The organism is Stenotrophomonas sp. VV52 (assembly GCF_002893095.1).
Classification (GTDB): domain Bacteria; phylum Pseudomonadota; class Gammaproteobacteria; order Xanthomonadales; family Xanthomonadaceae; genus Stenotrophomonas; species Stenotrophomonas aracearum.
Genome location: NZ_PKQQ01000017.1, coordinates 1 through 54,752 on the forward strand (window position 1 = coordinate 1; position 54,752 = coordinate 54,752).

Annotated in this window: 35 protein-coding genes and 1 pseudogene; 18 read left to right on the forward strand and 18 right to left on the reverse strand. The window is 68.4% G+C overall.

Annotated elements, in window-relative coordinates:
• From C2U58_RS18850 to glnA, 5 genes are all read right to left on the reverse strand, one after another.
• The coding region (locus tag C2U58_RS18850; protein WP_172448193.1) for a hemagglutinin repeat-containing protein at positions 1–11,593 on the reverse strand (11,593 nt) is incomplete at its 3' end.
• A gap of 68 nt (positions 11,594–11,661) precedes the next feature.
• A complete protein-coding gene (locus C2U58_RS18855) occupies positions 11,662–13,398 on the reverse strand; it encodes a ShlB/FhaC/HecB family hemolysin secretion/activation protein (protein WP_102947216.1) in 1,737 nt (578 codons plus the stop codon).
• A 236-nt stretch (positions 13,399–13,634) separates the two neighbouring features.
• Positions 13,635–15,065 (reverse strand): ammonium transporter, encoded by a 1,431-nt coding sequence (gene amt, locus C2U58_RS18860; RefSeq protein WP_102947217.1) that lies wholly within the window; start codon positions 15,063–15,065, stop codon positions 13,635–13,637.
• 18 nt (positions 15,066–15,083) lie between these two features.
• Positions 15,084–15,422: a P-II family nitrogen regulator gene (locus tag C2U58_RS18865; protein WP_070207933.1), complete on the reverse strand. Its 339-nt coding sequence runs from the start codon at positions 15,420–15,422 to the stop codon at positions 15,084–15,086.
• A gap of 250 nt (positions 15,423–15,672) precedes the next feature.
• Positions 15,673–17,082 carry a type I glutamate--ammonia ligase gene (glnA, locus tag C2U58_RS18870; protein WP_102947218.1) on the reverse strand — a complete coding sequence of 470 codons (1,410 nt, stop codon included), beginning with the start codon at positions 17,080–17,082 and terminating at the stop codon, positions 15,673–15,675.
• A 234-nt stretch (positions 17,083–17,316) separates the two neighbouring features.
• Here glnA and C2U58_RS18875 point away from each other — a divergent pair, with 234 nt between their 5' ends.
• On the forward strand, positions 17,317–18,111 hold the full coding sequence (locus C2U58_RS18875) for an undecaprenyl-diphosphate phosphatase (protein ID WP_102947219.1): 795 nt from the start codon (positions 17,317–17,319) through the stop codon (positions 18,109–18,111).
• 20 nt (positions 18,112–18,131) lie between these two features.
• A complete protein-coding gene (locus C2U58_RS18880) occupies positions 18,132–18,968 on the forward strand; it encodes an META and DUF4377 domain-containing protein (RefSeq protein ID WP_102947242.1) in 837 nt (278 codons plus the stop codon).
• A 78-nt stretch (positions 18,969–19,046) separates the two neighbouring features.
• Here the strand turns inward: C2U58_RS18880 and C2U58_RS18885 are convergent, their stop codons facing one another.
• The 9 genes from C2U58_RS18885 to C2U58_RS18925 all read right to left on the reverse strand — a co-directional run bounded on the left by C2U58_RS18885 (position 19,047) and on the right by C2U58_RS18925 (position 27,916).
• Positions 19,047–19,658, reverse strand: a complete 612-nt coding sequence (locus C2U58_RS18885) for a YbhB/YbcL family Raf kinase inhibitor-like protein (protein ID WP_102947220.1) — start codon at positions 19,656–19,658, stop codon at positions 19,047–19,049.
• 10 nt (positions 19,659–19,668) lie between these two features.
• Positions 19,669–21,738, reverse strand: a complete 2,070-nt coding sequence (locus C2U58_RS18890) for a tetratricopeptide repeat protein (RefSeq protein ID WP_102947221.1) — start codon at positions 21,736–21,738, stop codon at positions 19,669–19,671.
• A 64-nt stretch (positions 21,739–21,802) separates the two neighbouring features.
• A complete protein-coding gene (locus C2U58_RS18895; RefSeq protein ID WP_102947222.1) occupies positions 21,803–22,795 on the reverse strand; it encodes an alpha/beta fold hydrolase in 993 nt (330 codons plus the stop codon).
• 4 nt (positions 22,796–22,799) lie between these two features.
• Positions 22,800–23,591, reverse strand: a complete 792-nt coding sequence (locus C2U58_RS18900; protein WP_102947223.1) for a lysophospholipid acyltransferase family protein — start codon at positions 23,589–23,591, stop codon at positions 22,800–22,802.
• Between the two features lie 64 nt (positions 23,592–23,655).
• Positions 23,656–24,090, reverse strand: coding sequence for a hotdog fold thioesterase (locus tag C2U58_RS18905; RefSeq protein WP_102947224.1), 435 nt, complete (start codon positions 24,088–24,090; stop codon positions 23,656–23,658).
• A 27-nt stretch (positions 24,091–24,117) separates the two neighbouring features.
• Positions 24,118–26,160: a phospholipase D family protein gene (locus C2U58_RS18910; RefSeq protein WP_102947225.1), complete on the reverse strand. Its 2,043-nt coding sequence runs from the start codon at positions 26,158–26,160 to the stop codon at positions 24,118–24,120.
• Positions 26,157–26,687, reverse strand: a complete 531-nt coding sequence (locus C2U58_RS18915; RefSeq protein WP_253256789.1) for a YceI family protein — start codon at positions 26,685–26,687, stop codon at positions 26,157–26,159. Before C2U58_RS18915 ends, C2U58_RS18910 begins: the two co-directional genes overlap by 4 nt.
• A 105-nt stretch (positions 26,688–26,792) precedes the next feature.
• Positions 26,793–27,269 (reverse strand): histidine phosphatase family protein, encoded by a 477-nt coding sequence (locus C2U58_RS18920; protein WP_070207920.1) that lies wholly within the window; start codon positions 27,267–27,269, stop codon positions 26,793–26,795.
• 17 nt (positions 27,270–27,286) lie between these two features.
• Positions 27,287–27,916, reverse strand: a complete 630-nt coding sequence (locus C2U58_RS18925; protein WP_070207919.1) for a ParA family protein — start codon at positions 27,914–27,916, stop codon at positions 27,287–27,289.
• A 131-nt stretch (positions 27,917–28,047) separates the two neighbouring features.
• Here C2U58_RS18925 and C2U58_RS18930 point away from each other — a divergent pair, with 131 nt between their 5' ends.
• Positions 28,048–29,532 carry an AAA family ATPase gene (locus tag C2U58_RS18930; protein WP_102947244.1) on the forward strand — a complete coding sequence of 495 codons (1,485 nt, stop codon included), beginning with the start codon at positions 28,048–28,050 and terminating at the stop codon, positions 29,530–29,532.
• 54 nt (positions 29,533–29,586) lie between these two features.
• Here C2U58_RS18930 and C2U58_RS18935 read toward each other — a convergent pair whose 3' ends face one another.
• Positions 29,587–30,225 (reverse strand): hypothetical protein, encoded by a 639-nt coding sequence (locus tag C2U58_RS18935; RefSeq protein ID WP_102947226.1) that lies wholly within the window; start codon positions 30,223–30,225, stop codon positions 29,587–29,589.
• A gap of 160 nt (positions 30,226–30,385) precedes the next feature.
• On the opposite strand from C2U58_RS18935, the gene C2U58_RS18940 reads away from it, so the two are divergent.
• The 3 genes from C2U58_RS18940 to C2U58_RS18950 all read left to right on the forward strand — a co-directional run bounded on the left by C2U58_RS18940 (position 30,386) and on the right by C2U58_RS18950 (position 35,973).
• Positions 30,386–34,081: an indolepyruvate ferredoxin oxidoreductase family protein gene (locus C2U58_RS18940; protein ID WP_102947227.1), complete on the forward strand. Its 3,696-nt coding sequence runs from the start codon at positions 30,386–30,388 to the stop codon at positions 34,079–34,081.
• 177 nt (positions 34,082–34,258) lie between these two features.
• Positions 34,259–34,696: a type II toxin-antitoxin system Y4mF family antitoxin gene (locus tag C2U58_RS18945; RefSeq protein ID WP_102947228.1), complete on the forward strand. Its 438-nt coding sequence runs from the start codon at positions 34,259–34,261 to the stop codon at positions 34,694–34,696.
• Positions 34,693–35,973 carry a type II toxin-antitoxin system HipA family toxin gene (locus tag C2U58_RS18950; protein ID WP_102947229.1) on the forward strand — a complete coding sequence of 427 codons (1,281 nt, stop codon included), beginning with the start codon at positions 34,693–34,695 and terminating at the stop codon, positions 35,971–35,973. Before C2U58_RS18945 ends, C2U58_RS18950 begins: the two co-directional genes overlap by 4 nt.
• 34 nt (positions 35,974–36,007) lie before the next feature.
• On the opposite strand, the gene C2U58_RS18955 is transcribed toward C2U58_RS18950, so the two are convergent.
• On the reverse strand, positions 36,008–36,625 hold the full coding sequence (locus tag C2U58_RS18955; protein ID WP_102947230.1) for a DUF938 domain-containing protein: 618 nt from the start codon (positions 36,623–36,625) through the stop codon (positions 36,008–36,010).
• Positions 36,626–36,738: 113 nt separating this feature from the next.
• On the opposite strand from C2U58_RS18955, the gene C2U58_RS18960 reads away from it, so the two are divergent.
• From C2U58_RS18960 to C2U58_RS19000, 9 genes are all read left to right on the forward strand, one after another.
• Complete coding sequence (locus C2U58_RS18960) at positions 36,739–38,367, forward strand: TldD/PmbA family protein (RefSeq protein ID WP_172448194.1); 1,629 nt, start codon at positions 36,739–36,741, stop codon at positions 38,365–38,367.
• 105 nt (positions 38,368–38,472) lie between these two features.
• On the forward strand, positions 38,473–40,107 hold the full coding sequence (locus C2U58_RS18965; RefSeq protein ID WP_102947231.1) for a TldD/PmbA family protein: 1,635 nt from the start codon (positions 38,473–38,475) through the stop codon (positions 40,105–40,107).
• A 21-nt stretch (positions 40,108–40,128) separates the two neighbouring features.
• Positions 40,129–41,463, forward strand: a complete 1,335-nt coding sequence (locus C2U58_RS18970) for a TldD/PmbA family protein (protein ID WP_102947232.1) — start codon at positions 40,129–40,131, stop codon at positions 41,461–41,463.
• A 16-nt stretch (positions 41,464–41,479) separates the two neighbouring features.
• Complete coding sequence (locus C2U58_RS18975; RefSeq protein ID WP_102947233.1) at positions 41,480–42,181, forward strand: DUF4159 domain-containing protein; 702 nt, start codon at positions 41,480–41,482, stop codon at positions 42,179–42,181.
• A 61-nt stretch (positions 42,182–42,242) separates the two neighbouring features.
• Positions 42,243–43,229, forward strand: coding sequence for a MoxR family ATPase (locus tag C2U58_RS18980; protein ID WP_102947234.1), 987 nt, complete (start codon positions 42,243–42,245; stop codon positions 43,227–43,229).
• Between the two features lie 13 nt (positions 43,230–43,242).
• Positions 43,243–44,127, forward strand: a complete 885-nt coding sequence (locus C2U58_RS18985) for a DUF58 domain-containing protein (RefSeq protein ID WP_102947235.1) — start codon at positions 43,243–43,245, stop codon at positions 44,125–44,127.
• Positions 44,124–45,254 carry a BatA domain-containing protein gene (locus C2U58_RS18990; protein ID WP_102947236.1) on the forward strand — a complete coding sequence of 377 codons (1,131 nt, stop codon included), beginning with the start codon at positions 44,124–44,126 and terminating at the stop codon, positions 45,252–45,254. Before C2U58_RS18985 ends, C2U58_RS18990 begins: the two co-directional genes overlap by 4 nt.
• Positions 45,251–47,407, forward strand: a complete 2,157-nt coding sequence (locus C2U58_RS18995; protein ID WP_102947237.1) for a hypothetical protein — start codon at positions 45,251–45,253, stop codon at positions 47,405–47,407. Before C2U58_RS18990 ends, C2U58_RS18995 begins: the two co-directional genes overlap by 4 nt.
• Positions 47,404–49,242, forward strand: coding sequence for a hypothetical protein (locus C2U58_RS19000; protein ID WP_102947238.1), 1,839 nt, complete (start codon positions 47,404–47,406; stop codon positions 49,240–49,242). The genes C2U58_RS18995 and C2U58_RS19000 overlap by 4 nt, the downstream gene beginning before the upstream one ends.
• A gap of 79 nt (positions 49,243–49,321) precedes the next feature.
• On the opposite strand, the gene C2U58_RS19005 is transcribed toward C2U58_RS19000, so the two are convergent.
• Positions 49,322–49,780, reverse strand: coding sequence for a hypothetical protein (locus C2U58_RS19005; RefSeq protein WP_253256788.1), 459 nt, complete (start codon positions 49,778–49,780; stop codon positions 49,322–49,324).
• A 158-nt stretch (positions 49,781–49,938) separates the two neighbouring features.
• Between C2U58_RS19005 and C2U58_RS19010 the strand changes: the two genes are divergently transcribed.
• The 3 genes from C2U58_RS19010 (at position 49,939) to C2U58_RS19020 (ending at position 53,912) form a co-directional block, all read left to right on the forward strand.
• Positions 49,939–52,419: a DEAD/DEAH box helicase gene (locus tag C2U58_RS19010; RefSeq protein ID WP_102947239.1), complete on the forward strand. Its 2,481-nt coding sequence runs from the start codon at positions 49,939–49,941 to the stop codon at positions 52,417–52,419.
• Positions 52,416–53,498: a ribonuclease H-like domain-containing protein gene (locus C2U58_RS19015; protein WP_102947240.1), complete on the forward strand. Its 1,083-nt coding sequence runs from the start codon at positions 52,416–52,418 to the stop codon at positions 53,496–53,498. The genes C2U58_RS19010 and C2U58_RS19015 overlap by 4 nt, the downstream gene beginning before the upstream one ends.
• Positions 53,499–53,576: 78 nt before the next feature.
• Positions 53,577–53,912 (forward strand): I78 family peptidase inhibitor, encoded by a 336-nt coding sequence (locus tag C2U58_RS19020; RefSeq protein WP_070207697.1) that lies wholly within the window; start codon positions 53,577–53,579, stop codon positions 53,910–53,912.
• 43 nt (positions 53,913–53,955) lie between these two features.
• On the opposite strand, the pseudogene C2U58_RS20110 reads toward C2U58_RS19020, so the two are convergent.
• Positions 53,956–54,752 (reverse strand): annotated as a pseudogene (locus C2U58_RS20110) (hypothetical protein); the annotation flags it as partial.

A 54,752-nucleotide genomic window follows, 5' to 3' on the forward strand; every position in this document is an offset into this window, starting at 1 on the left:
TGTTGGCGAAGCCCCAGCCCTTGCCGCTGCTCTGGCTGGTGCTGGACTCGGTGTTGTGGGCCACGTCGAACACGATGTCCTTGGTGGCCAGCAGCAGGGCGTCACCTTCGGCCGAGAGCTGGGCGCCCTGGCTGGTGATGGAGCCGCCGTTGGCGATCAGGGTCATGTCGCCGCCCGCGCTCAGCTGGGCCACGCGGGCGTCGCTGGTGGAGTGGGTCTGGTTGCCACTGGAGCGCTGGCTGCCGACGGTGACCACCACCGCGGTGGTGGCCGCGCGCACGCCGGAGGCGGTGCCCTCGGCGTTGCGGGTGATGTCACCCATGATCGAGCCACTGTCGGCCATGCCGTCGGTGGTGGAGTCGCGGGCGCTGCGGTAGGCCTTGGTCGGGTCGTAAGTGACGCCCATCGAGAACCCGCTGGACTTGCTGGACTGGCTGTTCTGCGTGTCCACCGTGTCCTGGCGCGCGATCAGGTTGATGTCCTTGCCGATCAGGGTCAGGTCGTTGCCGGCGGCGACGTCGGAGGCGGCGATGGTGAGCTGGTTGCCGGCGTTGAGCTGGACGTTGCCGTTCATGGAGCCGACCGCGGAGCCCACCTGGGTGGTGGACTGGCTGGCGCTCTGATTGTTGGACTTCGAACTGTTGTACCCCACCGAGGCCACGCCATTGGCGAAACCGCCGGTGATGCCTGACTTCTTCTGGTTGAAGCTGCTGGCTTCGCTCAGGGTGTCCTGCGCGGACTCGATGGTGATGTTGTTCACCGCGGCAATGCGCAGGTCGTTGTCGGCCAGCACGGTGGAGCCGGTGATCGAGACGTCGTTGCCGGCAATGATGTCCACGGTCTTGCCGCCCACGCTGGAGCCGACCGCGTAGCTGGCCGCGCTCTGCTCGTGGGTGGTGGTGGTGGTGCTGGAGAGCGTCTTCTTCTTGCGGGTGGTTTCGTCCACCACCAGCTCATGGGTCTCCTGGGTGGTGGTCAGGGCCACGTTGCGGCCGGCCGAGAGCACCACGCCGCCGTCGCTGCTGTCTACGGTGGTGGACTGCAGGGTGAGGTCGCGCCCGGCCTGCAGGGCGACGCCTTCGCCACCACTCAGCTGGTTGCCCAGCACCCAGCCACTGGCGGCGGTCACTTCGCGCGAATGGTTTTTGCTCTTCGCCCCGCTCTCGAAGCTCTGGGTGTCGACCACGGCGACGCTGTTGATGTCACGGCCGGCCTGGGCGACCAGGGCGTTGGCGGCCGAGACGTTGGCGGCGGCAAGGTTCAGGTCGCGGCCTGCGTTCAGGACCACATCGCCGGCACCGGTGATGGTGGTGCCGATATGGGTCGCCTGGCTCTGGCTGGTGAAGTTGCGCGCGTCGTGGGTCAGCGAGACGCTGCGCTGCTCGGTGACCGAAGTCAGGTTGATGTCGCCACCGGCGACGACGGCGGTCAGGCCGTCGGTACCGGCATTGGCCAGCTGCGCGGCGCGCAGCTCGACATTGCCCCCGGCGTTGACGCTGAGCACGCCGGCGCCGTCCTTGTTGGTCACATACAGGCCGGCCACGCGGTCCAGCGTGGTGGTCTGCTGGTGCAGAATGTCGCCCTTGTCGCTCCACTGGCGGGTGGTGGAGGCAACGGTGATGTCGCCGCCGGCCTTCAGTGCGAGCACGTCGGTTGCGGTGACGGTGCTGCCGATGATGTCGATGTTGCCGCTGGCCTTCAGGCCGACCTGCTGGCCGCTGATCTGGCCGCCGCCGATGTTGCGGATGTTGCCGGCGTCGATGCTGACCAGCTGACGGCCGGCGATGTCGCCGTTGTTGACCAGATCGCCACGCAGCTTGATATCGATGTCGGCACCGGCCAGCAGCGCACCGTTGCTGTCGAGGTCGCCCGGCATCACGCGCAGGTACACCTGCGGCACCAGCGCGCGGGTGACCGAGCCGTCGGCCAGGGTTACGTCCTGTTCGACCAACCAGACGATGTCGCTGGTAAGGCGCGCCATCTGTTCGGCGGTGAGCGCCACGCCGGGGCGCAGGCCCCAGGCACCGGCCACGGTGGCGCCGGCCTCAAGCAGCGCGCGGTACTGGTCTTCGTCGCTGGCGTAGCCGTCCAGGAAGCGGCGGCCGGTGAGTTCGCCGATCTGCTCGCGGACCAGCTTCTGTTCGTAGAAGCCGTCGCCGAGGCGCTTCTGGGTCTGGGTGGGCTCGAACCCGGCACGCTGCAGCAGGTAGTCGGAGCTGAGCCAGCTGCGGTAGTTGGCGAACTTCGGATCGGTCTCGACCAGATAGTTGCCACGGTTGGCGTCCACGTTGAACAGGCTGGCGCCTGGCGCGCTGGCGTTCGGAGTGGCGGTCACCACCACGTGCGGGTCATCGCCGGCGGCGGCGACCACCTGTTTGCGGTCCAGTGCGGCGTTGCCGCCACTGCCGTTGCTGCTGCCCGCCTGCACCGCGGCCGGGCCATTGGCCGTGGCTTGGCCGGCCTGCGCGGCGCTGATGTCCTGTGCACCGCCGCTGCCGGGGCCGGCCGAGCCGACCTGGCCCGGGCCCTGCGCGGTGGCGGTGTCGGCCAGCTGCGCGCCGGCGCTGCCGGGGCCCTGCACGACGGTGCCGTTCTCACCCTGGGCGGCAGACGCCGCGCCCGGTCCCTGCGCGCTCACCGGACCCGCACCCTGGCCAGTGCTCTGGCCGGGGCCCTGTACGGCACCGGCGCCCGGACCCACCGAGCCTGCACCGGGGCCGCTGGTGTTGAGGTTGGAGGTGCCGTTGCCGTTGCCCACGCTGGGACCACTGCTGCCGACGTTCTCGTTGCGCAGGTTGCCCACGTCGATGATGAGCTTGCCGCCGGCCGTGATTTCGGTGCCGAGCACACCCAGGGTCTGGGTGATCGGCGCGGCACTCCAGCGGCTGGACGAGCCACCGTAGGTGTAGGACACGTTGTTGAAGCTGTCGGTGCGCTGCAGCGTGCGCGATCGGTTGATCACCGACGACGTTGCAACGTTCAGCCCCCGGATGCTGAAGTCGCGACCGGCGGCGATGCTGGCGTACTCATTGAGCAGCGCGTCGGTAGCGATGTTGATGTTGCCGCCCGCGGTAATCACCGCGTCGGCGCCGGCCGAGACCAGCACGTCTTCCACGGTGGTGCGGGTCGCCACGCGGCGCTGTTCGTTGCCGCTGGTCTCCTCTGGATGGCGCTGCATGTTGATCAGCATCGCGTCCGGATTGTCGTAGTCCGGGTAGGTGATCAGCTGCACGCAGTTGGTGGTGCAGGTGCCGTAGGCGTTGTTGTAGCTGAGCGTGTCCGATTCATAGCGGAACGCCGGGCTGCCCGGCTGGCTCGCGGAGAGGTCGCGGAACGGATCTTCGGCGCCGGCACCGAGCTGGTCGGGGTTGTTGCGGTTGTCGGAACGGCCCACGTAGTAGATCACCACGGTGCCGTCCTGGACGGTCAGGCGCGAGCGCTCCCCGCGTGCCCCGTACAGGCCGCCGCGCGCGAAGTAGTAGGCGCTGGTGTTGGCGGTCAGGCGCACCACGGCGCGGCGGATCTGCTGGCCGTCGGGCGTGATGTAGGCGCTGTCTTCCAGGATGTCGTCCGGGTTGAGGTAGTAGACCTCGTTGGGCTGGAAGTTGGAGGTATTGCGCAAGGCGCCGGTGTTGTTGCCGTTCTTGAACCAGCCCGGCTGGCTCAGCGTGACCGGGCCGTACTGGGTGGTCTTCTGCTCCACCACCACGTTCTCGCGGATGTTGTTGACCGCCAGCGCGTTGATGTCCAGGTTGCCGGCGATGTCGATGGTGGCGCTGAGGTTGTCGATGCGCTGCGCGGTGCCTACCGCATTCAAGCCGCTCAGCCCGCCACCGATGAAGGCGTCGCCGTCGCTGAAGATCAGGCTCTTGCCGCGGTTGGTCAGCACGCCCACGCCCAGGTCCAGCCGCTGGCGCGCGGCGATGGTGGCCGAGCGCTCCACGCCGCCGACGTTCTCGGCGATGTTGTTGAGGGTGCCGGCGTTGATCGCGATGCGGTCGCCATAGATGCGGCCGGTGCCGATGTTGGTCAGCGTACCCGCGTCGATATGGGTGGTGTGGCCGTCCAGCAGGCCACGGTTGACCAGCTCGCCGTTGGCGACCAGGCGGGTCAGGCCGACGCTGCTGATTTCGCCAGTGGCCGCGTTATGGATGTTGCCGGCGCTGATGTTGACCCCGGCACCCTGCAGCTTGCCCTGGTTGTCCAGGTTGCCCTGGATGGCAAGGGTGAGCGTGCCATTGGCGGCCAGCTCGCTGGTGTTGGTGTAGCTCTGGCGCAGCTCCAGGGTCATGTCGCCCTGCGAGAGCAGCTTGCCGTTGCCGGTGATCTCGCGGGTGCGGATGATCTGTTTGCTGCCGGCCACCAGCGTGCCGCCTGCGTTGGCGATGCTGTCGGCGTTGATCTCGGAGGTCTGGGCGGCGGACACCTGGCCACCGGTGTTGTTCAACAGACCGCCGAGCTGCAGCTTCAGGTTGTCGGCCAGGACCTGGCCCTGCTGGTTGTCCAGACTGCCCGTGGTCACCTGCAGCTGCTTGCCCTGCAGTCCCAGGGCCGGGCCGTTGGGCGCGCTGAGGGTGTTGCGGTTGTCGACGCTGGCGGCCTGCACGCTGAGCGTGCCGACGGCGGCGACCAGCCCACTGCGGTTGTCCAGCGCGCCGGGCAGTGCGATGTCGGCGTTGCGGCCGACGCTGATGGCGCCACCGACGTTGGTGAGGCTCTGCGCGCGGAGGGTGAGGTCGCTTGCGCCCTGCAGCGAGCCGCCACCGGAATTGTCCACGCTGCTGGCATTGACGGTGATGGCGCCCTGCCCGAACACCGCACCGGCGCGGTTGTCGAAGGCGCCGCTGGTGATGTCGAGGGTACCGCTGCTGTTGATGCCATTGCCGTTGGCATGGGCGTTGAGCAGCGCCTGGCCGGAGGTGTCGATGCGCAGGTTGCCGGCCGATTGCAGCAGGCCGCCGCTGTTGTCGAGCAGGCCGGTGCGCAGCGTGTTGGCGCCGGTCAGGCTGGCGACGGTGCCGGCGCGGTTGTCGAGCGCCAGGCCATGGGTGTCGAGGTCGATGCTGCCGGCAATGACCCTGCCGGCCTGGTTGTTCATGCCGGCGGCGTCCAGTGCCAGCGCGGTACCAGCCTGGATCAGACCGGCGGCATTGTTGAGCTGGGTGGCCGTGTCGAGCTGCAGGGCGGCACCGGCGGCGAGGATGCCCGCCGCGTTATTGACTGTGCCCGCCGTGATGTCGGCATCGCCGCCCGCGTTGATCGTGCCCTGTGCGCTGTTGTCGAGCAGGCCGTCGACGGTGACGGTCAGCGCGGCGGTGCCGTCGCTGTGGACGATGCCGGCGCGGTTTTCGATGCTGGCAGCGGTAACCGTCGTAGTACCGCCGGTGAGGATGCGGCCGCTACGGTTCTCGAGTGCGCCACCGACAATCAGCTGGCTGCTGGCGGTACCGGCGGCCTGCAGCGTGCCCTGGTTGTTGAGCAGCTGCGCGGCGCGCAGGTCCAGCGCACCGTTGGTGGCGACGGTGCCGGCGGTGTTGTCCATGGCGCCGCGCACGTTGAGTACCAGCGCGTCGGTACCGGCGGCGGTCAGGCTGCCACCGGCGGTGACCAGCTCACCGGTCTGCACGTTGATGCGTTGTGCGGCGGTGGTGCCATTGCGCAGGTCGGTGGTTTCGCCCACCAGCTGCAGGCTGCCATTGCTGAGCAGCTTGCCGCCCTCGCCGCTGAGGGTGTGGGCGTTGATCGCCAGGGTGCCAGTGCCGGCGTGCTGCACGGTGCCGCCGGCATTGCCCAGCGTCGCCGCGGTGACCTGCAGGTCGCCGTTGCTGGCCAGGGTACCGCCGGCGCCGTTGTCCAAGGTGCCCTGCACGGCAATCGTGCTGGCCCCGGTGCCGCCGGACAGCACGGTGCCGCCCTGGTTGTCGAAGCTGGAGGCAATGAGGTCGAGCTGGTTGGCGCTGAGGGTGGCGTCGCGGTGGTCGACGTCGCCGGCGCGCAGGGTCAGGGCCCCCGCCGTAGCGATGCTGCCCTGCTGGCCCTTCAGGCTGCCGGTCTGTACGGTCAGGCCACCTTCGCCGGCGTGGGCGATGCGGCCGGCCTCGTTGACCAGGTTGCCGCTCTTCACCAGCAGCGCATTGGCATTGCTGGCCACGGTGCCGCGGCTGTTGTCGAACTGGCCGGTGACCTCGATGCGGGTATCGGCGCTGCCGGCCGAGCTCAGGGTGCCGCCTACGTTGGACAGCGCGCCCGCGCTGATCTGCTGCGCGCCGTTGGCGGCCAGCGTGCCACCGTCGTTGCCGAGCGCGTCGCGCACCTGCACCACCATGGCCTGCTCACCGGTGGAGGTGAGCGTGCCGCCGGCATTCTGCAGGCTGCCTGCGATGACGCGGACATCGCGTGCGGCGGTGGTGCCGCCACTGATATCCACCGCTTCACCCTGCAGGTCCAACGCGCCGTTGCTGACGATGCGGCCTCCTGCGCCCTGCAGGGTGACCACGTCGATCTGCAGCTGGCCGTCGCCGGCCTGTTCGATGCTGCCGCTGCGGTTGTCCAGCGTGTCCGCGCTGAGGGTGGCGTCGCCGCCGCTGGCGATCAGGCCGGCGTTGCTGTTGTCGAGCAGACCGTCCACGTCCACGTGGAGGTCGGCGGCGCTGTGCAGCGTGCCGCCCTGGTTGTCGAGGCTGGCGGCGGTGATGTCGAGGTCGCCGCTGACCAGGATCTTGCCGGTGCGGTTGTCCAGTGCGTTGTCGACGCTGATCTGGCTGGCGGCAGTGCCGGCGGCCTGCACGGTGCCGCCGCTGTTGAGCAGCGTGCCCGCACGCAGGTCCAGCGCGCCGTTGCCGGCGAGGGTGCCGCCACTGTTGTCGAGCTGGTTGCGCGCATGCAGCACCAGCGCGTCGGTGCTCGTGGCGGTGAGCGTGCCGCCTGCGGTAGTCAGGGTGCCGCTGTCGATACGGATGCGCTGGGCCGAGGTGGTGCCGTCGCGCAGGTCGATGTTCTCGCCCTGTACGGACAGGCCACCGTTGCTGACCAGCGTGCCGCCGGCGCCGTTGAGGGTAGTTGCGGTGATGTCGAGCAGGCCGGTGCCGGCCTGCTGCACGGTGCCGCCGGCATTGCCGAAGGTCGCCGCCTCGATCACCACATCGCCATTGGTGGCGATCAGGCCGTCGTCGCCGTTGTCCAGCGCGTCCGCCACGGTGAGGCGGTTGGCGCCGGTACCGGTGGCGATCAGCTTGCCACCGCGATTGTCGAAGGACTGCGCGTCCAGCGCGATCTGCGCGGCCTGCACGGTGGCGCCACGGTGGTCCACTGCACCGGCCGACAGGTTCAGGGTGCCGGCGGTGACCACGGTGCCGTCGCGGCCGTCCAGCTGCCCGGTGGTGAGCGTGAAGCCCTGCGTACCGGCGTGGTTGAAGGTGCCCTGCTCGTTGCGCAGGCTGCCGGCGCTCACCGCCAGTGCGGCGGCGTTGCTGGCGATCAGGCCCTTGCTGTTGTCGAGTGCGCCGCTGACCGTGATCTGGCTGTTGGCGGTACCGGCCGCGCTCAGGGTGCCCTCGCGGTTGCTTATGGACCCGGCGTCGATGCGCTGCGCACCGTTGGACGCAATGGTGCCGCCGTTGTTGGCCAGCTGGTCGCGTACCTGCAGGGACATTTCGCCGGTGCCGGTGGCACTGAGCGTGCCGCCGCTATTGTCGAGGCTGCCCGCCTGCACGGTGATGTCGATGGCTCCGACCGCACCGTCACGCAGGTCCAGCTCCTCTCCCTGCAGCTGCAGCGCGTCGCTGGCGACGATGCTGCCCTGCGCGTTGCGCACCGAGGCCGCCTCGATGCGCAGGTCGCCATTGCCGGAGATCGCACCCGCGGTGTTGTCCAGCGCGTTGGCCACGCGGATCCGCGAGGCGGCCTCGCCAGCGGCGATCAGCTTGCCGTGGTCGTTGATGAAGCTGCCGGCGTCGATATCCACCGCGCCGTTGCTGCCCAGCGTGCCGCCGCTGTTGTCGAGCAGGGTGCGGACTTGCACCTGCAGGGTGCCGCTGCCCAGCGCACTGAGCTGGCCGCCGGCGGTGACCAGCCGGTTGCTGTCGATCTGGATGTGCTGCGCCGCCGTGGTGCCATTGCGCAGGTCGAGCGTGTCGCCATGCAGGCTGAGCGCACCGTTGCTGAGCAGGGTGCCGCCGGCGCCGGACAGCGTGTCCACGTCGAGGGTGAGCGCACCGGTACCGGCCTGCTGGATGCTGCCGCCTGCATTGCCCAGGGTGTCGGCGCTGATCTCCAGGTCGCCATTGCTGGCCAGGCTGCCGCCGTCGCCGTTGTCGAGCGTGCCGGTCACCTGCAGCGTGTTGGCGCCGGTCCCGGTGGCGACGATGCTGCCGCCGCGGTTGTCCAGCGACGCGGCCGTGAGGTCGAGCTGGGTGGCGGCCAGCGAGGCGCCGCGATGATCGATCGCGCCCGCATGCAGGGAAAGCGTGCCGGCCGTACCGATCTGGCCGTCCTTGCCGTCAAGGCGCCCGGTGTTGATGGTCAGGCCACCGCTGCCTGCGTGGCTGAGGGTGCCGTCGGCATTGACCAGCGCGCCGCTCTGCAGCTGCAGTGTCGTGCCGTTGCTGGCCAGGCTGCCAGCGGTGTTGTCCAAGGTGCCGGTCACGCTGATCCGGGTGGCCCCGGTACCGGCCGAATTCAGTGCGCCGCCGCGATTGCTCAGGGCGCCGGCGTCGATCTGCTGCGCCCCATTGGCGCTGATCGCACCGCCGTCGTTGACGAGGTTGCCGTCGACGCGCAGCTGCAGTGCCTGGTCACCCGTCGACAGCAGGCTGCCGCCGCTGTTGTCCAGCGAGCCCGCCTGGATGTCCACCTGGCGTGCGCGGGTGCTGCCCTTGTGCAGGTCAAGCGCCTGCGCCTGCAGCTGCAGCAGGCCGTTGCTGGCAATGCTGCCTTCGCCGCCCTGCACGTTGCCGGCGGTGATCTGCAGGGTGCCGGTGCCGGCATGGTCGATGCTGCCGCCCGTGTTGAGCAGGCCGTCGGTATCGATGCGCAGGTCGCCGTTGCTGGACAGCATGCCGCCATCGTTCTGCAGCTGCGCGGTCGCGCGCACGGTGGTCGCGTCGGTGCCGGCGGCGATCAGCTTGCCGCCATTGTTGATCAGCGTGGTGCTGTCGATGGCGAGTGCGCCGTTGCTGCCGAGCACGCCGCCGCTGTTGTTCAGGGTGCGTGCCACCTGCAGCCGCAACACATCGGTGCTGGCCGAGGTGAGCGAGCCGCCGGCCGTGACCAGGTCGCCGGTGCGGATGTCGATGCGCTGCGCGGCGGTGGTGCCGTCGCGCAGGTCGGTGCTGTTGCCCTGCAGCGACAGGCTGCCGTTGCTGAGCAGGGTGCCGCCCGCGCCGTTCAGGGTGTGCGCGTTGATCTGCAGGCTGCCGGTGCCGGCCTGCTGGACGGTGCCGCCGGCATTGCCGAGCGTGTCCGCGCTGACGTGCAGGTCGCCGTTGCTGGCCAGCGTGCCGCCGTCGCTGTTGTCCAGGTGGTCCTGCACATGCAGGCTGCTGGCCTGCTGCCCGGTGGACAGCACGGTGCCGCCGCGGTTGTCGAAGGCGGTAGCCGAGAGGCTGACCTGGTTGGCGATCAGCTGTGCATTGCGATGGTCGGCGGTGCCCAGCAGCAGGTCGATGTTGCCGCCGGTGGCGATCGTGCCCCCGCTGCCGTCCAGACGCCCGGCACGCAGCTGCAGGCCATTGCCACCGGCATGGCTGATGCTGCCGCGCGTGTTGACCAGCGCGCCGACGTCCAGGCCGAGGCTGGCCGCATTGCTGGCGATGCTGCCGTCGCTGTTGTCGAGTGTGCCGATCGACCAGCCGGTGCTGGCGGTGCCGCCATGGGCCAGCGTTCCGCCGCGGTTGAGCAGGGTCTGCGCCTGCAGTTCCACGCCCTGGGCCAGGTTGATGCGGCCACCGCTGTTGTCCAGCGTGCCCACCTTGGCGCTGGCGGCGCCCTGCACGTCGAGCGTGCCGCCCACGTTGCGCAGTGCCTCGCCCTGCACCTTCAGCGTGTCCACGCCGAGCGTGCCGCCACTGTTGTCCAGGCTGTTGCCGGCCTGCAGCTGCAGCGCACCGCTGCCGTCGATGGCGCCACCGTCGTTGTCCAGGGTGTGGGCGATGTTGAGCACGCCGGCCGCCAGTACGACAGGGGTGACCGGCGGGGTGACCGTGCCGGTACCCGGGGTCGGCGTGCCGGTGCCGGTCCCGGGAGTGCCGCCCGTGCCCGGCGCAGGCGTACCGCCACCGGTGTTGCCACCGCTGTTGCCGCCACCGCTGCCCTCGCCCGGGGTTGTGCTGGCCACGGTGCCGATCCGACCCTGCACGTTGCGGATGTCGGCACCGGTCAGCTGCAGCGCCTGCGCGCCGACCTGCTCGATGCTGCCGGCGCGGTTGCGCAGCGCATCGGCGTTGAGTTCGATCCGGCGCGCGTTGAGCGTACCGCCGCTGTTGTCGATGTCGGCCGGGGTGTCCACGCGCAGTTCGCGCTCGGCGCTGAGCGTGCCGGCATTGGCCACGCCGCCGCTGGCGCTCACCCGGGTGTCCTGCTGGGCATGCAGCGCGCCGGTGTTTTCCAGTCGACCGTCGGCGGTGACCACCAGTTCGCCGGCCTGCGCACCGATCTTGCCGGCGTTGCGCATGCCCACGCCGTGTTCGTTGCCGACCAGCCAGATGCGGTTGGCATACATGCCGCCCAATGCACCCACGTCCAGCGCGAACGCCGGCGCGGCGCCGTCGGCGGCCTGCGCGGCAACGCCGGTGTGGTCGGCACTGACCACGTTGGTGCCCAGGCTGGCCTGCAGCTGGTTGGCCCAGATGCCGGCGTTGACCTGCAGCGAGCGGGTGATGATGTCGGTGTAGTCGGCGCGGCTGGCATCCAGGCCGGCACCGGCAATACGGATGGCGCCGCCGTTGACCCGGTAGCCTTCCAGCGCGCCGTTGCTGACGATCGGGCTGCCGGTGGTGAGGGTGACGCGGCTGGCGTTGAGGAAGCCGGCGCCGTCGATCTGGATGCCGGCCGGGTTGGCGATCACCACCTGCGCACGGGCGCCGGCCACTTCGATGTAGCCGTTGAGCTGGCTGGGGTTGCTGCTGTTGACCTCATTGAGGATGACCCGCGCCGTGCCGGTAGCCAGCCACGGGTTGCCCTGCACCCACCCACCGATCTGGGTCTGGGTGTCGGTGCGGGCGTTGTTGAGGATGGCGCCCTGCGAACCGACGTCGAACTGCTGGTACTGGTTGCGCGACACACCGGCCCGGCTGGGCGTGGTGATGTTGACCTGCGGGGTGCCGTTGGCCGAGCTGACCACGGTGGGGCGCTGCTCGGCCGGTGCATTGGGGTCGGCGATGATGCGGCCGGCATTGGGCGACTGCTGCGCGGACAGCGGCTGCACCACGCCGACCCAGCCCAGTGCCAGCCACAGTGCGAAGCTCATCGGCCGCAACGTGGCCACGCCGTTGCCACCGCGTGCGTCGCAGCCGCCGCGTGGTGCGTTGACCAGCTCCGAAGCGACCTGCATGACACCCAACGTGCGGTTGAAGACCAGGCGGTAGACTCGATTCACAGCGTTGCTTCCTTTCAATGCGGTGTAGGGTGCGCGCACCGGTCAGGCACGCGGCCATGCAGCTGGCGTCAGAACGAGACGCCGAGGTTCATGCCAAAGGTGGTGTAGGCGGTCTGGAAACCGTCGGGTTTGTGCAGCGGACTGCCGACGAAACCTTCCCACTGCAGGTGACGGGTGCCACCGCGCAGGCCCAGCGCCATGCCGGTGAGGCGGTCGCCCAGCAGGTACTCGGTGGACGGGCCGCTGACCTGGCCGTGGTCGACCGCGACGTAGCTTTCGACCCCGCCGCCGAGGGCGAACGCCAGCTCATTGCGCAGCAGCCAGCCGCGCTCGCCGGTGAGCGAGACTTCGCCATCGAACCCGCGCACGGTGTAGCGGCCGCCGATGGAGAAGCGGTCCTGCGGTACCAGCCGGGTACGGTTCCACTGCGCGCGCCAGCTGCCGGTGTAGCGCAGTGCCTGCCCGCCCCACTGCATCGGCACGGTGAGCTGGGCGTCGGCGGTGATGATCTTGCCGCGTGCGGTGCCTTCGCCGAAGCCCTGTTCCGGTGCTTCCAGCGCGTCGAACGCGCCGGTGCCACGGCGGTAGGCCAGGTTCGCGTCGAGCGTGGCCTTGCCGATGAAGTGGCGGTGGCCCAGGCCCAGCTCCCAGCCGGCCATGCGCCGACGCTGCACCAGGATCTCGGTGTCGTCGATGAAGTTGTCCGACTCGCGGTACCAGCCACGCCCGTACATGCTGGTCTTGGCGTGGGCGTTGCGATACAGCATGCGGGTCAGGCGCAGCTCGGCGTTGCGGCTGGAGCCGCTGTATTCGTAGGTCTCGAATGCACCTGCCACGGTCTGCTGGTAGTCGTACTCGCTGGCGTTGGCGCCCAACTGCCACCAGCCCATCGGCACGCTGTAATGGGCGGCCCAGCTGTCGGTGCCGCGTGCCCTGCCGTTGAACACCGACTTGCCGGCGTTGAAATAGAACAGGTCGCTCAACCCGGCCAGGTTGTCCAGCGACAGCGTGGCACCGGCCTGCAGCTTGCCGGTGGAGGTGCTGCCGGCATCGTCCAGGGTCAGGTTCAGGCGCACCGGTGCGCGCTGGCTCCAGCTGATCACCAGGTCGCTTTCGCCGGGCCGGGCCGCAGCGCCTTCCTGCGGCGGCGCGATCTGGATGTCGACCGCAGCCGTGGGCACGCGCTGCAGGTTCTCCAGTGCCTGCTCGATGTCGCGCAGGTTGAGCAGGTCGCCCGGGCCAACCGACAGCGCATTCCAAAGCGCCGGAGTGCGACCCTCGTCGCTGGCAAAGCGCACCGCATGGATGCGGCCGGGCACAACGGTCAGGGTGAGCGTGCCGCTCTTGAGGTCCTGCGGCGCAGCCAGGATGCGGGTGGTGACGAAGCCGCGCGCGATGATCGCGTTCTGCACGCGCTTCATCACGATGTCCACCCCGGTGGTGCCCAGGCAGCGGCCGCTGGCCGGATCGTTGCGCGGATCGGCAGCCTTCAGCGCCCAGCGGAAACGTTCGGCGAGGTCTCCCTCCAGCACGATGTGGTCGATGGTGAAGCACGGCGATTCGTTGGCCGGCAGGCGACCCACGGCTTCCTCGGGCGTGGCCTGCAGGCGCACGTCGGGCGTGGTTTCCTGCTGCTCGCGCAGCACACGCTCACGCTCCTGCTGGCGCAACAGTTCCTGGTCCGACGGCCGGGCAACCTGCGCGCCCACGGCGGTGGGCAGGCAGGCGATGGCAACAGCCACGGCCAAGCGCCAGCGCAGCGCACGGCTGCGATCGATACGTCCTTGATCCCTTTTCACGCACATCCTTGGCAGCTGAGTCTGGCGCACGCGGCGACGGGTCAGCCTGCGGCCGGAGGACTTTAATGGAATTGGGGGCCGGAAACAGTAGGAAAATTCTCATTCTTTGCGAAATTGAGACATCGCCGTGAAGCCTTCGGACACTAAAAAGCCGGCGGTCCGAAGGCCGCCGGCTGTGACGTCAAGAGGTAACGTCGATCAACGCAAAGGTGTTGCCCCGAAGATAGTGTGACGCCGCGCGCTCAGACCTCGTAGGCCGACTCGCCGTGCGAGGTGACGTCCAGGCCGGTGCGCTCGGCTTCCTCGGTCACGCGCAGGCCAAACACCATGCGCACCACCAGCAGGATCGCCACGGTGACCACGGCGCACCAGACAATGGTGAAGCCGACGCTGACGAACTGCACCCAGACCTGGTGGCCGATGTCGAGGTCGGCATTGGTGCCGCCCAGCGACTGTGCACTGAACACACCGGTGAGCAGGGCGCCGACGATGCCACCGACGCCGTGCACACCGAACACATCGGCGGTGTCATCCACCTTGAGCAGGCGCTTCAGGCCAGTGACACCCCAGACGCAGACCACGCCGGTAACCAGGCCGATCACGATCGCGCCCAGCGGGCCAACGGTGCCGCAGGCCGGGGTGATGCCGACCAGGCCGGCCACTGCGCCGGAGGCGGCACCCAGTGCGGACGGCTTGCCCTTGCTGACCGCTTCCACCAGGGTCCAGCCGAGTACCGCGGCCGCGGTGGCGAGGATGGTGTTGATGAAGGCCAGCGAGGCGACGGTGTCGGCGGCAGCAGCCGAACCGGCGTTGAAGCCGAACCAGCCCACCCACAGCAGCATCGCGCCGATGTAGGTGAGCGGCACGTTGTGCGGCTTCAGCGCGGTCTGGCCGTAGCCGATGCGCTTGCCGACGAAGTACGCCGCGACCAGGCCGGCCACGCCGGCATTGATGTGCACCACGGTGCCCCCGGCAAAGTCGATCGCGCCCATCGCCCCCAGGTAGCCGCCACCCCACACGATATGCGCCATCGGGATGTAGCTGAGGGTGAACCACAGCGCCGAGAACAGCAGCACTGCCTTGAACTTGATGCGTTCGGCGAACGCGCCGACGATCAGCGCGGTGGTGATGCCGGCGAAGGTGGACTGGAACGCCACGAACAGATAGTCCGGCAGGCCCTTGATCGGGGTGTTGCCTACCGACTCCGGCGTGAAGCCCTTGAGGAACGCGAACTGGGTGAACGAGCCGAAGAACTGGTTGCCTTCGCTGAACACCGCGCTGTAGCCATAGGCCACCCACAGCATCAGCACCAGCGAGAACACCACCAGGATCTGGCTGAGCACGGAAAGTACATTCTTGGAGCGCACCAGGCCGCCGTAGAACAGCGCAAGACCGGGTACCACCATCAGCAGCACCAGCAGGGTGGAGGTGAGCATCCAGGCGACGTCGCCGCGATCAAAAGCGGGCGCGGCTTCGGCTTCCGCGGCGGGCGCCGGGGCCGCTTCGGGCGACGGCAGCGGTTCGACCGCGACGGTTTCGCTCGGCGCTGGCGAGACCTGTGCCTGCGCGTGCGCGGTACCACTGAGTGCACCCACCGCGAGCGCGCTGAACAGCATCAACAGGCACACGGCATGGAACCGGGCTTGCCACCCGGTGAACAAGGAAGTCTTCATTGTGGGCTCCGAGTGGGGTTAGAGCGCGTCTGCGCCGAATTCGCCGGTGCGGATCCGGATGACCTGTTCGACGGCGGTGACGAAGATCTTGCCGTCGCCGATCTTGCCGGTGCCGGCGGCGGTCTGGATCGCTTCAACCACGGCGTCCAGGCGTTCGTCGGTCACCACGGTTTCGATCTTGATCTTGGGCAGGAAATCCACGACGTACTCGGCGCCGCGATACAACTCGGTGTGGCCCTTCTGGCGGCCGAAGCCTTTTACTTCAGTCACGGTGATGCCCGACACGCCCGCATCGGAGAGGGCCTCGCGGACCTCGTCGAGCTTGAACGGCCGGATGATGGCGGAGATCAATTTCATGCGCATGCCCCGAAGATGGATGGAGCCGACGGCCACTTGCACATGGCCGCCGGTCGTTTGCGCCGGACTGCATGGACCGCGATGACGCGGGAGGGAGGAAGGCCCATGCTGCGCGTCCGGTCTCTCTTGCCCCTGTAAAACGGTGGTGCGTGGTGCCCGCGCCTGGCTCCCCAGCCGGTGCGCGGTGGTGCGAAAAGCGGTGGCGATGCAGAAGGTGGGAGGGAAGTCCTTCGGCATCGCCACCTGTTGCTCAGACCGCGTAGTACATCTGGTATTCCAGCGGATGGGTTGCGGCGCGGAAGCGGGTCACTTCCTGCATCTTCAGCGCGATGTAGCCGTCGATGAAGTCGTCGGTCATCACGCCGCCGGCCTTCAGGAACTCACGGTCCTTGTCCAGCGCTTCCAGCGCCTGGTCGAGGCTGGAGCAGACCTGCGGGATCAGCTTCTCTTCTTCCGGCGGCAGGTCGTACAGGTCCTTGTCGCTCGGTGCGCCCGGGTCGATCTGGTTCTTGATGCCGTCCAGGCCGGCCATCATCAGCACGGTGAAGGTCAGGTAGCCGGACTGGATCGGATCGGGGAAACGCATTTCGATGCGGCGTGCCTTCGGGTTGGACACCCACGGAATGCGGCACGAGGCGGAACGGTTACGCGCCGAGTAGGCCAGCATGACCGGGGCTTCGAAGCCCGGCACCAGGCGCTTGTAGCTGTTGGTGCCCGAGTTGGCGAAGGCGTTGATCGCCTTGGCGTGCTTGAAGATGCCGCCGATGTACCACAGCGCCATCTGGCTCAGGCCGCCGTAGCCGTCGCCGGAGAACAGGTTGGTGCCGCCCTTGGACAGCGACTGGTGCACGTGCATGCCGCTGCCGTTGTCGCCGACGATCGGCTTGGGCATGAAGGTGGCGGTCTTGCCGTTGCGGTGGGCGACGTTCTTGATGACGTGCTTCATGCGCAGCAGTTCGTCGGCCTTCTGCACCAGGGTGCTGAACTTGGTGCCGATCTCGCACTGGCCGGCGGTGGCCACTTCGTGGTGCTGCACTTCCACTTCGATGCCGACCTGTTCCAGCACCTTGCACATTTCAGCGCGCAGGTCGTGCAGCGAGTCGGTCGGCGGCACCGGGAAGTAGCCGCCCTTCACGGCCGGACGGTAGCCGCTGTTGGCGCCGTCGTACTTGTCGCCGGTGCTCCAGGCCGCTTCTTCGGAGTCGATCTTGAAGAAGGTGTTGCCCATGTCATTGGCGAAACGGACCGAGTCGAAGATGAAGAACTCCGGCTCCGGACCGAAGAAGGCCTGCTCGGCGATGCCGGAGGACTTCAGGTAGGCTTCGGCGCGCTTGGCGATGCCGCGCGGGCAGCGGCCGTACGGCTGCATGGTGGCCGGGTCGAGGATGTCGCAGGTGATGACCAGGGTCGGATGCTGGTAGAACGGGTCGACGTAGGCGCTGGACGGATCCGGCATCAGCACCATGTCCGACTCGGCGATGCCCTTCCAGCCGGCGATCGAGCTGCCGTCGAACATCTTGCCTTCTTCGAACAGCGACGGCTCCACGATGCTGGCCGGGAAGGTGACGTGCTGCTCCACACCGCGCATGTCAACGAAACGCAGGTCGATGAACTCGATCTGGTTGTCCTTGATCAGCTTCTCAACGTTTTCCACGGACATCGGTGAAACCTCAGATGGGTGATTGCCTGTGTGGGTAGAGCAATCCCCGTGCCAACTTTCTGCGGCGCACAAGTGGTTGATTTCACACGGCCTGCACTGAACTGGCGCCTGAACGCTGCGCACCACGATGGTGCAACGGCCGCACCACGCACACATTTGGTGCGGGCATTGATGTTTTATGATCGGGACCGCCGCCGGGCACCGCCCGGCATCAACCAGAGCCCGTGCGCGCCGATGTCCGACCTGTTTTCCGCCCTGCTGTTGGGCATTCTTGAAGGCCTTACCGAATTCCTGCCGATCTCCAGCACCGGCCACCTGCTGATCGCCCAGCACTGGCTGGGCGCGCGCTCGGACTTCTTCAACATCGTGATCCAGGCCGGCGCGATCCTGGCGATCACCCTGGTGTTCCGCCAGCGCCTGTGGTCGCTGGCCACCGGCCTGCACGACCGCGCCAACCGCGACTACGTGCTGAAGCTGGGCACCGCCTTCCTGGTCACCGCCGTGGTCGGCCTGCCGGTGCGCCTGGCCGGTTGGGAGCTGCCGGAGACGGTGACCCCGATCGCCTGGGCGCTGATCATCGGCGGCATCTGGATGATCCTGGTGGAAATGCGCGCCGCGCGCCTGCCCGACCGGGACGAGGTCACCTGGAAGGTGGCGGTGCTGGTCGGCCTGGCCCAGGTGGTGGCGGGCGTATTCCCGGGCACGTCGCGTTCGGCAGCGGCAATCTTCATCGCCATGCTGTTCGGCCTGAGCCGGCGCGCGGCGGCGACTGAATTCGTGTTCCTGGTGGGTATTCCGACCATGTTCGCCGCCAGTGCCTACGCGTTCCTGGAACTGGCCAAGGACGGCAAGCTGGCCAGCGAGAACTGGACCGACGTGGGCGTGGCCTTCGTTGCCGCGGTCATCACCGGCTTCGTCGTAGTGAAGTGGCTGCTGGGCTACATCAAGGCGCACCGCTTCACTGCGTTCGCGTACTACCGGATCGCACTGGGCGCGGCGCTGCTGCTGTTCCTGCCTGCTGGCAACTGAAGTCCCCCAAGGAGATGTCCATGAAAACCACCCGCAACCTGATGCTGATCCTGCCGCTGGCCCTGCTGGCCGCGTGCAGCAACCCCTCCAGCCAGGCCCCCGCCGGCCCCGGCCGCGACGACCTGGCCCCGGCGCCGACCGCGGCGGCCGACCAGAAGGCCGCCGCGCAGCTGGACGTGCAGCGCCTGCAGGGCAACCACTGGGTGCTCGACAGCGCCACCGACGCCAGCGGCAAGCGCATCGACGCGCTGTTCGCGCGCGCCGACAAGCCGGTGACGCTGGACTTCATCGACGGCCGCCTGGCGGTGAGCAACACCTGCAACCGCATGGGCGGGGGCTACACCCTGGCCGACGGCTCACTGACCGTTTCGCCGATGGCCTCGACCATGATGGCCTGCACCGACAAGGCGCTGATGGCGCTGGACCAGGCGGTGGGCTCGCGGCTGGAAGGCGCGCTGAAGACCGAACTGGGTACCGAAGGCCAGCTGACCCTGCGCACCGCCAGCGGCGACGTGCTGGTGTTTACGCCGCAGCCGACGGCCGAAACCCGCTTCGGCGGTCCGGGCGAGACGGTGTTCATTGAAGTGGCCGCGCAGACCAGGCCGTGCCCGCACCCGATGATCCGCGACAAGCAGTGCCTGCAGACGCGCGAGATCCAGTTCGATGAGAACGGGATCAAGAAGGGGACGCCGGGTGCGTTCGAGAACTTCTACGACGTGATCGAGGGCTATACGCACGAAGCCGGTACGCGCAACGTGCTGCGGGTGAAGCGCTTCAACGTGGCCAACCCGCCGGCCGATGCGTCGTCGAAGGCGTATGTGCTGGATATGGTGGTGGAGTCGGCTGTCGAGAAGTGATGCATTGCGTGGAGCCGGCCAGCGGCCGGCACTACCGGTGAACTGCGCCGCCCGATCATTCGTCGGGCGGCGTTTTTATTACGCCAGCGCCGGATTCAACGTGTACGTGCCATGCAGCGCAGCTTCGGCGAGCACGTGGCCGTGCATCGCCTTGTGCACGTCGGCGGCGGTGAACGGCGTGGGCAGGTCCAGCGTGGCCACGTCCAGCGCGAACAGCCGGAAGAAATAGCGGTGCACGCGTTCGTCGTTGAACGGCGGGTACGGGCCGTCATAGCCCAGGTACTGTCCGGCCATGTCCGGGTTGCCGGCGAACCAGCCGGTGAAGTCGTTCAGGCCCTGGCGCGCGCCAGCCGGGCCGGCCGGCTGCGGCTTGCCTTTGGCAACGAAACCGTCGCTGCAGCTGCCTTCGGCGATGTCCCGCAGGTCGGCCGGAATGTCGGCCATCGCCCAATGCGTGAAGTCGGCGCGCGGCTGGTCGGCCGGCACGCTGCAGTCGGCGCGGCCGACCGTTTCCGGCACGGTGGGCACGTCCGGGTCGATGCACAGCAGCGCGAACGAGCGGGTGCCCTCGGGCACCTCGCTCCACGCCAGCGGCGGGTTGCGGTTGGCGGCGAAGCCGTTCGCATCGCCCGCAGCGAAGCGGCTGTCGATCGGCTCGCCATTGCGCAGGTGGGTACTGGTGAGTTTCATCAAGGTCTCCTTACGCTTCGGTGTAGCCAAGCCGCACCGCTACCGGGGTGAGCTGGGCAAACGCGGCCGACAGCACGTCGCTGTACTGACGCCAGTGGCCGGCGGGGAACCGCGCCGGGCCCAGCGTCTGTGCGGGCGGGAACTGCACGCCGAACAGGCGGCCCAGGTGCTCGGCCATCGCCGCCGGGTCGTTGCCGATCTCGTCGATGCGCACCAGCGCGTGCGGGTACAGGTCCTGTTCGTGCAGGGTGGCGACCTGGGCCAGCGCGCGCGCCAGCCACTCGGCCGCTTCATTGACCGAGGTCACCGCGAACGGCGCCGGCGCACCGTGCGCCAGCCACTCCAGCAGCATGTCGCGCGGGTCGCGCAGCACCAGCAGCAGGCGGCCTTCCGGCAGCTGCGGGCGCAGCGCCCAGAGCAGCGCGTTGTCCCACCAGAGCAGCCAGTCGATCACGTTGGCGTCGGCCAGGCCGCGCGCCGGCAGCTGTGCGCGCCACTGCGCGACCAGGCCTTCGGGCGTGAGCTTGCCGGTGGAGAGGTCCTGCAGCGCGTGGTAACTCTGGAAGGCGTCATCCGGCGGGTTGGCACCGAAGCGGTCGCCGCGCAGCACCGGGCTGGCGGCGGCGATGGCGGCAATCACGCGCTCCACGTTCGAGCCGGGCGCGCCCCACACGAACATGGGACGGGCGGCGCTGCCGGCGTCGACCTGGCCCAGGTCCGGCCAGCTCAGCGGCGCCTTGGCCTGCGGGGGCAGCGGCAGGCGCTGCGGCGCTTCACTGACGTGCAGGTTGGTCCAGGTGGCCAGGGCGTCGGCGTGCTGGCCGGCGCGGTCCTGCACCGACCCCAGCCAGGCGCGCAGGCTCGGCTTGGCTTCGGCCGGGGCCTGCTCGACCATCTGCTGTACATGCGCCACGGCGGCAGCCGGGTCGCGTGCGAGCAGCGCGTCGACCACGCGCGATTCGCCGCTGCTGCGGCCCGGCTCGAGCGCGGTGATGCGGCGCGCGACGGCTTCGGCGGCCTCGGCTTCACCGGCCATGTCATGCAGGCGCATGCGCGTTTCCAGCGCCGGCATGTGCTCGGGCATGGCCTCCACCCAGCGCGCGCCGACGGCGGCTGCTTCGCTGCTGCCTACTGGGTCGATCGACAGCCGCGCCAGCCACAGGTTGTGTTCGGTCGGGTGCGCTGCGAGCTTGGCGTCGAGCGTTTCGCGCGCCTGCGCTTCGCGGCCCAGGCGCTGCCAGGCCATCAGCAGCAGCTGCAGGGTGTGGCGGTCGGCCGGCCACTGTTCCAGCACCGGCAGCAGGTGCTCCAGCGCCTGCAGCGGCTGCCCGGACTGCAGTTCCAGTTCGCCGGCCAGGCGGCGCATGGCCGGGGTGTCGGTCTGCGGGTTCGCGAGCAGCTGGCGCATCGCGGCGGCGGCGCCCTCGGTGTTGCCCTGGCGCAGCGCCAACTGCACCAGCAGGCCCTGCAGCGAGGTCATGCCCGGGTTGAGTTCCAGCGCGCGGCGGAACGCCTGTTCGGCGAAGGCCAGCATGTCCTTGCCCAGGTAGGCCATGCCCAGCGCGTAGATGATGCGCGCGTCGTTGGGCAACGCGCGGCTGGCCGCGGAAAGCAGCGACAGTGCGCGGTCGCCGTCGTTGCGGCGCAGGGCGACCAGGCCCAGCAGCGCCACCACTTCCGGGTGCTCTTCATCCACGCGGGCCGCCGTGCGGGTGATGCGCTCGGCTTCGTCCACGTCGTTGCGCATGAGCGCACGGTGGGCCTGCATCAGGTAGGCGGACAGTTCGTTGGGGTTGAGCTCGGCGGTACGGTCCAGCGACGCGTCGGCCGCCTCGAACTGGCGCAGCGCCATCATCAGGCCGGCGTGCTGCAGGTGCAGGTCGGCATTGTCCGGCGCCAGTTCAAGCGCGCGCTGCAGGCTTTCCAGCGCCTGCTCGTGCTGGCCCTGCTGCTGCAGGGCCAGGGCCAGCCAGCGGTGCGCCTGCGGCTGCTCCGGCTCGGCCTGGCTCCATTCGCGCGCGAGCTGCGCGGCTTCATCCGCTGCGCCACGACGCAGGGCTTGGATGATGTTGTCTTGCATGACGGTCCAGCTTGGGGTCAAACCCCGATTGTAGAACACCGGCGGCGGCGCGCCGGGGCGGCCCTCAGGGCAGCGCTTCCAGGCCCAGGCGCTGGGCCACCCAGCGTTCGGAGAAGCCGTCGCCGCGCCAGTTTTCGAGGAAGCCGCAGTGCCCGCCCCAGGGGGCGATCTCGAGCCGGGCATGGGCCGGCAGGCGCCAGCCATCGAAGGTGGCATAGGGAATGACCGGGTCGTCCTGGGCCATCAGGATGTCGGCCGGCACTTCCAGCCCGGCCAGGCGGTCGCCGGCGATCGAATAACCGTCGAAGTAGGCCTGCAGGGTGCCGAATTCGGTGTGGTGTTCGACCAGCCACGCGGTCAGCGCGCGGATGTCGAGCTTGAGCACGCGGTCGTCCCAGTCGCTCAGCTCGGGGAACAGGTCGCGCTTGCGGCGCAGCGACCCGGCCCACTTGCGGCGGAAGTACCAGTCGTACATCGCCGGGCCGTTCTCGATGCTTTCCATGGTGATGGCCGGGTCCAGCACCGGGCACACCGAGGCCACCCGGCGCAGCGGCACGCCGGCCGCCGGTGCGCGCAGCGCCAGCCGCAGCACGAAGTTGCCGCCCAGCGAATAGCCGGCCGCCACCAGCGGCAGCTGCGGCCAACGCCGCGCGATGTCGCCGGCGGCCTGCACCACTTCGTCGATGCGGTTGGAATGGAAGATGCCGGGATTGAGGTGGTGGGTGTTGCCGTGGTCGCGGAAGTTCAGCCGCACCACGTCGTAGCCGGCCTCCAGCATGCGCGCGGCGGTCATGCGCATGTAGCTGGATTCGGCGCTGCCCTCCCAGCCATGCAGCAGCAGCGCCATGCCGACCGGTTCGCGGCCTTCGATGCGGCTGTGCCAGCCCTGCAGGCGCACGCCTTCGCCACCGTCCAGGATCAGTTCTTCGGTCACCGCGCCGGTCGCCGCCAGCAGCACCAGGCCGCGCTGCATGCGCATGCGGCTGGAACTGAGCATCGACTGCAGGTGCGGGTTGCGCAGCCAACGCGGCGGACAGTAGTCGGCAGCGGTCAGCATCGCGCTAGGGGGCAGTCATGGCCGCCACGATGCGCGCACGCGAGGTTTCCGCGATGCGGCGACGGCCTTCCAGGTCGTGGGTGCCAATGGGCGCGAGGAAATGCACCTCGGCCCGACGTGCCGGTTCGCCCAGCAGGCGCAGGAAATTGGCGAAGAAGCTTTCGCGCTCGCCGAAGGCGACCACGGTCTGCGCGTTGCCGTGCGCGCCGTAGCGCAGCGCTACCGGCTGCACCGGCACCTGGGTTTCCACCGCAGCCTGGAAGATGCGCGCGTGGAACGGGCCCACTTCGTGCCCGCCACGGGTGCGTCCTTCCGGGAACACGCCCACGGCCTTGCCTTCCTGCAGGCGTTCGACCATGACCTGCATGACCCCACCCAGCGATTCGGTGCTGCCACGCTGGTGGAAGATGGTCTGGCCGCGTGCGGCCAGCCAGCCGACCACCGGCCAGCCGGCGATCTCACGCTTGGCCACGAAACCCATCATGCGCTGGCTGTGCAGCATGCAGATGTCGACCCAGCTGACATGGTTGGCCACGAACAGCACCGCGCCCGGCAGCGGCGTACCGATGCGGTGCAGGCGGAAGCCGAAGATCCACATCAGGCCGGCCGACCAGGCGCTGACCACGCGGTGTTCCAGCGGCCAGCCGCCCACGCGCACGCGGCCCCACGGCGGCAGCATGCCGATCAGGGTCAGCGGCAGGAACAGCAGGAGGTGCACCAGCAGGAGGGGAACGCGATACAGGTAACGGCATACGCGCGCCACGCCGCCACGCGAGGCCGAAGGGCGGGAAGTCATCCGCGCACGATACTCCAGCGCTGCGGGGTCTGCCAGCAGATCGCGGGCAAACCGCCAGCGGCGGTCAAGGGCGTACGGCCGGAACCACGGCCAGGGTCAGCCGCGAGGTGCACACCAGCATGCCGGCCTCGTCTTCGATCCGGATGTCCCACACATGGGTGCTGCGGCCCACGTGCACCGCCCGTGCGGTGCCGGTGACGGTGCCACCGCGCTGGGCGCGGATGTGGTTGGCGTTGATTTCCAGGCCGACACAGACCTGCTGGGTGGTGTCCACGCAGAGGTTGCCGGCACTGCTGCCCAGGGTTTCAGCCAGCACCACCGAGGCCCCACCGTGCAGGATGCCGTACGGCTGCCGGGTGCGCGCGTCGACCGGCATGGTAGCGCTCACCCAGTCTTCGCCGGCGGCGGTGAACACGATGCCCAGGTGTTCGATCAGGGTGTTGCGGCTGAGCGCGTTGAGCGCGTCGATCGAAACCGGTTCGCGGAATACCTGGGGCATGCGATGTCTCCGTACGACGATATGTAGTTACAGGATGGGAACCAGGCCGGCGCCGAACGCGGTGAGCATGCGCACCAGCAACCACTTCGGGCCGACGTTGACCTCGGGGAAATCGCCGACGGCAACGTAGCAGGAATGGAACGCAGGGTCCTGCCGGCGCAGCGGCTCCGGGCAGTCAGGGCCGGGTTGGAATTCGTAATCGGTGGCGTAGCGCCACGGCCAGAAGTCGAGCAGCGGCAACGCCTCGGAGGCCTTGCCGACGCTGTAGTTCAGACCGGACAGTACCGGCGGCTTGGTGCGCGGCGCCACCACCCACGAATTCTTCGGGTGGATGTCGCGCAGGATGCTCTGCGCCAGCGCTTCGGCGAAGGCCGGGTCTTCGATGATCACCGCGCCTTCGGTGTTGTAGTTCTCGCTGCGCGGGTCGAAGTTGTGGGTACCGATCACGCCGATGCGACGGTCCACCACCAGCGATTTGGCATGCAGGCCCATGCGCGCGCCGCTGCGGGTCACCGGCAACGGTTTGTTGACCGCCTTGGTGCCCAGGAACGAGGGCCGGGTTTCGGCACGCAGCACGCGGCGTTCGACCACGCTGCCGTCGGTCTGCCGTCGCGCGGCCGGGCCGGGAGTGGGCTGGGGCCGCTGCGCTTCCGGTTCGGAGGTGCTGCGCCGGTTGTTGTTGCCACTGCTGCCGCCGCGACGCGCGTTGCTGCCTGCCGCGCTGCCGCCCAGCAGGCTGCTGTTGCGCTCGCTGCTGGGCGCGGTTCCCAGTGGTGCCGGCACCAGGTTGCGGTAGTCGACCGGGGCATCCAGCGGGAACGGCTTGTATTCGTAGATGTTGAAGCCCAGCTCGCGAAGGTTGCGGCGCTTGTACTTGTAGGACAGCGCGTACACGATCGGGTTGTCGGTGGCGGCCAGGCTGTTGGTGGAGACCACCACGCGCGGCGGCTTTTCGCGTGCCTTGAGCGCCTCGAACAGCTTGCGCGCCGGCTTGGACAGCACCAGGTACGGGGTCTGCAGCAGCACTTCGGTCTGCGCGCCGGCGATCAGCGAATCCAGCTGCGGCTCGGTGACGTGCTGGCCGTTGCCGGGCTGGCTGGCCGATTCATTGCGGTGCTTGCGCGGCAGGTCGGCCACGTATCGGACCGGCCCGACCCGGAACGCGGGGTCGACGAACATGCGCTGGATGTAGGCCGGGTCCTGGGCTTCTTCCAATACCTGCTCGACCCGGTCGGGGCGGCGGTAGTCGGCCGGCGGCATGGGCGGTGCGCCCTGCCGCAGCAGGGTGGCGCCCACGTCGTTCAGGCGCTCGGCCGGCACGCTGCGCGGGGCGAGCCAGTAGGCTTCGAAGTTGACCGCCATGCCGCGTGCCACCGGGCCGGCCACCACCACGTCGCGGTCGCGGAAGTTGTATTCGCTGTCCCAGTCGTAATAGTCGTCCTGGTAGTTGCGGCCGCCGACCACGCCGATTGCATCGTCGATCACCAGCAGCTTGTTGTGCATGCGCTGGTTGAAGCGGCGGAAGCAGCACAGCACGCTGCCGGCGTAGTCGGCGTAGTTGAGCTTGGCCTTGCCGAAGGTCGGGTTGTACACCCGCAGCTCGAAGTTCTGGTGACTGCTGGCCAACGCGGCCAGGATCTCCAGGTCGGAGATCGCCGACAGCTGGTCGATCAACACCCGCACCTTGACCCCGCGCCGGGCCGCGGCCAGCAGTTCGTCCAGCACCAGCCGGGCGCTGTCGTCCTTGTCGAAGATGTAGGTCTGCAGGTCGATGCTGCGGGTGGCGCTGCGGATCAGGTTCAGGCGCGCCACCAGGGTGGTCTCGCCCTCGTCCAGGATGGTGGCGTAATGGCGCGGTGCGGCCTGGGTGGACTGGCTGAAGGCGTCTCCGGCCAGCGCGCGCAGCGGAGAATCCAGCGCGCAGCGGTCCGGCTTGTCGCAATCGACCAGCTGGGAGCGTGCCTGGCTGGCGATGCCGGCGGCGCGGTCACGCTCGGCATGGGACAGCGACGCACAGCCGCTGCCCAGCAACAGCGTTGCCAGCAGCAACACCCGCAGCAGTGGATTCACGGTTTCGGCGCCTCGTGGAGGCGTGCACGCAATACGAAAGTCACTCGATCACTCAGGGCTAGCTGCCAGCTGTCCATTCCATACCGGCCCCGCTGCACGGTACCGCGGCTGACCACGTCGCAATCATACCCGGCCCGGGGGCAGGCCGCCGGCTCGACCTTCAGGACCTCCGGGTGGGACACGCCGCGCAGGATCAGCTGGCCCTCGATCACCCCGCCCTGGTGGACCGGGTCGGGCCAGTAGGGTCTGGAGTCGAACTCCACCACCGGGTAGCGGGCCGAATCGAAGAACTCCTCGCCGCGCATCCAGGCGGTGTAGCGCTCCTTGCCGGGAATTTCCACGTAGCGGCTGAACATGCGCAGGTGGACCTGGTGGCGGCCGTCGGGCAGCACGTCCACCCGGCCTTCAAAGCGCGGGAACACTCCCTCGATGCGCTGGCCCAGGCGGGTGCGGATCTCGAACCCGAAGTGGGAGCGGGCCGCGTCGACCTGCAGGACCTGCGACGGCAGCTGGGCCGGCGCAGCCAGGGGATTGGCGGGCGTGGCGGGGAACGGTACCGGGGGTTCGGCCAAGGCCGAACCCGCCGCCAGCCCGAGCAGACAGCCCAGCAGGGTGTGTACTGCTTTCACCGGTTACGGCCACCAGAAGGCGTTCAGCGTCGCAACGCCCGGCTCAATGGGCGCGTCCTGTGGGAAGTGAAGGACAGCGATGCCACCCGGCGGCATGCCGCGATAGTCGCTGGTGCTGCCTTCGGTCAGCTGGGCCACCAGTTGCTCCAGTCCGGGGTTGTGCCCCACCACCAGCAGCCGTTCCACGTCGCTGCGCTCGGTTACCAGACCGATGAGCGTTCCAGGAGTGGCCTCGTAGACAGCATCTTCAAGCTTTTGTTCTGCATAACCGGTGATCCGCAGCACCGCTTCGAGCGTCTCGCGGGTACGTCGCGACGGAGAACACAGTACGCAGTCGGGGAGCAGGTTGTGTTCCTTCAGCCACTTCCCGGCAGCCTCGGCTTCGGCCAGGCCAACCGTGGAAAGCGGCCGGTCCAGGTCGGCCTGGCCGGGACTGGCAGTTTCGGCATGGGCGTGACGCAGCAGTATCAGTTCTCGCATGGGGTTCCCTTTCAAAATCAGTCTTGTTTCAACCACTGCAGGAGTGGCTCCCAGTCACTCTGATGCTCGCGCACCTGCGCGGAGCGGTAATCGAACAGGCTGCGGCCCAGGCCGGTCATGACCACGTAGCTCTGGCTGTCACGCAGCTGCGCGACCACCGGGTAGGGCCACTCGCCCAGCATCTGCAGCGCCTGCTGCGAGGTCTGGGTCCACGACTTGGTGCGGTTGAGCACCAGCCCCACCGGCAGCTTGCGCTTGTGGATGCGCGACACCTTGGAGAGGCTGTTGAGGAAGCCGACGATGGCTTCGATGTCCAGCGCCGATGGCAGCACCGGCACCACCACCGCATCGGCCACGTCGAGGAAGGCGTCGAGCTCACCGGCGCGCGCACCGGCCGGGGCGTCGATGATCAGCACCTCAGTGTCGTCGGGCACTTTCTTGAGCGGGTTCTTGCCGGTGGCGTCGATGGGCAGCACCGCGCTTTCCAGCCCGGCACGGCGTTCGGCCCAGCGGGTGCTGGAGCCTTGGGGGTCGGCGTCGGCCAGTACGGTCCGTTTGCCGGCCAGGGCGGCCTGCGCCGCCAAGTGGGTGGCGACGGTGGTTTTACCCACCCCACCCTTGGAACCGGCTACCAGGATCGTCTTCATGCCAGCCTCGCTTCCGGGGAACGAGCCCCGAGCGTACACCGCCCGTTGTGATGGAGATAGTCGCGCGGCTGAACCCACTGCATGCCCCGGCGCTTTGCTATCGTGCGCGATCCAAAGGAATGCAGGCCGGCATGAGCGAGTTACAGGACCTGAGCGCGTTGATCCGCGCCAACACCCCGCTGATCGTGATCGAGACCCAGGACGAGGGTCGCATCGTGGAGCTGTTCCGGCAGACCCTGATGCATGTGTGGCGGGCCCTGCACCGCTGGTCGATCACCGAAGGCCTGCGCCGGATCGACATGGACCGCGAAGACGACGCGGTCGGCCCGCCCGACGCCAGCTCGGCGCTGCAGATGATCCGCCAGGCCGACCAGCGCGGCATCTACCTGCTGCTCGATTTCCACCCCTACCTGGGCTACGCCAGCCACCAGCGCGCGCTGCGCGACCTGATCCAGCGCCGCCATTGCGAGGCCCACGTGCTGGTGCTGGTGGGCGCCAAGGTGGAGCTGCCGGCCGAGCTGGAAGCCCTGGCCACCCGCTTCAACCCGCGCCTGCCCGACCCCAACGCGCTGCTCAAGATGCTGCGCGAGGAAGTGGCCGCCTATGCGCGGGAGAACGGCGGTCGCCGCGTGGAGGTGGACAACGACGCGGTCAAGAAGATCCTGCACAACCTGCGTGGGCTGAGCCTGGTCGATGCGCGCCGGATCGCCCGCCAGTTGATCTTCGCCGACGGCGCGATCAGCCAGGACGACCTGCCGCAGCTGGCCAGGCTCAAGTTCGAGCTGCTCAACCGTGCCGGTCACCTGCACTACGAATATGACACCACCCGGTTTTCCGACGTGGCCGGGGCCAACCGGCTCAAGCGCTGGGTCAACCAGCGCCGGTCGGTGTTCCTCGGCGGCCAGGGCCCGGCCGGGCTGGATCCGCCCAAGGGCATGCTGCTGCTGGGCGTGCAGGGCTGCGGCAAGTCGATGCTGGCCAAGGCCACCGCCGCCGGTTTCGGAGTGCCGCTGCTGCGCCTGGACTTCGGCAGCCTGTACGACAAGTTCCACGGCGAAACCGAAAAGAACCTGCGCGAGGCGCTGGCCTCGGCCGAACAGCTGGCGCCGTGCGTGCTGTGGATCGACGAGATCGAGAAGGGCCTGGCCAGCGGCGGCGAAGACGGCGGCGTGTCGCGCCGCGTACTCGGCCACCTGCTGACCTGGTTGGCCGAGCGCAAGAGCACGGTGTTCATCGTGGCCACCGCCAACCAGGTGCACGAACTGCCGGCCGAGCTGCTGCGCAAGGGCCGCTTCGACGAGATCTTCTTCGTCGACCTGCCCGATCCCAACACCCGGGTCGAACTGCTGCGCCTGCACCTGGGCCGGCGCCAGCTCAATGCCGACGACTTCGCGTTGCCGGCGTTGGCGGCGGCCAGCGACGGCTTCTCCGGTGCGGAGATCGAACAGGCAGTGGTGGCAGGGTTGTACGCAGCGCACGCCGAACAGCGCACGCTGGACACCGAGCTGCTGATGACCGAAATCCGCAGCAGCCGTCCGTTGTCGGTGCTGATGGCCGAGCAGGTGAACGGACTGCGCGAGTGGGCCAAGGGCCGAACGGTCAGCGCGGACGAATAGAGCCGGGCGCTGCCCGGCTGTACCACTGCGTGCCGGGCAGAGCCCGGCGCTACATCACGGCCAGGCCGGCGGCTGCGCGGCCCAGGCCTGCTGCACTTCGGCCAGGCTGGCACGCTCGCTGTCGCGCCAGCTGGGCAGCAGCTGCGCGTAGGCGGTGCTGGTACTCCAGCGCTGCGGTTCGGTGCGCACGGCGGCGGCATACCACTTCACGGCTTCGTCCTTGCGACCGAGCGTCCACAACGCCAGCGCATAGGTCGGCGGCACCCACGATGCATTGCCACGCAGGCCCTGCTGTGCGGTGTGCCACTGCGCCAGGGCCGCTTCGGCATCGCCCTGACGGAACAGGTCCCAGCCATGGTTCCAGCGCACCATGCGTCCCGGCGCGGAGGTGCTGGCTGCGCTCTTCTCCGCATCGGCATACAGCTCGCGACCCAGCTCCGGACGCCCCTGCGCATAGGCCACGCTGGCCAGCTGCACGGTGGCTTCCAGCGCCTTGCGGCCGCGTTCGCGCTGCTTCATCAATTGATCGACGACATCGGCGCTGTCGGCAGGCACGACCACGGGCGCGACCGCCGCCACGTCGTCATCGAAGTAGAACTCCTGCAATGCCGGCAACGATTGCGCCGACACCCCGAACACCGCCATCCCCGCCGCCAGCACCACGCTGGACAGCATGTTTCTTCCCACTGACATACAAACTCCCCCAGGTTGTCACAACAACCTCCCTCCCCGATCCTAACCGCAGCGTGCCGCCGGTGCGAGTCCCCCAGGGCAGAAAATGCACGGCTGATACAATTCCGCCCTTCCCGGCCGCCCTCGCGGTGGCCGTGCCAGCCGTCAGCACGGGCCAGCCATGACCAGTACCGCCGAACTTACCTCGCCTTCGTCCGCCAACCTGCCTGCCGGGCCGCTGGACGACAGCTACACGCTGGACCACAAGTACACGCGTACCGACGGCCGCATTTACCTGAGCGGGGTGCAGGCACTGGTGCGCCTGCCGCTGATGCAGCAGCTGCGCGACCAGGCCGCCGGGCTGGACACGGCCGGCTTCGTCAGCGGCTACCGCGGCAGCCCGCTGGGCGGCTTCGACCTGGAACTGTGGCGCGCCCGCCAGCACCTGGAAGCGGCCAGGGTGAAGTTCACCCCCGGCCTCAACGAGGACCTGGGCGCGACCATGGTCTGGGGTACCCAGCAGACCAACCTGTTCCCGGGCGCGAAGGTCCAGGGCGTATATGGCATGTGGTACGGCAAGGGTCCGGGCGTGGACCGCTGCGGCGACGTCTTCAAGCATGCCAACGCCGCCGGCACCTCGGTGCACGGTGGCGTGCTGGCGCTGGCCGCCGACGACCATGCCTGCCGCAGCTCCACCCTGCCCCACGGCAGCGAAGATGAATTCGTCAGCGCGATGATGCCGGTGCTCAACCCGGCCGGCGTGCAGGACATCCTGGACATGGGCCTGCTCGGCTGGGCCATGAGCCGCTATACCGGGCGCTGGATCGGCTTCAAGACCATCGCCGAAACGGTCGAATCGTCCGCCTCGGTGCAGGTGGACCCGTTCGCGCGCCGGATCGTGCTGCCGGAAGACTTCGAGATGCCGGCCGGCGGCCTCAACATCCGCTGGCCGGACCCGCCGCTGGACCAGGAAATGCGCCTGCACCGCTATGCGGTCAAGGCCGCGCAGGCGTTCGCCCGCGCAAACGGCATCGACCGCGTGGTGATGGACTCGCCGCGCGCGCGGCTGGGCATCGTCACCACCGGCAAGAGCTACCTGGACGTGCTGCAGGCGCTGGAGTACCTGGGCCTGGACGAGCGCGCCTGCGCCGAGATCGGCATCCGCGTGTACAAGGTCGGCATGACCTGGCCGCTGGAGCCGGAAGGCATCGCGCGCTTCGCGCAGGGCCTGGAAGACATCGTGGTGGTGGAGGAGAAGCGTGCCTTCATCGAGCGCCAGATGAAGGAGCAGTTCTACAACTGGCCGGCCAGCGCGGGCCCGCGCCCATCCATCGTCGGCAAGTACGACGAAGCCGGCCAGTGGATCCTGCCCTCCACCAATGAGCTGACCCCGGCCACCATCGCCGGCGTCATCGGCCGCCGCATCCAGAAGTTCTTCAGCAACGACTCGATCGAACAGCGCCTGCGCTGGATGGACGAGAAGGAAGCCGAGCTTGCGCTGCCGCGCGCCAGCTTCCCGCGCGTGCCGCATTACTGCTCGGGCTGCCCGCACAACACCTCCACCCGCGTGCCGGAAGGCTCGCGCGCGCTGGGCGGTATCGGCTGCCATTACATGGTCACCTGGATGGACCGCAGCACCGACACCTTCACCCACATGGGCGGCGAAGGCGTGACCTGGGCCGGGCAGGCCGCGTTCACCGACACCGAACACGTGTTCCAGAACCTGGGCGATGGCACCTATTTCCACAGCGGTTCGCTGGCGATCCGCCAGGCGATCGCGGCCGGGGTCAACATCACCTACAAAATCCTCTACAACGACGCGGTGGCGATGACCGGTGGCCAGCCGGTGGACGGCACCTTGACCGTGCCGCAGATCGCCCACCAGATGCGCGCCGAAGGCGTGCAGACGATCATGCTGGTCAGCGACGAGATCGGGAAGTGGAACAAGCGCGAGCTGTTCCCCGACGGCGTGGAATTCTTCGACCGCGCCGAACTGGACGCGGTGCAGAAGCAGCTGCGCGAGGTGAAGGGCACCAGCATCCTGATCTACGAACAGACCTGCGCTACCGAAAAGCGCCGCCGCCGCAAGCGCGGCAAGCTGGTCGACCCGCCGAAGCGGGTAGTGGTCAATTCGCTGGTCTGCGAAGGCTGCGGCGACTGCGGCCAGAAGAGCTTCTGCGTGTCGGTGCTGCCCAAGGAAACCGAGTTCGGGCGCAAGCGCGACATCGACCAGTCCAACTGCAACAAGGACTATTCGTGCACCACCGGGTTCTGCCCCAGCTTCGTCACCGTGCACGGCGGCAAGCTGCGCAAGGGCGCGCGCAGCGATCGCAGCGCGCTGCTCGACAACCTGCCGGCGCCGACCTTCCGCACTGCGCTGGAGCAGCCCTGGAACATCCTGATCACCGGCGTCGGTGGCACCGGCGTGGTCACCATCGGCGCGCTGCTGGGCATGGCCGGCCACCTGGAAGGCAAGGGTGCCAGCGTGCTCGACCAGACCGGGCTGGCCCAGAAGGGCGGCGCGGTAACCACCCACATCCGCATTGCAAAGCGCCCGGAAGACATCCACGCGGTGCGCATCGCCGCCGGCGAAGCCGACCTGGTGGTGGGCTGCGACATGGTGGTGGTGAACGACTACTGGGCGCTGTCCAAGGTGCGTGCCGAACGCTCGCAGGTAGTGCTCAACACCTACGAGGCAATGCCCGGCACCTTCACCACCCGCCCGGACATGCAGTTCCCCGCCGCCGACATCATTGCCGGCATCCGCGTGGCGCTGGGTGGGCGCGACCCGCTGCTGCTCGACGCGACCCAGCTGGCCACCGCGCTGCTGGGCGATGCGATCGCCTCCAATCTGTTCATCCTGGGCTACGCGTGGCAGCAGGGCCTGGTGCCGATCTCGTTCGAGGCGCTGATGCGCGCGATCGAGCTCAACGGCGCGGCGGTGGCGATGAACCAGCAGGCGTTTGCGTGGGGCCGCCTGGCCGTGGTCGACCCGCAGGCGGTGCAGCAGGCCTCCGGCCTGGTCCGCAATGGCCACACCGACGCCGAACGCACCCCGGGCCCGCTGCAGGACCTGCCGCCGGGCGAGTGGGAAGGCAACGAATGGGGCGCTACGGCTGCGCCGCGCGAGACCGGTGACGAGCGCGAGCTGCGCGGGTTGCCCGGGCATGGCGGCGGCGACGTTGCATTCCTGCCGCTGGACGACGAGCGCCTGTCGCGTTCGCTGGATGAGCTGGTGGAACGCCGGGTCAAGTTCCTTACCGATTATCAGGACGCTGCCTACGCCGCGCGTTACCGCGCGCTGGTCGACCGCGTGCGCAGCGTGGAATGGGACAAGGCGGGCAGCACGGCGCTGACCGAAACCGTGGCGCGCTATTACTTCAAGCTGATGGCGTACAAGGACGAGTACGAAGTGGCACGCCTGTACACCAGCGGCGAGTTCCAGCGCCACCTGCAGCAGCAGTTCGAGGGCGACTTCGAAGTGCGCTTCCACCTGGCGCCGCCGCTGTTCGCGAAAAAGGACGAGCAGGGCCGCCTGATCAAGCAGGAATACGGGCCGTGGATGCTGAAGGCATTCGGGCTGCTGGCGAAGTTGAAGTTCCTGCGGGGCGGCACGTTCGACGTGTTCGGGCGTACCGAAGAGCGTCGTGGCGAGCGTCAGCTGATTGCCGATTACGAGCAGACCGTGGCACTGCTGCTGGAAGGCCTGAGCGATGACCGGGTGGCGCTGGCGGTGGAAATTGCCAGCATTCCCGAACACATCCGCGGCTATGGGCACGTCAAGGAAGCGCACCTGCACAAGGCCAAGGCGCGTGAGGCGGTGCTGCTGGCGCAATGGCGCAACCCGAAGGCGCTGCATATCGTGCAGGTGGCGTAAGCCTTTTGTAAGCGCACGCCGACATTTACCGCCATGTCGCCGATCACATACATTTCGACGAATGTATCTGATCGCGTACTTAGTGATAGGCGCTGTCAATGTAATTAGCTGAAATAATTGAAACTATCCTCTGCTAGAGGTCTTGTAGAAATGTAGTCATTCGCTTACATTTACCCCATGGCCATCCTCAAGACCCCCGATGATCTGGGTAGTCTCATCCGGCAGCGGCGCAAAGCGCTCGGGTGGGATCAGGCACGACTGGCTCATGACGCCGGTGTCAGCCGACAATGGGTCATTGAGGTTGAGAAGGGAAAGCCCCGCGCAGAGTTGCAATTGGTGCTTCGGGTGATGAATGTCCTGGGCATTCCGCTGATGGCAGCAACGCCCGTGCCGAACCGGGAAGCGGATGTCCCGCAGGTGGACATCAATGAGATCGTGGATCGGCATCGCTCACCTCGCCGGCAGGGCTCGGCTCAATCACACGCTGGCACGTTGTCCTACGCGGAGATCCTTGAAAGGGCAAGGCAGATGCCGCCACCGGGTGTCGCCGCCCCAGTATTGTCCGTGCACGAAACGCCGGCGACCTATCGCCGCACTTCAAAGAAGAAACCATGATGCTGCACGTGCTGATGCAGGGCAGGCAGATGGGGCGCTTGACCATGGATGGGCATGGCCAACCGCAGTTCGTCTACGAGGCGGATTGGGTGGCACTGCCAGACGCTTTTCCGTTGTCGCTGAGTCTGCCGCTACACCGCGACACCCACGCGTCGGCGACCGTTGCGGCAGTCATCTGGGGCCTGCTGCCCGACAACGACAACACACTGCACGGGTGGGGTGCACGCTTCCACGTTTCGCCGCGTAATCCCGTTGCGCTGCTGGCCCACGTGGGTGAAGACTGCGCCGGTGCGGTCCAGTTCGTCACCGCCGAGCGTCTGCCGGAAGTACTCTCAGGGGACGCCGACGGTATCGAGCCGCTGACCGACGACGACGTCGCAAGCCGACTCGCCCAGGTTCGTCACGATGTCGGTACGGGGCACTGGCTGGGCGATATCGGCCATTTCAGCCTCGCAGGCGCACAGGCAAAGATTGCGCTGCTCCGATTGGACGATGGCTGGGCTGTTCCCAGCGGACGCATTCCCACCACCCATATCCTGAAACCCCCCAGTGCCGACTACAGTGGTTTCGTAGAAAACGAAATGTTCTGCCTGCGGTTGGCACGCGCCATGGGGATGCCAACCGCGCAGTCGGATCGGCTTGCACTGGGTAGCGAGACCGCAATCTCCGTGGAGCGCTATGACAGAGTGCGTACGGATGCAGGTTGGGCGCGTGTGCACCAGGAGGACTTCTGCCAGGCACTGGGAGTGATGCCGCAGATTAAGTACCAGAACCAGGGCGGGCCCGGCGCCGAAGCACTCGCCAGAGTATTGTGGGACAGCGCCAGCCAGCCTCGCCGTGACGTGGAGATGCTTTTCCGGGCACTTGTCTTCAACTATTTGATCGGCGGTACCGACGCCCACGCAAAGAACTACTCACTGTTGTTCGGGGGCTCCGGCGAGGTTCGCCTGGCGCCGCTGTATGACATCTCCAGCGCACTGCCCTACCCCCAACTGCAGAAACGCAAGCTCAAGCTGGCAATGAAGGTGGGAAGCCACTACCGATGGTGGGACATCACGCTCAACGACTGGCGCGCAACGGCAACCGCCATTCGGTTGGATGTGGACGAAGCGCTCACTGTGATCGCCAGCATGTGCCTGCACCTGCCCGGCGTCGCGGAACAGCAGCGCGACCTTATGGTCAGTGAGGGTATTGATCACAGCGTGCTGGATCAGCTTCTGGCGGAAATCAGCAGTAGCTGCCAGCGCTGCCTCCGGCAGTTCGATGCAGGTCGTTAGCGTTACGCAAGCGCGTAGTGACACGCCATGCGTGTCATCGACCCCAGATCCGCAGCCGATTGTTGGCCGGCATGGCGAAATCCTCCACCAACCCCAACCCCTGTGCCGAGGCCAACGCATCCACCGCTTCGGCATCGCGGATCCCCGATTCCGGATCACGCGCCTTCAGCCAGGCATCGAACTGCCGGTTGCTGTCGCTGCTATAGCTGCCGTTGTAGTTGAAGGGCCCATACACACACAGCAGGGCACCTTCGGCCATCACCGCCGGCAGGCCAGCGAAGAAGGCCTGCACATGCGGCCAGCCCATGATGTGCAGGGTGTTGGCACTGAACACGGCGTCGAAGCGATCAAACGCATCCGGCAACGGCGCCAGCCCCCGTACCGGCGCCAGCTCCGCCTGCAGCGGCCACGGTGCTGGCGCGTTGGGCAACGCGGCCTCTTCCAGCCGCTCGGCAATACCCCCTAGGTAATCCGGATGGTCGCTCGCCTGCCACATCAGATGCGGCAGCTGTTCGGCGAAGTACGCCGCATGCTGCCCGGTGCCGCTGCCGATCTCCAGCACCCGGTGGCGGTCATGCAGGTACCGGCGCAGCACGGCCAGGATCGGGTCGCGGTTGCGCTCGCAGGCCTCGGACCAGCGTTGTTGGCTCATGACGATTGGAAATGTCGGGTCAGCGCACATCCAACCATGACCGCAGTCACTTGTGCCAGCACCGGGTCGCAAACGACAGTCGAAGGCTGATCGTTCCCGGGGAATCGCCAGCTGTGCAACGCCGTGAGTTTCTGACCCTGTCCGGTATGGGCCTTGCCGGCCTGATGCTGCCGTATTCCCGCGCGATCGCCGCCGAGCAGCTGCTCGAGCCGGCCAACGCGACCCGCAACAAGGCCCTGGCCGAAGCCGCGCTGGCCGCCGCCAAGCGGGCCGGGGCCAGCTACTGCGACGTGCGCATCGGCCGCTATCTCAACCAGGCGGTGATCACCCGCGAGGCGCGGGTGCAGAACGTCACCAACAGCGAGTCCTCCGGCATCGGCGTGCGCGTCATCATCAATGGTGCGTGGGGTTTCGCCGCCACCCACCAGCAGACCCCGGCCGCGATCCTGGCCGCCGTCGAGCAGGCCGCGGCCATCGCCCGTGCCAATGCGAGCATCCAGACCCGCCCGGTGCAGCTGGCCCCGGTGACCGGGGTGGGCGATGTGAGCTGGAAGACGCCGATCCGCAAGAACGCGATGGCGGTGCCGATCCAGGACAAGGTCGAACTGCTGCTCAGCCTGAATGCGGCCGCGATCAACGCCGGTGCCGACTTCATCAACTCCACCCTGTTCCTGGTCAACGAGCAGAAGTACTTCGCCTCCAGCGACGGCTCGTTCATCGACCAGGACGTGCACCGGATCTGGCTGCCGTTCACCGCCACCGCCATCGACAAGGCCACCGGCAAGTTCCGCACCCGCGCCGGGCTGTCCTCGCCGATGGGCATGGGCTACGAATTCCTCGACGGCGACGCCAGCGGCAAGATCCAGCTGCCCGGTGGCATCACCGCCTACCGCGATTCCTACGACCCGGTGGAAGACGCCATCGCCGCCGCGCGACATGCCCGCGAGAAGCTCAAGGCGCCCTCGGTCAAGCCGGGCAAGTATGACCTGGTGCTGGACCCGTCGAACCTGTTCCTGACCATCCACGAGAACGTCGGCCACCCGCTGGAGCTGGACCGCGTGCTCGGCTACGAAGCCAACTACGCCGGCACCAGCTTCGCCACCCTGGACAAGCGCGACGCCGGCTACCGCTGGGGCAGCGAGCGGGTCAACTTCTTCGCCGACAAGACCGCGCCGGGCAGCCTGGGCGCGGTGGGCTACGACGATGAAGGGGTCAAGACCAAGCGCTGGGACCTGGTCAAGGACGGCATCCTGGTCAACTACCAGGCCACCCGCGATGAGGTGCACCTGCTGGGCGAAACCGAATCGCATGGCTGCAGCTATGCCGATTCCTGGTCCAGCGTGCAGTTCCAGCGCATGGCCAACGTCTCGCTGGCGCCGGGCAGGACCCCGCTGAGCGTGGCGGACATGATCAAGGACGTGGAGAACGGCATCTACATCCACGGCCGCGGGTCGTACTCCATCGACCAGCAGCGCTTCAACGCACAGTTCGGTGGGCAGCTGTACTACCAGATCAGGAATGGGCAGATCGCCGGCATGGTCGAAGACGCGGCCTACCAGATCCGTACGCCGGAGTTCTGGAATGCCTGCAGCGCGATCTGCGACGAGCGCGACTTCCGCTTCGGTGGTTCGTTCTTCGACGGCAAGGGCCAGCCCGGCCAGGTGTCGGCGGTGTCGCACGGTTCGTCCACCACCCGCTTCGATGGCATCAACATCATCAACACCGCACGCAGCCTGGGCTGACCGCCCGGGCCACCGTGCCAAACGTCACTACCGCTGGACCGCTGCGCCCGCAAGAATCAATCACCCGCTGTTCCTGCCACCCCCACACCGACGTGGAGAGCTGCCTTGCAAAGACGTGACTTCCTTGCCCTGACCGGGCTTACTGCTGGCGGCCTGATCGTGCCGTCGTTCTTTGGCAGGGCGATCGCCGCCGAGCAGCTGCAGAGCACGCTCGACCCGGCGCTGAAGAAGCGCCTGGCCGACGCCGCACTGGCCTCTGCCCGCCAGGCCGGCGCCACCTACTGCGACGTGCGCATCGGCCGCTACCTGCGCCAGTTCGTGATCACCCGCGAAGACAAGGTGCAGAACGTGGTCAACACCGAATCCACCGGTGTAGGCATCCGCGTGATCGTCAACGGCGCCTGGGGCTTTGCCGCTACCAACCAGCTCAGCCCCACCGACGTGGCCCGCGCCGCACAGCAGGCCGCTGCCATCGCCAAGGCCAATGCCGGCGTGCAGACCGCCAAGGTGCAGCTGGCCGCCGCGCCCGGCGTGGGCGAAGTGAGCTGGAAGACCCCGATCCGCAAGAACGCGATGGAAGTGCCGGTCAAGGACAAGGTCGACCTGCTGCTCGACGTCAACGCCGCAGCCATGGGCGCCGGCGCCAGCTTCGTCAACTCGATGCTGTTCCTGGTCAACGAACAGAAGTACTTCGCCTCCACCGACGGGTCCTACATCGACCAGGACGTGCACCGCATCTGGGCGCCGATGACGGTCACCGCCATCGACAAGGCCAGCGGCAAGTTCCGCACCCGCGAAGGCCTGTCCGCGCCGATGGGCATGGGCTACGAATACCTGGACGGCGCGGCGGCGGGCAAGGTGCTCACCCCGAACGGCGTGGTCAACTACGGTTCTTCCTACGACATGAAGGAAGACGCCATCGCCGCGGCCAAGCAGGCGCAGGAGAAGCTCAAGGCGCCGTCGGTCAAGCCGGGCAAGTACGACCTGGTGCTGGACCCCTCGCATACCTGGCTGACCATCCACGAGTCGGTCGGCCACCCGCTGGAACTGGACCGCGTGCTCGGTTACGAAGCCAACTACGCCGGCACCAGCTTCGCCACCCTGGACAAGCGCGAGCAGCATTTCCAGTACGGCAGCGACCTGGTCAACATCTTCGCCGACAAGACCCAGCCCGGCAGCCTTGGCGCGGTCGCCTACGACGATGAGGGCGTCAAGACCAAGCGCTGGGACCTGATCAGCAACGGCAAGCTGGTGGATTACCAGACCATCCGCGACCAGGCCCATATCCTGGGCAAGACCGAGTCGGACGGCTGCTGCTATGCCGATTCCTGGTCCAGTGTGCAGTTCCAGCGCATGGCCAACGTGTCGATGGCGCCTGGCAAGACCGCGCTGAGCGTGGCCGACATGATCAAGGACGTGGAGAACGGCATCTACATCATCGGCGACGGCTCGTTCTCCATCGACCAGCAGCGCTACAACGCGCAGTTCGGTGGCCAGCTGTTCTACGAGATCAAGAACGGCCAGATCACCCGCATGCTCGAGGACGTGGCCTACCAGATCCGCACGCCGGAGTTCTGGAACGCCTGCAGCGCCGTGGCCGACGAACGCGACTACCGCCTGGGCGGCTCGTTCTTCGACGGCAAGGGCCAGCCGGGCCAGGTCTCGGCGGTCTCGCACGGCTCGTCCACCGCGCGCTTCAACGGCATCAACGTCATCAACACCGCGCGCAGCCTCGGCTGACCGGTCAGGAGCCCTTATTCCATGAGTATCTTCACCGAAGCCCAGGCCAAGGCCATCCTCGACAAGGTCATCGCGCTGTCCAAGGCCGATGAAACCACCGCAGTGCTGGCCGGCTCGATCGACGGCAACATCCGTTTCGCGCTCAACAACGTGTCCACCAGCGGTGTCGTCGACAACACCGAACTGGCCGTCACGGTGGCCTTCGGCAAGCGCGTCGGCACCGCCTCGATCAACGAGTTCGACGACAAGGCGCTGGAGCGCGTGGTCCGCCGCGCCGAAGACCTGGCCCGCCTGGCCCCGGAAAACCCGGAGTTCCTGCCGGCCATCGGCAAGCAGAGCTACACCGCCAGCCCGACCTTCAGCGCGTCCACCGCCGCGATCGACCCGGCCTTCCGTGCCAAGGTGGCCGCTGACTCGATCGCCCCGTGCCGGGGCAACGGCCTGATCGCCGCCGGCTTCCTGGAAGACGGCCAAGGCTTCCAGGCCACCGCCAACAGCAATGGCAACTTCGGTTACCAGCGCACCACCAACTTCAACTACACCTGCACGGTGCGCACCGAAGACGGCCGCGGTTCGGGCTGGGTGGGTCGCAACCTGAAGGACGCCGAGGATTTCAAGGCCGACCAGGACATCCGCATCGCCATGCGCAAGGCGACCGAATCGTCCGAAGCGAAGGCGCTGGAGCCGGGCAAGTACACCGTGATCCTGGAACCGGCCGCTGCCGCCGGCCTGATCAGCTTCATGATGAACTTCTTCGATGCGCGCTCGGCCGATGAAGGCCGCAGCTTCCTGTCCAAGAAGGGCGGCGGCAACAAGCTCGGCGAGCAGGTCTACGACCCGCGCGTGAACATGTACGCCGACCCGTGGCACCCGGAAGCACCGGTGCTGCCGTGGGACCAGCAGGGCCTGCCGCGCAACAAGCTGGCGATCATCGAGAACGGCAAGGTCGCCAACCTGGACTACTCGCGCTTCTGGGCGCAGAAGCAGGGCAAGACCGCCAATGCCAGCCCGGGCAACCTGCTGATGAGCGGTGGCGACAAGAGCACCGCCGATCTGGTGCGCGGCACCCAGAAGGGCATCCTGGTCACCCGCACCTGGTACATCCGCATGGTCGACCCGCAGACCGTGCTGCTGACCGGCCTGACCCGCGACGGCACCTTCTACATCGAGAACGGCCAGATCAAGTACCCGGTGAAGAACTTCCGCTTCAACGAGTCGCCGGTGATCATGCTCAACAACATCGAAGAGCTGGGCAAGCCGGTGCGGGTGGCCGGTGACGAGTCCAGCTTCGTGATGATGATCCCGCCGATGAAGCTGCGCGACTTCACCTTCACCTCGCTGTCCGACGCGGTCTGATGGCGCGCGTGCGGCAATGAACCGCGCGCAGTTCCTGCGGTTGATGTTGGGCGGGGCCGCCCTGGCGGCCCTGCCCTCGTTCGCCCGCGCGCAGGCGGGGCGCTACGACTTCTGGTTCACCCGGCTCAAGTACGACTCCGGCGACTGGGACGTGGACGCGCGCATGCCGTCCAACCTGATCACCTCGCTGATCGACTACACCACGTTGCGGGTGGATCCCACCGAGCGGGTGATCGCGCTGTCGGATCCGCGCATGCTGGACGCGCCGTTCTGCTACCTGGCCGGGCACAAGCTGGTGGAGTTCAACGCGGCCGAGCGGCAGAATTTCGTGCGCTACGTGCGCAATGGCGGGTTCGTGTTCGTGGACGACTGCAACCACGACATCGACGGACTGTTCGCCAAGTCGTTCGAAGCGCAGATGGCCAAGCTGTTCGGGCCGGCCGCGTTGAAGAAGCTGCCCAACACGCATGCGTTGTACCGCAGCTTCTTCAAGTTTCCGGATGGTCCGCCAGCCACCGGCTTCGAGCTCAATGGCTGGGGCGATGACCTGGTCCACGATTATCTCAAGGGCATCGAGGTCGATGGTCGGCTGGGCGTGCTCTACAGCAACAAGGATTACGGTTGCGAGTGGGACTACGACTGGCGCAACAAGCGTTTCCTTGCGGAAGACAACACGCGATTCGGAGTGAACATCGTGATGTATGCGTTGAACAACTAGTTTCGCCCCTTGTTCCAGCCACGCAGGGCGTGGCTCTACCGTCGATTATTGTGAGTTCGCCATGCAGAGTGACAGTCCTATTGATGCCCTCCTCCAGAAGCTGCAGCCGCTGCGCGATGCGCTGGGCCAGGCCGTGGTCGGCCAGCACGACGTGGTGGAGCAGCTGCTGATCGGCCTGCTTGCCGGCGGCCATGTGCTGCTGGAAGGCGCGCCGGGGCTGGGCAAGACCCTGCTGGTGCGCTCGCTCGGGCAGGCGCTGGAACTGCAGTTCCGGCGCGTGCAGTTCACCCCGGACCTGATGCCCAGCGACATCCTGGGCACCGAACTGCTGGAGGAAGACCATGGCACCGGCCACCGGCACTTCCGTTTCCAGCAGGGCCCGATCTTCACCCACCTGCTGCTGGCCGACGAGCTCAACCGCACGCCGCCCAAGACCCAGGCGGCGCTGCTGGAAGCGATGCAGGAGCGTACCGTCAGCTATGCCGGCACCACCTATTCGTTGCCCGCGCCGTTCTTCGTGCTGGCCACGCAGAACCCGATCGAACAGGCCGGCACCTACCCGCTGCCCGAAGCGCAGCTGGACCGTTTCCTGCTGCACGTGCGGGTGGACTACCCCACCGAGCAGGAAGAGCGCGACATCCTGGTGCAGACCACCGGCAGTGCCAGTGGTGCGGTGCCCAAGGTGATGCACGCCGAAGACGTGCTGGCCCTGCAGGCTGCGGTGCGCCAGGTACATGTCAGCGACGACGTGCTGACCTGGATCACCCGCCTGGTCCGCGCCAGTCGCCCGGGCGAAGGTGCGCCCGCAGCGGTGAACCACTGGATCAAGTGGGGCGCCGGCCCGCGTGCCGGCCAGTCGCTGGTGCTGGCGGCCAAGGCACGTGCCCTGCTGCAGGGTCGCTTTGCCGCCACCCGCGACGACGTGCAGGCGCTGATGGCGCCGGTGATGCGCCACCGCCTGCTGTTGTCGTTCGCCGCTGAAGCCGAGCAGAAGAACGCCGACGACGTGATCGCTGCGCTGCTGCAGGCCGTGCCGTTCCCCGCCTGATTCCGAACCGCGCATGCACGCCCCGATCGCCATTCCCGCCGATGTGCGCAGCCGCCTGAAGGCACTGCGCCTGTTGCCCAGGCGTGCCGTAGGCGCGCAGGGCATCGGGCAGCATGCCAGCCGCAGTCGTGGCGCCGGGCTGGAATTCGCCCAGTACCGTGCGTACGAGCCCGGCGACGAGCTGCGCCAGATCGACTGGAAGCTGTACGCGCGTTCGGACCGCTTCTTCGTGCGCGAATCCGAACGCGAAAGCCCGGTCACGATCTGGATCCTGCTCGACGCCACTGCCTCGGCCAGCCAGTGCGACCGCGAACGGCCCGGCGTTTCGCGGCTCGACCACGCCAGCGCGGTCGCAGCCTGCATCATCGAATTGGCGCTGCAGCAGGGCGACCGCTTCGGGATGATCGCCGTCAGTGGCAAGGGCGTGCAGCTGGTGCCGGCAGGCAGCGGTGCACGCCAACGCGACCGCATCCACCTGCTGCTGCATCGACTGCGTGCGCACGGCGCTTGGCCCGCCACGGACGCGTTGCGACCGGTGTGGGAGCGGGTGCAGGCCAACGACATGCTCATCGCGCTGGGCGATGGCTTCGACGAGGCCGGCACCGTGCTGCTGGAGCGGCTGGCGGCAGCGCGCCGCGATGTGGCGCAACTGCAGATCCTCACCGCCGACGAACGCGACTTCCCGTTCCAGGACGGCCACCGTTTCCGCGATCCGGAAACCGGCGAGGAGCTGCTCGGCGATGGCCGCGCGATCCGCGACGACTACCTGGCCCGCTTCGCCGAGGCCCAGCGCCTGCTGCAGTCGCGCTTGCAGCGCGGCGGCATCGCGCATGTGGTGACCCATACCGACAAGCCGCTGGATGCGCCGCTGCGCGCACTCGCCGGGGTTGGCCGATGAGCCTTTCGCTGCTGTTTCCGATGGGACTGCTGGCGCTGGCGTCGCTGCTGGTGCCGCTGCTGATCCATCTGGCCCGTCGCCATCACTACGCGCCACTGGAGTTCGCCGCGCTGCGCTGGCTGCGCGCCAAGGCACGCCCGCGCCAGCGGATACGGTTCGACGAATGGCCGCTGCTGCTGGTGCGCCTGTTGCTGCTGGCGGCGCTGGCGCTGCTGTTGGCACGGCCGCTGCTGCATGGCGCACCGGTACAGGCGCCACCGTGGGTGGTGGTTGCACCGGGGTTGGCCCCGGTGACGGTGCCGGAAGGCAGCGAAGGCCGTTGGCTGGCGCCCGGGTTCCCGCCGCTGCAGGACACTGCGCCGGGCACCACGCAGCCGCTGGCCAGCCTGCTGCGTGAGCTGGACCAGCAGTTGCCGCCTGGCATCGCGTTGACCGTGTACGTGCCCGACCCGATGCCCGGCCTGGATGGGGAGCGGCCCAGGCTGTCGCGCGCGGTCGAATGGCGCCCCGTGGCGGCGCCGATCAATGCAACCACCGGCGACACTGCGCCACGCCTGCGTGTCAGCGGCGCTGCGCCCGCGACAGACGATGCACAGGCGCTGCGCGTGCTCGACGCCGTGCAGCGCGCGTGGAACGCACAACCACTGTCCGCACCGCTCGAAGGGGATGCGGTGCCCGCCAATGGCGAAACAGGCGTGTGGCGGTCCGACGCGCCGCTGTCCGACGCATGGCGCACCTGGGTGGAAGCGGGGAACAGTGTGCTCGCGCTGTCCGCGACCGCCGTAGCCGACAAGGGCACGCCCATCCTGACGGATAGCGAAGGCAAGCCCGCCCTCGCCCGTCACGCACTCGGTCGCGGCCAGGTGCTGCGCTTCACTGCCGCATTGACCCCCGACGCCCTGCCCATCCTGCGCGACCCTGCGTTCCCGCGCCGTCTGCTGGAAGAGCTGCACCCCGCAGCCGCCCCCCGGATCGCGCCCGCCGCCACGCAGCGGCCGTTGACCGGCGCCGCCGCACCCGTCGTGCAACCGCGCGATCTGGGCCCGTGGCTGCTGATCGCCATCCTCTGCCTGTTCGCGCTGGAGCGCTGGATGGCCACCTCACGACGTCGCGGAGCCGGCGCATGAGTCCGCTGCAGCAGGCGTGGCAGCGCGCGCGTCGCCGCCAGTGGCTGGCTGTTGCGGCCGTGCTGCTGCCGCTGGCGCTGGCCGTGACCGCCGCGGCGGTGCGCCTGGTGGGCATCAGCATCGGCTCGGTGGTGCTGCTGGTCACGCTGTTGCTGGCCGTGGGCACCGCCACCTGGCGCGCGCGTCGGCTCGACCGGCAGTGGCTGGTACGCCGGCTGGACGCGCTTCCGGTAGCGCAGGACAGCGCCGACCTGCTGTTCGCCGACACCGCCACGCTCAATCCGTTGCAGCAGCTGCAGCGCGACCGCATCAGCCGCACCCTGCTCGCCGCCATGCCCGACCTGCGCACGCCGTGGCCACGCCGCTGGCTGCTGGCGTCGTGGCTGGGTGGCCTGCTCGTCGCGGTGCTGGCGGTGGGCTGGCCCGCGCCGGGCGCACCGCTGCCGGTGCTTCCAGGCACCGCCGCTCCGGAGGCCAGCGTCGCGCTGCCGCCGCGCCTGCAATCCGCACGCCTGCAGATCCGTGCCCCGGCGTACACCGGACAGGCCGCGCGCACGCAGACCGCGCTGGATGCCAAGGTGGTGCAGGGCAGCGCGCTGGACTGGTCGTTGCGCTTCACCGCACAGCCCAGCAAGGCGGCCCTGCAACTGCACGACGGCACCCGCATCGCGCTGCGCCGCGACGGCGAAGCGTGGGTGGCGCAGTGGAACGCCAGTCGCCCGACCCTGTACCGCATCGTCACCGAGCCCGCGTTGAGCGCCCCGCGCCTGTACCGCTTGGACGTGATACCTGACCGGCCGCCGAGCGTGCGCGTCATCGCACCGGACCGGACCCTGGTGCTGGCCACGCCCGGCCAGCGCCAGTGGACGCTGCAGTTCGAAGCCAGCGACGACTTCGGCGTGGCCGCTAACGCCGAGCTGGCGCTGACCCTCGCCCAGGGCAGCGGCGAGAACATCACCTTCCGCGAGCAGCGCATCGCGCTGACCGGCACCGGCCCGGCCACGCAGCGTCGTTTCGCGCGCACGCTGGATCTGGCGGCGCTGGGTGCAGGCCCGGGCAATGATGTGATCGCGCAGCTGCACGTGCGCGACAACCACACCCCCACACCGCAGACCGCGCAGAGCACCAGCCTGATCCTGCGCCTGCCCAGCGAGGAACAGGTGCTGGGCGCCGACCTGGAAGGCATGGTCAAGAAGACCCTGCCGGCGTACTTCCGCAGCCAGCGCCAGATCATCATCGACGCCGAAGCGCTGATCAAACAGCGCGGGACACTGTCGGCGGAAGAGTTCGTGAAGCGCAGCGACGCCATCGGCGTGGACCAGCGCATCCTGCGCCTGCGCTATGGCCAGTTCCTCGGCGAGGAGAGCGAGGGCGCGCCCAAGGCACCGCCAACCAGCGACAGCCTGCCGACCAGCGATACACCCGCCGCCGACCACGATGACGATCACGCGCACGCGCCCACCACCGCGCAGGACAGCCACGACGATCACGACCATGGCGCCGCGAAAGCCGACGCCGCACCCGTGTTCGGCGCGGCCACCGACGTGCTCTCCGAGTACGGGCACACCCACGATCATGCCGAAGCAGCCACGCTGCTCGACCCGGAAACCCGCGCGATCCTGAAGGCTGCGCTGGACCAGATGTGGTCGTCGGAAGGCGAGCTGCGCCAGGGACGTCCCGAGCGCGCCCTGCCGTTCGCCAACAAGGCGCTGGAGTTCATCAAGAAGGTGCAGCAGGCCGAGCGTATCTACCTGGCGCGGGTCGGGCCCGAGTTGCCGCCGATCGACGAGGGGCGCCGCATGGGCGGTGACCGCGCCGACCTCGGCAGCCGCACCCTGGCGATCAGCCCGGTCGCCACGCCGGACCCGGCCATCGTCGCGGTCTGGCAGCAGCTGGCCGACACCGGCAACGCACCGGACCTGGACGTGCTCAGCCAGTGGCTGGGCCGCAACGAACGTCGCTTGTCCGATCCCTTGAGCCTGGCCGCCGCCATCGAAGAACTGCGCCTCCAGCCCGACTGCATCGCCTGCCGCGGCACCCTGCGCGCGCAGCTGTGGCGCGCCCTGCTGCGGCCGCTGCCCCAGGTAGAACGCAGGACCGCACCGGACCCGATGTCACAGCGTTACCTGGATGCCCTGGAGGCCTCCCGATGAGCACCGCACTGTGGGTCGCCATCGCACTGGCCATCATCGTCATCGTGGGCACGCTGCGGCTCCTGACACCGGCTTCATCCCCGCCGCGCCTGCCTGTAGCGCCGGGCTCTGCCCGGCCGCTCCACCGCACAGCGCTGATGGCGCTGCAGGCACTCGCAGCACTGCTCCTGTACTTCACGCTGCTGCCGCCACAGCGCAGCGTGGACGCCGGCCAGCTCACCGTGTTGACCGGCAACGCCGCACTCGCTGGAAATACCGCCGCAGGCACCACGCTGATCGCCCTGCCCGAAGCTTCCGCACCGGCGGGCGCCACCCGCGCCCCGGACCTCGCCACCGTCCTGCGCCAGCACCCCGGCAGCACCGCCCTGATGCTGGTTGGCGACGGCCTGGCCGCACGCGACCGCGACACCGCCCTGCCCGCGCGCACCACGCTGCAGGCCGCGCCTGCGCCGACCGGCTGGGTGGCGCTGCAGCCACCGGCCACCACCGCACCGGGCGCCCTGTTTACAGTGAGCGCTCGCGCCAACGGCGTGGCCGACGCACGCGCCGAGCTGCTCGACCCCGCCGGCGTGGTGGTCGACCGCGCCCCGCTCGATGCGCAGGGACGGGTGCGCCTGCAAGGCACTGCACGCGCCGCCGGCCGCAGCGAGTTCACCCTGCGCCTGCTCGACGCCCAGCAGCACGCCGTGGACACCGTTCCGGTCCCGCTGCAGACCCTTGCCGCTCCCGCACCGCGCCTGCTGGTCATCGGCGGCGCACCAGGCCCGGAGCTGAAATACCTGCGTCGCTGGGCCACCGACACCGGGCTGGAAGTACAGGCGCAGTCAAGCGCCGGGGGTGGCGTCATGCTCGGCGATGCCCCGGTGGCCCTCACCGCCGCACGCCTGGCGGCCACCGATGTGCTGGTACTCGACGAACGCAGCCTGGCCGCGCTCGGCGCAGCGCAGCGCAGCGTGGTGGCGCAGGCATTTCGCGCCGGGCTCGGCGTGGTGGTCCGCACTACCGGCCCGCTCAACGACACCACCCGCCAGGTGCTGCGCAGCTGGGGACTGCCGACAAGCGGCGGCACCCGTGCCGTACCGCTGGTGTTGGCTGCCGACCCCGAGGCCGCGCTGCTGCAGGCCCGTCGCGGCCCGCAGCGCCCGGCCAGCGAACGCACTGCCTACACCGACGAAGCCGACACCGCTTCGCACGGCACGGCACCGCCCGCACTGGAACGATTCGAGGTGGACCTGCCCGGCAGCGACGCCCTGCTGCACGATGCCAAGGGCGCGGCCATCGGCGGCTGGCGCAGCGTCGGTCGCGGCCGCATCGCCCTGCTGCCGGTGACCGACAGCTACCGGCTGGTGCTGTCAGGCCGCGACGACCGCCACGCCGAACTGTGGTCCGGCGTGCTCGCCCAGGTGGCCCGCGCGTTGCCCGGCGCACCAGCGGTACGCCTGCCCACCACGCCGTGGTCCGGCCAGCGTGTGACCCTGTGCGACGTGCCCGATACCACCCAGGTCCGCGACCCCGCAGGCCGCACCGTCGCCCTGCAGGTCGACCCCACCACCGGCACCCAGCGTTGCGCCGGCTACTGGCCGCAGCAGCCCGGCTGGCACCAGCTGCAGCGCGGCGAGAATACGCAGTCCTTCTACGTATTCGATCCCGTCTCGGCCCAGCCACTGCACCGCCAACAGCTGCGCGACGCCACGGCACAGCGCCTGACCGAAACCCGCGCCGCCACCGCAACCGCCTCCAACAAGACGCCCGGCCCACGCTGGCCCTGGCTGCTCGCCTTCATCGCAGTCGCCGGACTGCTGTGGTACCTCGAACGAAAGCGGGCAAACGCGTAGCGACACGCCACGCGTGTCCCAGGCTCTGCCTGACACCCCGCAGGACACGCATGGCGAGTCCCCACGCTTTACGCGACGATCAATCCCCCACCGCCGCGTCGCATCCCTGCTCCGCCGCACACACCTGCAACGCCCTTCGCTGCTGGTCCGCATCCAGGGCCGGCGGCGGGCGCGCAACCGCAGCCTGGATCTGGTCCGGCGCCCGGGTCAGCGTGTGCAGGCCCTTGGCGGTCTGGGCGATGCCGTAGTTGATGCCCATCATCAGATAGCCACCGCGCATGCCCACTTCCTGCAGCGACGGCGGCTCACGCCAGGCACGGTTGAACGCATTGGGCGCAGGGTCCACCGGGCTCTTGAAGCGGTACAGATCCAGCGGCACCTCTTCGTCCGGTTTGAGCGCACGGACCTCGCCGAGCGTGGTGACCTGTTTGCCGGTGCCTTGATCCAGCTCCGCGCCACCCTCCTGCCCGTGCGCCGCGCCTGCCAGCAGCGCCCCTGCCAGCAACGTGGTTCCCCGCACTCCCTTGCCTCGCATCATGCGTCCTGTCCTGTGAGCGGCATCGTCGGCGGAGCATACGCAGCACGTCCTTCAGATTCCGTTGGGCACTGAACCGTTCACCGATCCGCACCGCCGTGTCTCAGTCATTGAGACCGCTTTATGTTTCCATGGCGTCCTTTGCAGACCGTTGTTTCCCCATGGCTTACGAACTCGCCAAGCGCACCGAGGACGCCGAACGGCGCCTTGCGACCACCGACGGGCTGCCCTCGCGCAACGGCGCGCTGCTCACCGAGCGGCTGCAACGGCGCTACTCCGACCGCATCACCGGCAGCTTCACGATTCCAGGCCGCGAGGGCCGCTACGCCCCGATTCCGGCCGATGTGCCGGCGGCGCTGAGCGCCGCCTTGAAGGCGCGTGGCATCGAACAGCTGTACAGCCACCAGGCCGAAGCCTGGGATGCCACCCAGCGCGGCGAGCACGTGGCCATCGTCACCCCCACCGCCAGCGGCAAGTCGCTGTGCTACACCCTGCCGGTGGTCAGTGCCGCCATGCAGGGCAAGGCCAAGGCGCTCTACCTGTTCCCGACCAAGGCGCTGGCCCAGGACCAGGTGGCCGAGCTGCTCGAGCTCAACCGCGCCGGCGACCTCGGGGTGAAGGCCTTCACCTTCGACGGCGACACCCCCGGCGACGCCCGCCAGGCGATCCGCCTGCACGGCGACATCGTGGTCTCCAACCCGGACATGCTGCACCAGGCGATCCTGCCGCATCACACCAAGTGGGCGCAGTTCTTCGAGAACCTGCGCTACGTGGTGATCGACGAAGTGCACACCTACCGTGGCGTGTTCGGCAGCCATGTCACCAACGTGCTGCGCCGGCTGAAGCGGATCTGCGCGTTCTACGGGGTGGAGCCGCAGTTCATCCTGTGCTCGGCCACCATCGGCAACCCGCAGGCGCATGCCGAAGCGCTGATCGAAGCGCCGGTGACCGCCGTCACCGAGTCCGGCGCGCCGACCGGGCCCAAGCACGTGCTGCTGTGGAACCCGCCGGTGGTGAACGCCGACCTGGGCTTGCGTGCCTCGGCACGCTCGCAGAGCAACCGCATCGCGCGCATTGCGATCAAGTCCGGGCTGAAGACGCTGATCTTCGCGCAGAGCCGGTTGATGGTCGAAGTGCTCACCAAATACCTGAAGGACATCTTCGACCACGACCCGCGCAAGCCGGCGCGCATCCGCGCCTACCGTGGCGGCTACCTGCCCACCGAGCGCCGCGAAACCGAACGCGCCATGCGCGCTGGCACCATTGACGGCATCGTCAGCACCTCGGCGCTGGAGCTGGGCGTGGATATCGGCAGCCTGGACGTGGTGGTGCTCAACGGCTACCCCGGCAGCGTGGCAGCCACCTGGCAGCGCTTCGGCCGCGCCGGCCGCCGCCAGCAGCCCGCACTGGGCGTGCTGGTGGCCAGCTCGCAGCCGCTGGACCAGTACGTGGTGCGGCACCCGGACTTTTTTGCCGACGCCTCGCCCGAGCACGCGCGCATTGCGCCGGACCAGCCGCTGATCCTGTTCGACCACATCCGCTGCGCGGCATTCGAGCTGCCGTTCCTGGCCGGCGACCCGTTCGGGCCGATCGATCCGCTGGTATTCCTCGAAGCCCTGGCCGAAACCGACGTGGTGCACCGCGAAGGCGACCGCTGGGAGTGGATCGCCGACAGCTACCCGGCCAATGCGGTAAGCCTGCGTTCGGTGGCCGACGGCAACTTCGTGGTGGTCGACCGCAGCGACGGCAAGCAGCAGATCATCGCCGAGGTGGACTACTCCGCCGCTGCGCTTACGCTGTATGAAGGCGCCATCCACATGGTGCAGTCCACGCCCTACCAGGTGGAGCAGCTGGACTGGGAAGGCCGCAAGGCCTATGTCACCCGCACCCACGTGGACTACTACACCGACAGCATCGACTTCACCAAGCTCAAGGTGCTGGACCGCTTCGACGGCTGCGTGGCCGGGCGCGGCGACGCGCACCATGGCGAAGTGCACGTGGTGCGGCGCGTGGCCGGCTACAAGAAGATCCGCTATTACACCCACGAAAACATCGGCTACGGGCCGGTCAACCTGCCCGACCAGGAGCTGCATACCACGGCGGTGTGGTGGCAGTTGCCGCAGGGCCTGCTGCTGACCGCGTTCGATTCCAAACAGGAAGCGCTGGATGGTTTCCTCGGCGCGGCCTATGCGCTGCACATTGTCGCCACCGTGGCGGTGATGGCCGACGCGCGCGACCTGCAGAAGGCGGTGGGCAATGGTGACGGCGCCTGGTTCGCGGTGGCCGACCAGAGCGGGCGTGGGCAGCTGCGCGGCGCCGAGTTCGACGCCAGCGCGATCGAGCTGCAGCAGCAGTTCGTCCCCACCGTGTACCTGTACGACAACTTCCCCGGCGGCGTGGGCCTGAGCGAACCGCTGTGGCTGCGCCAGGCTGAACTGCTGCAGCGCGCGCAGGAACTGGTGCAGCGCTGCGACTGCAAGGCCGGTTGCCCGGCCTGCGTGGGCCCGGTGCTGGCCGGCCAGGAGGAAGACGCCACCACCCCCAAGGCGCTGGCGCTGAAGGTGCTGGCGCTGTTCGACGAACACGCGCTGCCGAGCGCCGCCGAGCGCGAACGGATCGACGCCGACGTGGTGCCGTTTTGAGCCTGAGCCTGGACAAACTGCGGCTGCTGCGCCGGCAAGCGGGTGACGCCACGCCACGCCCGGCGGCCGAGAGCGTTGCACCCGTGGCACAGGCGACGGGCCATGCCGCCGTGCCTGAAGCGCCGCAGCCAAGGGTGCCCGCAGCGGCCAACGATGCCCACGCACGACGGGCGGCACCGGACTCGGTGTTCGCCTGGGTCGAGAAGGAAATCCAGCACAAACCGACCGGGGAGCGGGCGCCTGCAGCGCCGCCCGCGGTAGCGCTGCGCAAGCCCGAGGTGGGTGGCCTGCATCGCCTGCTGGGCCTGCGCGATCGTGGCGCAGCCGCAACGCGACCGCGTGCAGACGCTCAGGACCGCCATGTACCCGGCGAGGAGATCGCGCCCGGCTTGTTCCTGATCGAATCGTTCCTGCCCCGCGCCATTCCCACCCAACCGCTGTCGCTGGCCTTCGCCAGGCGCGACGGGGAACAGGTGCAGCCGCAGGACCTGTTGTTCTTCGACACCGAGACCACCGGTCTGGCCGGTGGCACCGGCACCCGTGCCTTCATGATCGGCGCAGCCGACTGGCACCGCGACGCCTCGCGTGGCGAGGGCCTGCGCATCCGCCAGCTGCTGATGACCACCATGGCCGCCGAAATCGCGATGCTGCGCGAGTTCGCCGGCTGGCTGCAGCCCACCACGGTGTTTTCCAGCTACAACGGCCGCTGCTACGACGCACCGCTGCTGAAGACCCGCTACCGCCTGGCCCGCCAGCGCTGCCCGATCACCCCGCTCGACCATGTGGACCTGCTGTTCCCCACCCGCCGCCGTTACCGGGGCACCTGGGAGAACTGCCGCCTGGCCACCATCGAACGCCAGCTGCTGCAGGTGATCCGCGAAGACGACCTGCCCGGATCCGAAGCCCCCGCTGCGTGGCTGAACTACCTGCGCGGCGGCAGCGCGGTGAACCTGCGCCGGGTGGCCGAACACAACCACCAGGACGTGGTGACCCTGTCGTTGCTGATGCTGCGGCTGGTAGCCGAAGAGCAGCGCGAGCGGGAAACGCTGGAACTGTCAGCGGCCCAGCCCCAGGACTAGTGGCGTATTCACCTTGTTGACGCGCCGTGCAGTCACGCCGGTGCAAGCTGGCGCCACATCCCTTCCAAGGAGTACGCCGTGCGCCTGCCCATGTTGCTGTTGATCAGCTGTGCCCTGCCGCTCTCGGCGTGCAGCAGCCCGCCGCCGAAGAACACCGAAGAGCCGCCGCAGGCGGTGGTGGATCCGATCCCGACCGGCATGGGGAACGGCACGAAGTGCAATCCCGAGGCATTGAAGGGATTGGAAGGCCAGGTTGCTTCGCAGGCGCTGGTGGACAAGACCGTCAAGGCCGCCGGTGCCAAGCATGCCCGCGTGGTGAAGCCGGGCATGGCGGTGACCATGGATTTCCGCGAAGACCGCCTGACCATCCAGGTGGACGAGAACAACAAGATCACCAGCATCGGGTGCAATTGATCCCGTGGAGCCACGCGGGGCGTGGCTCTACCCCCCTGCCGGGCTAGTTCACCCGCTGTGCGGTGCCGTTGGCCAGCGCCTGGTCGATGGCCGAGCGCACATCGCGTGCGACCTTGGCCGAGGCGACGCTCTGGCGTTGCGCCAATGCTTCCTGCTGGCGTGCCAGACCCTGCTGCTGACGGGCCAGTTCGGCCTGCTGCCGGGCCGCCTGTTCGGTCTGCAGCTGCCGGTCCTGGTCGGTGCGCGCCTGGGCCGCCTTCTCGCGGGCCCGTTCGGAGGTGCGGCGTGCCGCCAGTGCACGGGTAGCGTCACTGCTGCCCTGGTGCGCGGCTTGGTTGGCCATTTCCGCCGCATCCATCTGCATGGCCTCACGGCTGGCGTCCAGCGCCTCGCGGCTGGCCTGCAGCGAGATGGCGGCCATGCGCTCGCCCAGGCGACCCTGTTGTTCGCCCAACCGTCCCTGCTGCTCGCCGAGCGCGCCCTGTGCGCGGCCCAGGTCGGCGATTTCCTTCTGCGACTGGCTGAGCGAGCGGATCAGCGCCGGGTCACGGATCACATAGCGGTCCGTGCCACGGCGCACCCAGAGCACCGCCTCGCCACTCGGCGCGTCGCGCTGCGACTGCGTGAGGTCGGCCATCGAGGCGTCGACGAAGTTGTCCTCGCCCATGCGCAGCACGTACGCCTGTGACGGCTGGTGCGACAGGTCCAACCGGCCCTGCGTGATCAGGGTGGTGCTGGAATCACCGCTGTTGATGTGCATGCGGCTGGCGTGGTCCGGATGCGGCGGCGCCGGTGGGGCGGCGGGCGCGCGCGGTGCAGCGGGCGCCTCGGGCGCGGCCG

Coding starts and splice junctions, on each gene's coding strand:
- C2U58_RS18855 (WP_102947216.1), bottom strand. CDS start 13,398: ATGTGCGTGAAAAGGGATCAAGGACGTATCGATCGCAGCCGTGCGCTG.
- amt (WP_102947217.1), bottom strand. CDS start 15,065: ATGAAGACTTCCTTGTTCACCGGGTGGCAAGCCCGGTTCCATGCCGTG.
- C2U58_RS18865 (WP_070207933.1), bottom strand. CDS start 15,422: ATGAAATTGATCTCCGCCATCATCCGGCCGTTCAAGCTCGACGAGGTC.
- glnA (WP_102947218.1), bottom strand. CDS start 17,082: ATGTCCGTGGAAAACGTTGAGAAGCTGATCAAGGACAACCAGATCGAG.
- C2U58_RS18875 (WP_102947219.1), top strand. CDS start 17,317: ATGTCCGACCTGTTTTCCGCCCTGCTGTTGGGCATTCTTGAAGGCCTT.
- C2U58_RS18880 (WP_102947242.1), top strand. CDS start 18,132: ATGAAAACCACCCGCAACCTGATGCTGATCCTGCCGCTGGCCCTGCTG.
- C2U58_RS18885 (WP_102947220.1), bottom strand. CDS start 19,658: ATGAAACTCACCAGTACCCACCTGCGCAATGGCGAGCCGATCGACAGC.
- C2U58_RS18890 (WP_102947221.1), bottom strand. CDS start 21,738: ATGCAAGACAACATCATCCAAGCCCTGCGTCGTGGCGCAGCGGATGAA.
- C2U58_RS18895 (WP_102947222.1), bottom strand. CDS start 22,795: ATGCTGACCGCTGCCGACTACTGTCCGCCGCGTTGGCTGCGCAACCCG.
- C2U58_RS18900 (WP_102947223.1), bottom strand. CDS start 23,591: ATGACTTCCCGCCCTTCGGCCTCGCGTGGCGGCGTGGCGCGCGTATGC.
- C2U58_RS18905 (WP_102947224.1), bottom strand. CDS start 24,090: ATGCCCCAGGTATTCCGCGAACCGGTTTCGATCGACGCGCTCAACGCG.
- C2U58_RS18920 (WP_070207920.1), bottom strand. CDS start 27,269: ATGCGAGAACTGATACTGCTGCGTCACGCCCATGCCGAAACTGCCAGT.
- C2U58_RS18925 (WP_070207919.1), bottom strand. CDS start 27,916: ATGAAGACGATCCTGGTAGCCGGTTCCAAGGGTGGGGTGGGTAAAACC.
- C2U58_RS18930 (WP_102947244.1), top strand. CDS start 28,048: ATGAGCGAGTTACAGGACCTGAGCGCGTTGATCCGCGCCAACACCCCG.
- C2U58_RS18935 (WP_102947226.1), bottom strand. CDS start 30,225: ATGTCAGTGGGAAGAAACATGCTGTCCAGCGTGGTGCTGGCGGCGGGG.
- C2U58_RS18940 (WP_102947227.1), top strand. CDS start 30,386: ATGACCAGTACCGCCGAACTTACCTCGCCTTCGTCCGCCAACCTGCCT.
- C2U58_RS18945 (WP_102947228.1), top strand. CDS start 34,259: ATGGCCATCCTCAAGACCCCCGATGATCTGGGTAGTCTCATCCGGCAG.
- C2U58_RS18950 (WP_102947229.1), top strand. CDS start 34,693: ATGATGCTGCACGTGCTGATGCAGGGCAGGCAGATGGGGCGCTTGACC.
- C2U58_RS18955 (WP_102947230.1), bottom strand. CDS start 36,625: ATGAGCCAACAACGCTGGTCCGAGGCCTGCGAGCGCAACCGCGACCCG.
- C2U58_RS18970 (WP_102947232.1), top strand. CDS start 40,129: ATGAGTATCTTCACCGAAGCCCAGGCCAAGGCCATCCTCGACAAGGTC.
- C2U58_RS18975 (WP_102947233.1), top strand. CDS start 41,480: ATGAACCGCGCGCAGTTCCTGCGGTTGATGTTGGGCGGGGCCGCCCTG.
- C2U58_RS18980 (WP_102947234.1), top strand. CDS start 42,243: ATGCAGAGTGACAGTCCTATTGATGCCCTCCTCCAGAAGCTGCAGCCG.
- C2U58_RS18985 (WP_102947235.1), top strand. CDS start 43,243: ATGCACGCCCCGATCGCCATTCCCGCCGATGTGCGCAGCCGCCTGAAG.
- C2U58_RS18990 (WP_102947236.1), top strand. CDS start 44,124: ATGAGCCTTTCGCTGCTGTTTCCGATGGGACTGCTGGCGCTGGCGTCG.
- C2U58_RS18995 (WP_102947237.1), top strand. CDS start 45,251: ATGAGTCCGCTGCAGCAGGCGTGGCAGCGCGCGCGTCGCCGCCAGTGG.
- C2U58_RS19000 (WP_102947238.1), top strand. CDS start 47,404: ATGAGCACCGCACTGTGGGTCGCCATCGCACTGGCCATCATCGTCATC.
- C2U58_RS19005 (WP_253256788.1), bottom strand. CDS start 49,780: ATGATGCGAGGCAAGGGAGTGCGGGGAACCACGTTGCTGGCAGGGGCG.
- C2U58_RS19010 (WP_102947239.1), top strand. CDS start 49,939: ATGGCTTACGAACTCGCCAAGCGCACCGAGGACGCCGAACGGCGCCTT.